This is a genomic window from Rufibacter sp. JT20002, from assembly GCF_056491185.1.
This window is the reverse complement of the sequence record NZ_JBSZJY010000002.1, coordinates 691904-749574: the sequence shown is the minus strand read 5'-3', so window position 1 is coordinate 749574 and position 57671 is coordinate 691904. Positions and strand designations below refer to the sequence as shown.

The following is a 57671-nucleotide window of genomic DNA, read 5'->3' as shown; positions in this document are numbered from 1 at the left end:
ACTTCTTGCGGCCACTCTTTCCGTCCAGTTCCTTCTGCATTTCTTTGGAGGGCTTCTGAAGCTTTTCGCCTATTCTGGGATTCTGTTTTTTATACCAGGGCATGCCCCGGTATTCACCTTCGCCGTGGCGGTGGACCATGCGGGTTTGACAGGAATTGATGGGGCAGGCAGGTCTACAGGAAAAGGCAAGAACACTAGAGGCAACCATTAAAAGCGACAAGGCACTTTTTTTAATAATATTATCCATGACAAAGGGTGATAGAAGTTCTGTCACAAAATAAACTAATTCTGCAGCTTGCTCTGCCGTTTTTTGCTTATTCCTAGAAAAATCATACATTAGTAAGGCTTACTACCTTTCACCTAACTTACCAAAATGAGTGCCCTTAACGGAAAACTAACTTCCCTTTTTGCTGCTGCGGTTTTAACCTCCACCGCGGCTTACGCCCAAAACACTCCTCCGCAAGGAGCAGCCGCCCAAATGAACCTGCAGGCTCTAACAACCCGGGGAGACGCCAATGTAAGATTATTTGACAATCGGTATCAGGGGGTGAAAGGTAGCCCCTATTTCATTGATGTGTGGGTGCCTGGTTCGTTGGAGATGAAAGTAGGAAATACAGGCAAAACCGAGACATATACCGGTTTGCAGTTAAAGTATGACACCTACTCTAACTTGTTAATGGCTGTGCTTCCGCAAACGAAGGATACGCTTCAGTTTGGCACTTCCCCTATTCTTTCCTTTGACCTAGAGGTGCCTGGTAGCGGTCCAATTAAGTTCAAGCGTTTCAAAGAGGCCCAAGCCTTGGATCCTAACCTCCGGGACGCCTTCTTTGGAGTCTTGTACAGTGATGCGGCTGGTAAAACCTCTTTGGTGAAAAGGGTGGCTAAAAAGAAAATTGACGCCAACTTCAAAGGTCCTTACAGCACTGGACAAACCTACGATGAACTGGTAGATGAAACCCATTATTACGTGGTGGCCAAAGATAAAATGCAACGCGTGAAATTGAATAAGAAATCTGTGCTGGAAGCTTTCCCTGAGCAAGCAGACAAACTGAAGGCGTACATTTCTAGCCAGAAGCTAGCCATGTCTTCTGAAGCCGATTTGATCAAAGTGGTTAGTTACTACCAGACCTTGTAGGACCTTGTCATGTTTAAACAGAAAGGGCGGTCTTGAAGTACCGTTCTTTCTGTTTTAGGTCTATATTTTAGAAAATCTATTAAAAACGTCTGCTCACCACACCACCTTTTCGGCTGTCAACTTCCAGCAGCAGATTGGGCTTATTGGCGTTTACAATCCACCGAACTTTTACAAAGCCCATTCCCGGAATGTTCGGTATCTCTAAGCGGTGGGGACTCAGCTTCTGCTCTTTGCCCAGGTTTAAGTCAGCGTTTTCCAGAATCATGCCTGCCACCACCGTGGAATCTCTAAGGGAAATATAGTCTGGCCGTTCAATCCGGAATTTAAGATCCTGGCTAGAGTGGGTTGGGATAATGCGCGTATTAGCCACGGTGGCGGTCACTTCCGTTAACCCGTTAGAGAGTTTCTTGGTGATCACGTCCTGGATCACCAATTGAGGCAACTGGTAGGCTTGGTAGACTGTGAACGCCATGTTCCGGTGAGCGTCTTCTTCCAGTAAAAAGCCAGGGTGGGCCCTTGGGTAGTTTTTCTTAAACCCTCCTATTTCAATTTTGCCGTAAGTTGGGTGGTCAAACTCGGTCCATTCTACAAAGGCATCGTTGAATAACAGCATTTTATTGAAGTCGTACTGCTCCTGCTCCCGCTCAGGTCCCGTGGCTGTTTTCCGGTCAAATTGCAGGTAAGGAGACATTAGTTCATTGGAGAAGGTGAAGATTCCCCTGGCCCCGTGAAACCAATCCAGTTCTCCCCCGAAGGCTGAGTACAGGTCTTTGTACACCACCATGTAGGTGTAGCCTGGTATGACCTGCTCGGCATATTTGCCTAAAAGGTCATATACCTGGTTATCTTCCCGGTTGTAGGTGTTCTGGTCTTCATCTGCTCCTGGTCCCCGAAGGATCATTCCCCCGTTGTTGTGGTAACTCTGGGCCCCGGCAATGTTGGGGTGGCGCAAGACAAAATCCTTGATGGCCCGGTTTTCTGGGATGGAAAAAGGATATTTGTAGGCTCCGCGCTGAATGTAGTCTGGCTGCCAATTCCAACCCCAGTCCCGGTTAGGGTCATAGTACCCGGGCGGGTCTTCGTTTACTTTCCCGTCACCGTCATTGTCTAAACCTTCGTACCCCAACAACTCATACTCTCCGGGTTGGTCTGGCTTAGCAGGGATAAGGCGCAAGGGGTTCTGAGGGTCTACCACGTAACGTCCGTTGGGTGATTTGCGGCGCATGAAGGTAATGTTGCCGTCTTTATTCAGATCATCGGGCTGGTCTTCGTCCACGAGCCCGTCACCATCATCATCCAAGGGAATCATGCCCGAACGCGGGGAATGGGCCGTGTTGGGTTTGTGCATGAAGTTATCGCGCGCATCTGGGTTGATGGTAGGGATGATGTAAAACGTTTTCTGCTGCAGTAATTCCTGAATAAAACGGTTATCCTGATAATTTTCTACCAGGTACCAGGCCGTGTACAAAGCAAATTCTGAGCCTTGTATTTCATTGGAGTGGATGTTGCCATCAATGTACATGGCGGGTTTCCGGTCAGGGTCTCCTGTTTTAAAGTCGGAAATGGTGAGTGCCCAGATTCTCCGGCCTTCGTAGGAATCACCTATGGTTTCCAATTTCACCAAGTCTGGGTATGCTTTGGCTAATTGGGCGCAAATCTCGGTGAGGCCGTCATAGTCATAGTACCGGTTCCAGCTAACGTTTACTTTGGGGTTATGCGGAGTGCCAGCGGCCCTGAAAACCTGGTCTGCCGTTTGGGCCTTCGTTTCACGAATTTGCCCTAAAAACAGGCTAGATGACAAGAAAGCTATAGATAAAATTCTTTTCTTCATGACTAAAAGCTAGCGTAGGTACACTTCTTTGGCCTGTTTACCGGCAGTGGGGCTGTTAGCCAGAATAGAGACATAGCCTTTGCCATTCACCAGCCAGGAAACCTGGAATTTCTCGCCACCCGCCAGCGCGTTACTAAGCTGTATTTTGTTCCCCGATACGATTTTCTGGTTTTCGCTTAACTGCAGAGTCACCTTCACTTTCTGCACCCACCTGGTTCGGTCGCCAATTTCGGAATGAGTTGGTAAAGACCCTTGGTTGTATACGTCTGCGGTAATGCGGGTGAGTCCTCCGGCTACCTTCTCTGAGGTGATGTTCACAATCTGGATGGATGGCATCCACTTGGCGTACGCCGAAAAGAACTGAAAGTGCTTCTGGGCAATGGGACCTAGGGTACGGACCGGCGGCGTCTGCTTCACGTAAGGAGCTAATCCGCCAATCTCTACCACCTGGTCTGGGAAATCTGGATGTTTGATTTGTTTCCAGTTCACGAAGGTTCCAGCCATGTCATTGGCTTCGGCCCAGCGCAGAAAGTTGACATCGTCATGCTCTGAGGGCAGTTGAGGCGCTTTCCCACCGGTGGTATCCTTAGACGCTTCCACTTTGGGCGTCCACCAACCGGGGGTGCTGTAGCTGAACCTTCCGTAATGGAAATACGCCCATTGCAGCACGTCGCCGCCGGAGGGAGCAACCTTCGGGGCATTCTTTAAACCGGTTGCGCTGTTGTACAACTTGGAGATCTGGTCATTTACCGCGGCATCTTTCTCCAGCAACCCAGTCACTATCCGGGCAGAGGCTTTCCCTCTATCATAACGCAAAGGTTCTGTTAAGGTGTTGGCTGGGCCGAAGACAAAGACTGCATACACGTTCTTGGCTTCGTACATGAAATCAGCAAACGCTTTGGTTTCCCGTTCAGAGATGGGGTGTTCGCCAGCTCCTTCCTGGAAATAAGGGTAGTTGAAAGTGAAATTCCGATTGAACATCACGCCGCCTTCGGGGTCCTCGTTCCATTTGCCGTCTTTGTCGTTGTCAATGCCTTCGGTAAAGAGCAGGTACTCTCCTTTTTCCCCTTTAGAGACATCGGCCTTCACCATAACCCTGGGGTCTTCCTTGGCTGGACGGTAAGAGCCGGTGGGGTTCTTGACCCGCATCAAGGTAATAAGTCCGTCTTTGTTCAGGTCTTCGTAAGGGTCCTCAAACATACGGCCGTCCCGGTCATCGTCTATAGGCTGGGCATTTCCAGAACGTTCCCACCGCAACTTCTCATGGTATTGCTCAGAGGCATCAGGGTTGAGGTTGGGAAAGATATAGAAGGTTTTGCTTTGAAGTAACTCGCGAACTGAGTCTTGTAAAACGGCGCCTTGCAGCATCTGCTCGGCCATTTGCACGGCCAGCTCGGTGGTGGCTAGCTGGGTGCCCTCCACTCCCGCGGCCACCACTATGGCGGGTTTGTTCGCAGCGTTGTCACGCCCCATGGTTAGCATCCAGATTTCCTTACCGGTGGCAGTTTTACCAACGGTAGTGAGCGATACCAGTTTGCTGTACCGGGTACTCAGCTTCTGTAACCGGGCGGTGAGTTGCTCATAGTTTTGGTAATCGCGCTGGGCCATTGCCAACGTGCTGATGCCAGATAACGTGATCCCCAGCAAGGCAGCTTTTAATCTCTTGTTCATGAAAAGGTACTTGAAACGAAAACCTAAAGGTTTTTAGCGGAAGTTGTCTCATTTAGCAGGAAGGCGGCGGGTAGCGTTTCTTCGCCGTGCCACTCAGAAAGGAAGCGCTCTACAAACTGTTGCATAAAGGCATGCCTATCCTGCGCTAATTGCTGCCCGGTTACGGTGGAGAACCGGTCTTTTAACAGAAAAAGCTTCTCATAAAAGTGGTTCAGCGTGGGTGCCTGATTTTTCTTGTACTCCTCAAAAGACGCGTGTAACTGCGGCTCCACACCCGGATGGTACATCTCCCGTCCTTTGTGCCCACCGTAGGCAAAAGCCCTGCCAATTCCTATGGCCCCAATGGCATCTAACCGATCCGCGTCCTGCACCACTTTGGCTTCTAAAGACGATGGCGTTGTGTCAACTCCGGCTCCTTTGAAAGTAACTTCCCTTATGATCTGGCAAACGTTCTCTATCAGGCTGTCTGAGGCTCTATGTGTTTGGAGCCATTCCCGGGCTGCTCTGGGTCCCGCTTCCTCGTCGCCGTTATGGAATTTCCAATCGGCTATGTCATGGAGCAGGGCTCCTAGCTGAACCAAACCAAGATCTACCTGTTCTTTTCTTCCTATGAGCAAGGCATTCTGCCAAACCCGTTTTATGTGCCACCAATCATGGCCGGAGCCTTCGCCGGTAAATAATTTTTCTACGTGTTGGGCCGTCCTTGCCACCAGTTCTTCTGCCTTCATGCCCGAAAACTAGTCAAAAATCTGCAAAGCCCCGCTCCTCAAAGGCGTTCACAAAGGTACATTCCTGCTTTTTGTGGGTTTTCTGAAAAAGAAGCGAAAAGGCGAAGAGTGGAGACTTTCTTAGAAAACCAAGTTGCACTTTACCCCTTTTTGCCTCTTAGGTATTTACCGTTAAAGCTCTAAGTAGAACTACGTGATTAAGGTTTAAGTCGATTTGGGCCTGAAAACTTCATTTAAGTTGATTATAAAGAGGTATTTATACATATTATTTTCTGAATAAAACGTATAGAGGCGCAGACAGCTAATTTGAAATCCTTTGAAAACAAAACTACCTATACTGTTATTCCTGGCGATGAGCTTTGCGTCCTTGGCCCAAACGCCAGTAGAAACCTCCCCCGACTCCGTGGCCAAGCCCATCAAGCGGTTGACGGTCTATCCTGTGGCGTACTACACACCCGAGACGCAGTTCGGATTTGGGGTGAAACCTATTTATTACCGCAAGCCAGCCGGCCACCTGCCCTCTGACCGGCCCACCGTTTTTTCGCCTACTTTGGTCTATACCACGCGAAAGCAAATATTGACCTCCTTCAATGCCGATGTTTGGCGCAACCATAATGCCCAGCACTTACAGGCTACCGTGGAGTACAATGATTATCCATATTTCTTCTTCGGGTTGGGGAACGAATCACCGGATGATGCCGAGGAGGCCTACACCAGCCGCACCATCAACTTCAATACGCAGTACGAGCACAGAATTTTGAAGAATGTGTACCTGGGCGGAAGGTATGAGTTCAAGCGGGAGACCATCCCCGAGGTGGATCCCGAGGGCGAACTAGCCCAGAAATACATTTTGGGAAGTGAAGGTACTACTTCCTCAGGCCTTGGCCCTGTCTTGATCTTTGACAGCCGTGATAATTTGTTCACTCCCTCCAAAGGTTCGTACCATCAATTCTCCACCATGGTGTTCCATAAATTCCTGGGCGGAGAGACCAATTTCAACCGCTACCGACTGGATCTGCGCAAATACCAATCGGGCATTGGCCCTGGGGTATTGGCGGTGCAAGGGCTTTTTACGTTTACCACCGGTGATGCCCCCTTTCAGTTCCTTTCCACTTTGGGCGGGGTCAACGTGATGCGGGGCTTTTTGGAAGGACGTTTCAGAGAGGAAGATGCCTTGGTTTTCCAGGCTGATTACCGGTTCCCTTTGTTCTGGAGAATTGGAGGAGCCGTTTTTGGCGGGGCCGGTCAGGTATCTCGCCGCATCCCCGATTTTGGTTTGGATAAATTCCACTTATCAGGCGGAGGCGGAATCCGGTATAAGTTGAACAACGAAGGCATGGTTGTACGGGGCGACGTAGCGTTCTCAGACCAAGGCATGTACCTCTACTTTGCTTTCTCAGAAGCGTTTTAAGCACGTTAAGTAAAAAGAAGCCTTTAAACGAAAGCCGCTGCTATAACCTTAGCAGCGGCTTTCGTTATTATCATGGTTCTGGTGAAAGAACCTTAATCTATCCTTCAGTATAAATTGGCAAGTATCTAGAAGCTAGCGAAATATCAGTTAACCTTTCTCGTCTCCAAGGTACCCACTTTAGGTAAAATCTGGATGACGAACCTGCGGTCCCGCACATCCCCGGTACGTCCTGCGCCTTCAAATCCGCTTCCAGAGGCAATGAGTTCTATCCGTTCTTTCGGGAATTTGATGCCGGCATTTCGCCAGAACTGCAGCAAAGAAAGTGCGCGTTTGTAGCTCAGCTCCAGGGCGTATTCCCGTTGGGTAATGTTTCTAGAATCTCCACGGGGAAAACTGGCTGCCCGCCCATCAATTACAATAAGGTATTTCACATCGGACCCTTTCACGGAGTTGATGACTTTGCTCAATTCTTCCCCCGCCCGGCGGAGCGGTGCCAGTGAACGTTGCGGAATGGTAGCGCTGCTTTGGTCAAACAACACGTCCACCAGCAGCTCGTGTCGTTTGTACTTCGCGTTGTACTGAAAGTATCGGCTGTCCAGGCGAGAAAGGGCGGCTTTAATCTCATCTAGTTTGCGTTTCTCCTGTACTTCCACCTGCAGGCGCGCAATGTTGCGGCGGTTTTCAGATGCTTTGTCGGTGAACATCTTAAAGCTCAAGACAAAGAGTACCAGCATGATCAGGAACAGCGCCGTCATGAGGTCTACATAGCTGGGCCAGAAGAAATCTTTGTTGTCTTTGTTCATCTCTTACCTCAACTTACGGCCGTTGTTTTGCCCAGAACCGAAGATTCTGCCCAAGGCAGCTTTGATGGCGCCTGGCTCCATGCTTTTCTCCACGTTGGCGTTGAGCACCGCTAATTGCTGCAGTAACTTCTGCTGGATCTCGGTGTCGATATCTATTTTGCGGAGCAGGCGTTCATTGGTGTTCTTGATCTCCTGGGCCAGGTCCAGTTGCTGCCGGTTCAGGTGATCTTGCTGGGGAGCCAGCGTTTCAAACGGACGCATGTAGTCCAGGATGCGCTGGTATAGGTTATCCTCGTTGAGCCTCCTGAAATGCTCCTGCCACTTTTCATAAGCATTCTGCGCGTCGCGTTCCTGGTGTTGCAGGCGGGCCTCCATCAGGTCGGTTAACCGGAGGGCTGCTTTGTCAAAGTACTGCTCGGTGCGGTTGGCAATGGTGTCCAGTTCTTCTTCGTGGCGGGAGAAGAAGTTGATCTGTCGTTGAATGGACTCGTCATGGTGCTGCAAATAGCCCGGCACCTGGTCAAAGCCCTCCTGCAATTTGGTGAGTCGGTTTAACACCTGCGTGATGTTCTGGGTCAGCTCTCCTCCTTTCCTAACAGATTCATTCAAGGCCTCCTGGTACTGCAGGAAGTTTTGGAACAGGCGCTCGCTTTCCTTGATCTTATCAAAAACCTGCAGGTTGGCATTGGCCATTTGGGTGAACCCAATCTGGTCCAGCTTCTGGATGAATTCTTTCTGCGTGCTGATGTTATCCGTCAGCGTCTCCACAATTGGGCGGAAGCCTAAGATCTTGTCCAGAAAGTCTTTGTTGAAGGAGTCCAACACTGATTTAAGATTCCCTAGACTAGCCGACATATCTGAGTTCAGCTTGGGCAGCAGATGGGTTTGCAGGAAGGTGTAGTAATCGTTTTTATGCCGGTCACGAACACTTCGGGCGTTTTTAAGCGCATTATTCCCCACCATGGTCAAAAGCAACCCAAAGAAGCTTCCAGCCATGGCGATGAGTACCCCAAACAGAAACGAAGGAATGTTCTGGTCGGTAATAAAGGAGCCGCCTTCATCGGTGCTGCTAGTTAAGCCTGTCCAAACCAAAGAGGAAAGACCCAGGATTACGCCCGAGAAAGTTCCCAGCAAACCCACGTACAGTGGCGTGGCTATAGTTGACTGCACTTCATTGTCCTGCGCATCGGCATACCGTTCCGCAACGTCCTTTAGGATATCAAAATCAGCGGCGGCACCTTTGTTTAAGCGCAGGTAATCATTTGTGCTCTGGTTAATTTCCTGGAACGTGGGCGATGGCGCCTGCACTTCGATTAGGTCTACGTTGGTTTCCTCTCTTTCTTCCTGAACAGGAGCTGGGGTTTGGGCGCTGACCAAATAGATGTTGCCGTTGGTGAGTAGTTGCCTGAACTTCTCAATGTTGATGGTGTAGAAGGGCGTTTCGCCGTTCTGCGCCTCAATGTGCAGTTCCTCTGAGTCAACGGCGATGATCTTTTTCACCACCGGGTTGGTAGGCGAGAATTCCCGGAACTCCTCTCCGTACAATAACCTCTCCCACTGCTTTTCTACTGAACTGGTGGTTACTGGCTCCGCTTGTTTGGCATTAAGGGAACGGCGGGTAACGGAGAGGTTTTCTTTTGGAGGAAAAAGGCTGGTAATGCGCTCTATCTTGTCTCGGTTGGCCTTGTACACACGCCATTGGTACCCTATGATCAGGATTACCAGCAACGCCTCAAAAATGAATATTCCTTCCATGAGTGTAATTTATGACAAATTTAAGCAGTTCTGAAACTCCACCGTTCATTTACGAAGGTCTGTTTGGTGGTAGCCTGGCAGGTACCTGATGGTGTTTCCAGTTAAGAAAAATCAGGCGGTTTTGTAGCGGGTTTCTAGAAAAGGAAGAGGAACCATTTAGGGACTGTTTACCAGAAAACAGGTCCAAAATGGTTCCTCCACTCTTGATACTTTACCTTTGATTTAAGGGCTGTTCCTTTATTCTTGCTTAAAGGAAGATTTTACCGAAAATCTATTCTGGCTTTTTCCTGAATCTTCCACCCTCCGCTGGTCCTTACCAACAGGCCATCTCCCTGTAAAATGATCTGGCTTACCTTCCGGTTAGAGGGTTTTTCAAAGGAGAACGCATTTTCCAGACGGTCCATTCCCTGAGAGATAACAAAAGCCTGATTACCGCCTAGGTTGAACCGGTAGCTGGTGGTGGTGCTTCCTTCGGTCGGGGAATCTATTTCAAGGTAGGAGTCTGAATCGGGGCGCTGCTGCAAGTGGTGGGTCTTGATAGTTCCGTCTTCCGGGATGATGGCGTATCGGGTACGGCTAACCGGAGCCTCGGGCTGCGGGGCCACTTGTTGGGTGAGCTCACTCAGAAGGTCATCTCCTACAATCTGGCTCCCAAGGGTAGCCGCGGGAGCAGGTTGGACCGGCATTGCGCTCTCCAAATCCGTTGGGAGAGTTGGCTCTCTTCTTCTGTTCTCGTTTCTACGCGGTTGCGGCTGTTGCTGAGGTGGGCGCTGTGTCTGGTTGGCTCCTCCGTTTTGGGCAGCTTGCTGCTGCGGTTGTTTCTGCCGAGGTTCTTGTGGCTGACGTTGCTCTCTGGGCTCCTGCGGTGGCCGCTGCTCCCTAGGTTCTCTTGGCTCTCTTGGTTCTTTGGGTTGACGTGCCTGTTGGGGTTGCCCCTCCAACTTCTGCCTTCCTTCCTGCTGATTCCGCTGTGGTTGAGGCTGAGTTTGGGGGGGACGTTGGTCAGGCGTCTGCTGCCCCCTTCCTGCTTGCTGCCCTTGTTGCTTTCTGGATTCCTGTTGTGGTTGCTGTGGGTTTCTTTGAGGCTGCTGCTGCGGAGACGCTTGTTGGTTTCCTCTGCCTTGGCGGGGGTTCTCCTGTTGTTGGTTTTTACCTGCCCTTCTGATGTGATTTTCTAGGGCCTTCAAACCGGCTTCCAACTCGCGGTTTTTTCTTTCCAAGGCCTGTGTTCTGTAAACAATGCCGCTCACCTTGTAAAAGGTGAAAGCAGCCACTATGATGGCCACAATGCCTAAAATTAGAGGTACATATTCCATACCGTAAATGCTTGTTTTGATAATGAATGAGGTTAGAAAAAGCCTCAGGTGCTTTTATTGATAAGGCACCTGAGGCATCAAAGTTAGACGAGCGCGCCTACCTGCTGCTGGTAAAGTTCTTTAGACAACAGGTACAAAGACTGCTTCAAGGGCATGAAGAACATCGTCTCGGGTATCAGTTCCCGGTCAGACAGGCCGCGGAGGGTTTCCTCCAGCACCATGGTGTAGCTGTCTTGGATGTGGTTGCGCATGAAGTTAAGGATCCAGTGCGGATCCACCTCCACACCCATGGAACGCATCAACGGTGCAATATCTACATCGTCCAATAGCATTTCCAGGCAGGTCATCACATTGGCCAATACTTCCTGCCGGATGGTGGAGGAAATCTGGCTTTTGTTTACCGGTTTCAGGGCATCTTCTCCGGTGGCGGCCCCTGTTGGGCGCATGATCGGAATATCCGTGAGGTCCGATAGGTTGTTTCCTTCCAGCGCCATGGCGCCTCCGTTGGCAGTAACCTGCTTCGGATTGTCAACCAACACCAGTTTGAAGTTTGCTGGTGCCTCTTGCCCGGTCACCTTCCGGAAGATGGTTTTGGCGTAGCGCTCCACGTTAGAAAGGTTGTTGCCGGCAGCCAACAGTTTGATGTATAAACTGCCTTGCCCGCTGAAACAGATGTAGCGTGGCACCTGGGCTCCCAACTGTTGGGTAAGCTGCGCCAGGTGGTACATCAACGCGCCGAAATGCAGGTAAAACATCAGGCGTAGTTGACGGGCCTGCAGCAATTGCGAGCTGTAATGCAACTCCCGGTCATAGCTGAAAAGCAAGCTGGTGATATCCGCTGAGCTGAAATCAGGGTTATCAAGGGCGGTTTCCAGGAACTTTTTGTATTCCTTGCCTTCCTCTGTAAGTGGAATCTGCAGCACGTGGGCCACCCCGTATTGGAGCAAGCCGTTATCTTTGCTGGTTTTCACCGAAGCAAAGCCATCGCCCCACAAGTCATTTCCCGCAAAACGGAAGGAAGCGCTGTGAGACGGTCTCCGGTTCGTAAACAAAAGCACGTCCGTAGTTCCGCCGCCTATGTCTACGTTGATCAGGTTTTCATCCTGGCTAGGCACCACCGCCCCCGTTCTTGACAAATAATAGAAAGGCGCCACTGATTCCGTAATGCAAGCGGTATTTCGCCCATTTTTGAAAACCGAGTGGTAAACGCCGTCCCACACGTTCTGGAACATGTTGCGCGAGTAATCATCAAAGCTTAGGGGGGCGAACCACACTACTTTGGTATTGGCCACATTGCCGTTGTTCAGAACCACCTTGTTCTTGATGAGCAACATGATTTCGGTGAAAAACGCTTCAATCCGGCGTTTCCCGGTATTGGAGAGCGTCTCACTCCACTTAAGATCAGTATGGTAGTTCTGCTTGTACTGGTCCTGGTGCGTGCCCTCGGTATTGATGGAGAATCCGATGTTGATGTTCCCGAACAAGCTCGGAATCTGGTTTTCAAAGTCGATGGACTCGCAGGTGGCGGTTCTGGTTGGAAAGGAGTACAGCGATCCGCCCGACCCGATGATCAAAGGAATGAACTCCCGCTTCAGCAAGGTCTCCACAGCAAACAAACGCCCGAAGCCCCGCTTATGGAACCGTTGGTAATCGGTTAAGGAAGCATCGTCTGAAGGTTTGTTTAGCATTACTACTTGCAGGTCGTTAGCCGTGATAGAGAATTCCCGCGGCGGCTGATTTGACCCGGAGGTATAGGCAATGTGGGTGTTAGAAGTCCCGAAGTCAATGGCAAAGGTGAAGTTCTGAATGCCCTGGTGCATTTCCTGGAACTTAGGCACGATCAAGGCCCGGCCGGTCACATCCACGCCAGAATGAATCAACTCGGCATAGTCAAAGTGGGTACCTCTGATCTCGTAGTAAGTACTTCCAGCACTGCTGTTGGTCTTCTTGGTTCTCCGTTGGGAAGTAGCCGAGATGATCCCCCCGCCGGCATCCAACTGTCTTCCGCCGGAGTAGAAGGTCAATGAATGACTTCTGTTCACCAGCAAAGGATCAATGTCCTCGTCTACCAGCATGACTTTGTAGAAGTCGTTATAGGTAGGCGCATCCACAAACTTGTAGAACGGGAACACCCCAACACCTACCCTTGATTTCAGGATATGGCCTTTCTCTGGAATGATATCGCCAAGGGCGTCTTTGGAGTTGAGCGGATTGTCATAGTAGCTGCGCTCATACACCACATTTCCTTTCTCGGTGGGGATCTGTAGGGTGACACGCACATGGTTCACATCCACGTAAAACGTCAGTTGGGTGGCAAGATCCTCGGGAGTGAAGTATTGGAAATAAAGGCTGGTCACCGGCAGCAAGTAATTGAAGGCTTTCTCCGTCACCCCAGGTTGGTAGAGCACCGTTCCGCTGTAAAAACGGTCGGTGTTCACCTCATACGGCACCTGTACTATGGTTTCCTGCAAGAGGTCATTCACGGTAAGGTACGGGTAGTTGAACCCTACGCCAGGGAGAGATCGGGCCGGAATTTCCTTGCTGTCTGAATACCCAACATTGGTGTTCGCTGGCCAAGCCAGGTTGTTCACGTATTTCACGTGCGGAGCCAACCGCAAATCGGGCTTCAACACAATGGGTCGGTCGCCGGAGAAAAGCTGGTTAGTGGGTCTTAAAAACAGATCACTGCTGGTAACGGCGGTCTGGTCTTTCTTCACCAGGAAAGTGAGATGCCCTACGTGTACGGGGTTCTGCTGCAGATCTACCAAGGGCAAATAGTCAGCGGCAATGGCATTCTGGCCCACCACCCCAGACATGCTGATGCTTTTCAGCAGATGCTCATCTAAGGCATTGTACACGGCTGGGAAGGCCCGGATGTAGTCTGGATTGGATACAAACAATTTGTGCACGTACTCCTTGAAATCACGCTCGCGGTCATTCAAAGAGATGAAGTTGTTGTCAAAGTACACGCCCACGTTTTGTGCCCGGTTGATAGCCAAAGGCTGCACGTTAGGTGACACAAACAGGAACGTCAAAGGCGAGGTGCCGCCCAGTAATTGCAAACTGCGATCGCCCCGGGGAGAAGTAGACTCCAGGTAAAACAGGAACAAGTCCTCTACCCCATGGAACCGGGTATCGTTCATGAACAGCTCCAGGGTCTTGCCTAGCAGGTTGGTGTTAGGATTTGACTGCATGGCCGCCAGTTGCTGGTGCTTGTTCCACCGCCGGATCACGATTTTGTTTCCCCCTTGAGCGTAACTTTGGTGGTTGTAGAGCAGCTCCCACAGATCCCAGAAATGGGTCACGAATTTATGGTAGATGCTGTTCTGCGAGTTGGTCACCCCTTGCTTCACAAAGTCAAACGCTGTCTCAAACAGGTGCATGCGGGCAAAAGGCGTAGGTATTGAGGCATTGATCTTCTGGGCCCGTCCGCCGGCACCATCCACCATGTCTTTGATCTCAGTGCTGGTGATCTGGCTGGTCTTTGCCCAACCTTCCACGTTGGATCCGGTTTTATGAAGACGAAGTACTTTCGGCATAAATCAATCTGTTTTAAAGATATTTTTATCTAAAGAGGCCTGAAACAGTTACGTCTCGGGGGTGCCTCTTCTTTTTATGTTGTTCCTCTAAGCGAGGGTTGTTTCAATCTTCTGCTTTAAGGCTTGTTACAGGAAAACAGCACCTAAACAGAAACTTGAAATCAGGAATACTTCAGCTTGTCTTCCACTAAGTTGTTGGTCGCAATTTCAAAAGCCTTGATGGTAGCTTTGAACGCCTCGCGGTCTGAGACAGATTCTGAAGCGCGGTTCAATTCTTTCACAAAGGAGCCCTGGTGAATGCCCTTGTTCAGGAAGCCGGTTTCTACCTGTTTATCAGAAACCATGCGGTTAAAATCTGGCTCGTTCAAGTGGAAGACCGAGAAGGTACGCTCCATGCGGTTCAACTCCTTGAGCCAGGAGTCATACCCAAAGTCGGGACTGGTGAGGAATTTATTTAACTCTTTGAACACCGGCTCATTGCGCATGGCACCCGCCAAATCCACGCCTTTGGCATAAGCCGCCTGCGCGTCCTCGGGCACGTAAGTGGTGTAGTAACGCATGAAGTAATGGAATTTGATCAGTTGCTTGGCCAGTTTGTCACGGGTTTCCTGATCTAAGTGCGAGAACTGCACATTGTCCACGTCTTCCCGCAAGCCAAACTCATGGTACAGGGCAGAACCTGTCAGCTCATTATCGGTGTAGTCCATGAAATCAATGATAGACAAAGCACTGAGCAATTCCACCAGATGCGCGTCATTCTTTTGGCTGGCCCGGCCTGGATTATTCTCCAAAGGTTTGTCTGGGGTGTCACCGATATAATAAGTGGCGTTTACCCCGGTCAGGTGGTTCTGGTAATACGAGAGGGCGTCCTTAGCCTTGGTGGTGAAAGTGTTGGAATCAATAAAGTCAGCTTCCACCCCAGCGGCTGGTTGTTCCAGGGAGAAATACGGCAGCACTACCATGGCGCCGGTTAAAGCCGAGTTCAGGCTAGAGGCATTGGGGAGCTTTGAATGGACGTCTTTGAAGTTTTTGAGCAGCAACGGGAAACCTGCCGCGCCAGTACCCCCAAAAATGGAACTCACGAAGAAGATGCGGTCTCCGGCCTGGAAGTTGGAGGCAAAGAAACGCATCTCGGGAGAATCAATGATCTCATTCAACACCACGCTGCCCACGTTAGGACTGCCTCTGAACCCCACATCCAGGCTATTGTTCAGGTTCTCGGGGGTGAACAGCAGGTCTATCAAAGCCTGGGAGTCAATGTCTAGCTGGTTATAGCCTACATGGTCTTTGAAAGGCTTGTTTATACCCCCAAAGTCATACACAAAAGAATCTCTGATCTTAGAAGAACCGTCGCCGGCGATGCTGGATAAGGTGCTGATATTGGTGTGGAAGAAGCCTTCGTCGCGTTTGCCCAGTTGGTCGTGCAGGTGTTTGTAGGTTTTCAGGAGTTCCACCGTGCGGTTCATGTCCCCGTTCTGGGTGTCGGGGTCAATGATGATGGGTACTATCTTATCACAGTTCTTGATCTTGACACCAGCGGCCATCAGCATCACCAGGGAGCGGATTACCCTGGAGCCAGTGCCCCCAATTCCGAATACAAAAAGTTTTGCCATAGTTTAACGTGTGTGAGGCCATTTCATAGGAGTTGTCCAAGCCTGGACAGATCCTTTTTTCAAAAGAAGGGAAAAAACAAAAAACAGAATCAGGCTGAGGATTGCATTCACCAGCGCGAAGGTGTAGGTATAGGAATGGGTTTCAACGCCATTGTTGCTGACCTGCATGATAGGCACAATAAAGGCAATGACCGCGTTGAGGATGAGCATGATGACCCAGTGCTTAGGCTTGTAGAAGCCGGTGCTCATGACCCGGTTGAAAACATAATAATACAGGATGACCATGGCCAGCGAGATCAAAATCAATTGGATTCCGGTGTTGGGGAACACCACCTCGCGGTAATCATTGGTATAGTTGGCGGGCATTGGTCGGCCCAGGAAAAGCTCATACAGCCCGGAGAAGAAATTTTGGATCATCCTTACTTGGTTTCTTTGTTAAACTTCATAGTTACATTAAATACGTTTTCGCTCTTGTCACGATATAACGCTTGCACCCCCTCAATAATATTGTTCAGTTGGTAGGTTTTCCGTTGCGCCCCTGCCGGATTGTTGTCATTGGCTGTAGACCACTGACTTACCCAGGTAGGAAGAACCTGCGGCAACTGCAACGTAATAGAACCGGTGTTGGCTGTTAACTCTGGAACCCTCACCCGCACAAAATGAGTGTACTTGGCTAAGTCTGGAGTGGCCTTTACTTCTTCTGAGGCTGCAATTACTGTACCAATAGAGGCCTTTCCCCCGGACACGGCTAGCTTCAGGTTACGCTTCAGGAAATCGGCTTGCTGCATAGAAGCCGGAAAATCGCTGAGGTTCAGCCCAATGGTAAACTCCACCGGCTCTTCTTTGGTCGGAATTAAATTTACGATGGTACAAACCTCGGCGGTGCGGCTGGTGCAATACACCACCCCTGCCGGCCGAAAGGTGTTGGACTTCAAGATGGCTGAATAGGTCACATTGGGGTACCCGAAACCGAAATACGCTTGCTGCGCCGGCAAATTGCGAAGGACCTTGTTAACCACGGTCTGCACCTCTTGCTGCTCGCCTATCACCCAGATATAAAATGGAATCTCCTCCCCATTTAGGGTTCGTTTAACGGCTGGTTTCTTCACCGCGGGGAAATAGTTGCCAAAGAAAGGAGAGGCATTACCCAGCACCGCTACCACCAGGTTCTGGTGTTCGGCTTGTTTTAGGCTGCTTCTGATGTCAGAATCCAAAGACAGGAACTGACCCGGGTTGTTAGGGTCTGGTCCATGAATGAAGTCAGACACAATGACACTAACGGCTTCTTTTTTCAGGGAGTTGCTCAAGGCCGCCTGCAGTAAGTCAGGCAAGGGCGTACCTCGTACATCGGCTTTGATGCCGCTGGTGATGGTGTTTTTAAGGGTATTGTAGGAAACGCTGTCTAAAACAGGTTGGCCCTGCCCGTTCTCCCCCGCCAAGTAGTAACGCTTGGCGTCTACATAAATCCCATCCTGCACCTCAGAGATAAGCTTGTTCAGCTGCCTTTGGAAAACGGTGGGTTCTTTCTCAGCAGCGGGCGGAGGCATAAACCCTTTCATACCATTGGAAACTTCCAAGTACAGGTCTACATCAACTTTGGAGGTCCTGGCAGGTGGAGTGGTTTCTTCCGGAGCGCTAGTGGATGGTTTCTGACTAGGAGCCTGAACCTGTGTTGGGGTATTCTCAGGAGTTTCCAATTCCTGCCTTGATTCTTTCTTGTAGCATCCGGTTAGAATGAAGGCTCCGCATAGCAGCAGCACCTGGCTTTTCCGAATACATCCTGTTCTAGTTAGACTCATTGAAATCAGTATTATTGGGCACTTACTTAGAATATAGTGAAAAGGTTATCTATGAATATAGAACATAAAATGCCATTTCCCTGCTATTCTACTAAAAAGAAATTAAATCCAAATGCTGGCTAGACGCTTCCAAGTTCTTGCTTAGAACGTTAGGTGGATACTCCCCTGCACATAGGGATATCTGTTTTTTGGTTTACGTTTCAAATCATCGCAAAGGCCTTCAAGGAAACCCCTCTTCTGTTTAAAGGTATATACTGCAGAACAAGCTATTTATTTCTATGATCAGAGCATATAAACTTTATTCCGGCCAAGACGGGCACTCCTACTTTGAAAAAGGTACCATCGCGGAGAAAGTCATGACCGAGGTAATCTCCCTGCACTTCAAAGAAACGCCCCCGTTTAAGGAATATGATTGGCATACGGCCCCAAACACCCAGTACGTGCTTACCTTAACCGGCTCCCTGGAATTTACCACTAGCTTGGGAGATACCTTCGTTTTAGAACCTGGTGATGTACTTCTGGCAACGGACATCACCGGAACTGGCCATAAATGGAAAATGGTAGGCGACCAACCCTGGAAAAGAGCTTACGTGGTTTTCAAAAAGGAAACCCAAATTAACTTTCAACCTGATTGATTTAAAGGTTATACATAAACACCCTAGACCTTGCATAAGGAATTCAGTAGTAACTTATTTTATGCTTGTTTTAACTAAAACAGCCATAAAGCAATAAGGTCTGAAAGGCTAGATTAAGTTTTAAGCTGGGCAAAAAAGAAAAAGCGCTTGCATCAGGAAAGATACAAGCGCTTTGAGAAGAGCCCCCAGCCGGAATCGAACCAGCGACCTACTGATTACAAGTCAGTTGCTCTACCAGCTGAGCTATGGAGGCTTTTGCTTTCAAGGCTTTGGAAAGCCTCATCAAGCGGGTACTTAAGAAAGGTTGAAAAAACAGCACTTACCGGTTTAGCCAAGTAAGTGCTGTTTTTTGAGCCCCCAGCCGGAATCGAACCAGCGACCTACTGATTACAAGTCAGTTGCTCTACCAGCTGAGCTATGGAGGCTTTTGCTTCTAAAACCCTGGTGGTTTCTGAAAGCGATACAAAAGTAGAGGTCTTTTTGATATTTGCAAAAAGACCTCTCAACTTATTTGTGGCCTTTTAACAAAGGCGCTGAAAGTCAACCATAAAAATTTACGACCGCAGGGCTTTCAGCTGTCTTTTCAGGTGCTGAATTCTGTTTTGGGCTTCATCAATTTTAGACTGGTATTCCTGGCGGAGTTTCTCAGCGTTCTTAGAACGGGCAAAAAACTCAATATTGGTCTTCAGCGTGGAGATGTCGTTTTCCAGGGAGGTGATGTCACGGCGAAGATGCTGCTCCTTCTGGTACAGCTTCTGATCTCCGTCTGGGCTTGCCTTCAAATGATTCAACTGCAGTTGGAACAAGGTCTGCTCTCTTTGCTGAGGGCTCATTTCCGGCACCTTTTCCAGGTACTTGCCAAGCAATTGCTGGAATCGGTCTTCCACCTTGGGGTTGCGTTTTCCGTCAGTGGCCAAGGCTTGCCATTCCTGGTGAATCTGGTTAAACTCATCAACCGATCCAATAAAGGTAGGATCCGCTACTTTAGAGGCCAGCTGCTCACAGTAGGCCTGCTTTTGGGCAGACAATTGGCTTTGCTGCGTTTCTTTGTTTTGCGCCTCCTGGTGCAGTCTGTCAAAGAAAGCATTGCAAGCCGTTCTGAACCTGTTCCAGATTTTGTCTGAGTACTTATCTGGTACCCGGCCAATGGTTTTCCATTTCTTCTGCAGCTGGATCAGCTTTTCTTTGGTGCTATCCCACTCTTCACTTCCTTGCAGGCTTTCAGCTTCTTCACACAGCGCTACCTTTTGGCGGTAGTTCTGCATTTTTTCCTCGTCAAGAGCCTTAAAGAAGGTGTTTTTATGGTGGAAAAACGCTTTGTAGCTGCTCCAGAAGGCCTTGTTTACTTCTTCAGCGTTTTCCTTGGGTACTAAGCCGGCAGAATCCCACTTCTCTTTTAATTGTTGGATCTGGTCGGTTTTGTCGCGCCAGTCGTTGATTCTGTCTGAAGTGAAATGCTGGAACTGCTCAATTTGGGCAAGAAGCTCCCGCTTTTTCTCCAGGTTGCCTAGTTCCTCGTTTCTGCGGGTCTCAAAGAAAGATTTCTTTCTTTCATGCACCTGCTCAGAGGCTTGGATAAAGCGATTCCACACTTGGTCACGCACTTCATTAGGGATAGGCCCTATGTGCTTCCATTCATCATGTAAATGGCGAAGTTCCTGAAGCGCTTTGTTGATATTCTCTTCTTTGGCTAATCCTTCTGCCCGCTCGCACAAAGCGTTTTTCGCATCCAGGTTCCGTTTCCGGTCCAATTCCTTTAATTCAAAGAAGATGCTGCGGTTGTTGTAGTACATGTCCAGCAGTGCGTGGTAGGAATTCCACAGCTGCTGTGCTTCGGCGGTAGGAACCTGGCCAATGGACTTCCATTCATTCTGCAGTTCTTTAATGGCATTGCCGCTGGTTTGGGTTTCAGATTCAATCAATAACCGTAACCGCTCCAGCAGGTCTCGTTTTCGCTGCAGGTTCTGTACTTTTTGTTCTTCTTCCTGGCGCTGCTCTTTAAACCTGGCCTCTCTGAAACGCTGCATTGCCTGCTCCACATCTTTGTGGGCACGGGGTGCATTGTACTCAAAGTCGTCAGGGGAACCGCCTTCCGCTATAAACCTATTCAGGGCTTCTTGGCGCTCTTCCTGGAAATGGGGCTCATAAATGCGATAGAGATTGTTCAGAGCCCTGCCCGATTTACGCACGTTTCCTTCCTGGGCCAATGAAAGAATCTTGGTCCTGATCTCGTCTATTGACAAGTGCGTGTAATCTTCCTCAGGGTGTAGCTCTTCCTCTTCAGGATGTATTTCTTCATGAGAAGTTGCAGAGGCCACCAGCTCTGAAGCAGTAGTACCAACTGAGCTAGCCTCCTGCTCGGTGGTTTGTACCGGAACTTCAGTAGGTGCAGCGAATGCCTCTTCCGTGCCAGTACCCTCTGTATTTAACCCAGAATTTGTTTCATCGGTAGCCCCGGAAGCTGAAGTAGACTCGGCTGCTGTAGATGGAACAGTATCAGTGGTGTCAGAAACTAAGACAGAAGACTGGGTCAATTCTGGTACAACCTGAGGAGCAGACACTTCGGTAAAGTCATCTTCTGTTCTGCTTTCAGTGGCTGGCACTTCTTCCACGGCAACCGCGGGAGTAGCAGAAGATTCATTTTGGGCATTGATCTCCGCTAAACGCTCTTCCAGAATCCTTCGCTGCTCCAAAGCAGGGTCTTGGGTTGGAAGGTTTTGAAGGGGTTGCTCCTCCGTGTTTCTATTTTGTTGATCTTCAGGAGTTAGGTTCATCATACGCGTGGGGCTTTGCGCCTTTGGATTAGTTTAAGCTTGGGTCCGCGGGATAGTTGGCATACATCTTGTATTTGCCCCCCATTTCCTTTAAAATATCGCGCCACAAGGTATCTATATTCAAAGTAAGCAATTTATTCGCAGCATTGTTATTAACAAACCAAACATTTTTATCAATTTCTTCTTCTAGCTGCCCTGGGCTCCACCCGGAATAACCCACAAAAAACCTTATTTCGTCCTGTAAAACAATTCCTTGGTTCATCCACCGAGTGAGTTCTTCAAAGTCGCCCCCCCAATACAGGTCAGAGGCGATGGGCTGTGCATCGGGCAAGTTGGGTAACCGGTGAATGTAGTGCAAGGTATTGGGTTGCATGGGTCCTCCTACTGCCAAGGCCATGTCAAATACTTCTTCATTAATGTCTATCACATCAGACAGATGCAGTGCAGACACTCTGTTTAACACCAGCCCAACAGTTCCGTCTTTGTCATGCTGGCAGATAACCACCACACTTCTTTCAAAGTTGGGGTCGCCCAGGAAAGGTTCAGAAATCAATATGCTTCCCTTCTGGATTTCTTTTGCCATTTTTCTTGTCATCTTTTCCGTGGATTTAGCTCTCTATACGTACTGAATAGAATTGCAATTGGTTTGCAAGAGAGCCTGCTTTAAATACTTTAAACGCCGAAAACAGGCCCCTCGTATCTGGCGCAAGTTAAAAGAAAAGCCTTTCTTTGTTTATTCTAGCCAGATTAAGGAGAAAGCCCTACTTTTGGCGTCACCTTTCATTTTCAGTATTTATTCCATGGATGCACCCTTGTCCCTTGCCGACATCAGGATCAATTATTCCTTAAAGGAACTCACACTGGAAGCCGTGTCTCCTGACCCTTTGAAACAGTTTGAGATCTGGATGCAGGAAGCCCTCACCGCCAAAGCCGATGAGCCCACCGCCATGACCTTGAGCACCGCCAACGCCCAGGGGAAACCTACAGCCCGGGTGGTACTCTTAAAGGCCTTAAACCAGGACGGCTTTGTCTTCTACACGAACTACGAGAGCGGCAAGGGGCAACAGTTGTTGGAGAACCCTTTTGCCGCCCTTACGTTTTTTTGGCCAGCGTTGGAGCGCCAGGTACGAGTGGAAGGACGGGTAGAACGCGTTTCCCCGGAGATCTCAGATGCTTATTTTCAAAGCCGCCCCCGAGGAAGCCAAATCGGGGCCTGGTCCTCGCCCCAGAGTCAACCCATTCAGGACCGTTCTATTTTGGAACAACTGGAAAAAGAATATTCAGCCAAATTCCAGGGGTTAGAAGTGTTACCCAGGCCAGAACATTGGGGCGGGTATATGGTGAGACCAGACCGTATTGAGTTCTGGCAAGGCCGCCAAAACCGGTTACATGACCGACTACTCTATGAGGTAGAAGCAAACGGAACCTGGCAAATTCAACGGCTGGCTCCCTGATCTCCTTTAGGCCTCCTTTTCCAAAAACCGCATAAAAACAGCGCATGGCTGACATTCTACCCATAAAAGGGTTTCGGTACAACCCCAAACTTCCGTTTTCAATAGACGCGCTCACCTCCCCCTTATTTGATGTGGTATCGTTGAAGCAGCGCCAAGCTCTGTACCGGAACTCCTATAATAGCATCCATTTGTCGGTTCCGCCCGGGCCAGATCCAGCCGATAGCGCCAGACGTACCGCCGAGCACTGGAAACGGGCCGGCATCTTGCTGCAGGACCAATTACCTGGGATCTACGTCTACTACCAATATTTCCGGTTGCCTGGTTCTGACAAGGAGTTCTGCCGCAAGGGGTTTATGTGCCACATCAAAGCCTATCAATGGGAGGAGCAGGTAATTCTTCGGCACGAGAACACTATTCCCGCGGCAGTAAATGACCGCATTGCGTTACTAGCCCAAACCCGGATGCATACCAGCGCCACGCACGGCCTTTATACAGACGCCTCGTTTACCCTGGAGCAGTACATGGATGAAAGCATCACCTCTCCTATCTATGAGTCCGAAGATTACCAAGGCGTTCGGGACGTACTCTCGGTGATTCATGATGCCGAGGTGATCCAGAAGTTTGTAGAACAGGTAAAAGGGCAGCAGATTATACTAGCAGATGGCCACCATCGCTATGAAGGGTCCTTGCAGTACCGCAGAAAGATGCTGTACCAGTACCCACACGCCTCGGGTGAAGAGCCATTCAACTACCATCTCATGTACCTGACCAATGCAGCATCAGATGACCTGCGCATTCTGCCAACGCACAGGCTTTTTGATAATTTACCAATTCCTCCTAAAGTTTTTCTTGAAAGGCTGAGAGAGTACTTTGTCATTACCCCCATTGAGGAAGCCTATGAGTTGAACGAGGTGATTACCGGTAAGCAATGGGCCTTTGGAGTGTACTTACAAGGCGAAGCTTTTAAAGCCCGCCTGAAGCCCGAAGTACATGACTGGTTAGACTGGGACGTTCCGCAGGAAGTAAAGAACCTGGACCTGACGGTGATGCACTATTTTATTCTGGAACGGGTACTGGGTATTTCAAGGGAAGAGCAGCGGCAATACCCGGGGCTTTCGTATGTGCGCTCCTTTGCCGAATGCCTCACCAAAGTGGATACGGGCAAGGCCCAACTGGCACTTATCACCAATGAAGTAAAGATGGAGGAAGTACAGCGTGTGTGCCACTCCGGAGCGGTGATGCCCCAAAAATCAACCTTCTTTTACCCCAAAGTGATCTGTGGTTTTTTATTCAGCTCAATAGACGAAAATGAATTTTACTAAAAAATACATCCTGGCCTCTAATTCGCCCCGCCGAAAAGAGTTACTTACCAACTTGGGTCTTCCCTTTCAGATACGGGTAAAGGAAGTAGATGAAACCTACCCGCCCGAACTTTCCCGCGCCGAAGTAGCCGAATACCTGGCCGCCCACAAAGCCAGCTCTTACCAGGAGGAACTGCAGCTCGATGAGGTCATCATCACTGCTGATACCATTGTCTGCTTAGATGAACACGTTTTAAACAAACCCTACGACCATGCCCAGGCCACCCGCATGCTTACCATGCTTTCCGGAAGAAGCCATGAAGTCTATACCGGGGTTTGCCTTTTAAGCCAGGAAAAGAGCGTGGTTTTCCATGATGTGACTACTGTCCACTTCAGAGATTTAAGCCGAGAGGAAATCGATTTTTACATCAATAACTACAAGCCCTTTGACAAAGCAGGCAGCTATGGTGCCCAAGACTGGTTAGGGTTGGTGGGCATAGAACGCATAGAAGGTTCTTATTTTAATGTAATGGGCTTACCAGTGCACCGGCTTTATGAAGAACTGCTGGTATTCTAACCAAACTTGCTGGTCATGTAAAGATTTTTATTTTGAAGTCCTTAGTCTGATTTTACCTTTAAAACAGAAACCCCGCTTTAACTTAGAGCGGGGTTTCTGTTTTAAGACTGAATTTAAGTAAAGGTGTTTAAACCCATTAACTATAAGAGCTTTACCTTATTTAAACTTTTCCTTTAAGATCTCGATCTCAACGCCCGGTGAGATACGTTCATACAAAATATTGTAGACCGCTGTGGTAATAGGCATATCTACTTTCAGGCGCTTGTTCAGTTCATAGATGCTTTGCACCGCATAGTACCCCTCAGCCACCATGTTCATCTCAAACTGGGCTGATTTCACAGTATAGCCCCGGCCAATCATGTTCCCGAAGGTTCGGTTTCGGCTAAACTGGGAGTAAGCAGTTACAAGTAAATCCCCCAGGTAGGCGCTTCCCTTTAAATCACGGTGCAGCGGCATCAGCGCGTCTAGAAACCGCTCAATCTCTTCCATAGAATTGGACACCAGCACCGCCTGGAAGTTATCGCCATAGTTCAGGCCATGGGCAATGCCGCAGGCTAAAGCAATAATGTTCTTCATGACGGCGCAATACTCTACCCCGTCAATGTCATCTAAAGGATTGGCTTTGACATACCTGTTCCGAAGCAAGGCACAGAACATCTCAGCGCGGGCCTTGTCATGTGACCCGATGGTAAGATACGACTGCTTCTCAAGGGCCACTTCCTCCGCGTGGCAAGGGCCCGCAATCACGCACTGGCGATCTGCTGGTACCCCGTAATGCTGCTCTAGGAAATCAGTGATCAAGAGGTTTTCACCCGGGATCATCCCTTTGATGGCAGACACCAAGGTTTTTCCTTTTAGTGCATCGGCGGGCAAAGCAGCCAGAGCTTGCTTTACAAAGGCCGCCGGTACAGCCAGAATAACCCATTCTGCCTGGGCAACGGTTTGCTCAATGTCATTAGAGGGATGTACGTACTCCAGATTGAAATGAATGCCGCTGAGGTATCGGGGGTTGTGGGCGTACTGGCAGAGATGCTGAACATCATCTTTGTTCCGGAGCCACCAACTGACATCTGTTTTATTTTCTGATAGAATTTTCACCAGGGCTGTTGCCCAACTTCCGCCGCCTAGCACGGCTATTCTTTCTCTTTCCTGCAAAGCTTAATTATCTTCTTCTGACTTATCTTCTTTTAACTCCTGGCTTAGCGCTTTCTCGTCTTTCACCGTCACCAGGTCACCTTCTTTCAATTGCTTGGAAACCGCTCTGAATGGACCCGAAACTACCTCTTGGCCAGCCTTCAAACCCGAAAGAATCTCAATGTTATCAAAATCACTGATGCCGGTGGTTACTTTGACCATTTTCACCTTTCCGCCCTCATGTACGAAAACAACCTCCTGAGGTCTGTCTTCGGCTCGTGCAGGTTTCTCCTCCTGTGCTAGGTTGTTTTCCAAACCTCCAGTTTTAGGCTTCTCCTTCGCTCGGGTTGTCACTGCCGCTAACGGCACAGACAACACATTGTTTTTCTGCTCGGTGATAATATCCACGGAAGCTGTCATGCCCGGTCTGAACGGGGTACGGCCATTCTTCTGGAGGAGGTCTTTGTAAGACTCGTTCAACAACCTGATTCTTACCTCAAATTCGGTAACTGCCTCCAAAGTAGTGGCGTCTTTAGCGGTATTGGCAATGGAAGTGACAATGCCCCTGAACTTACGGTTGGTGTTGGTATAGGAATCTACCTCAATCACTGCCGAGTCATTTAAGCGAACCCTTACAATATCATTTTCATTGACGTTCACCCTAATTTCCATGTTGTTTAGGTTAGCGATCCGCATGATCTCGGTACCCGCCATTTGGGAAGTACCTACCACGCGCTCGCCGCGCTCTACATTGAGCTTTGATACGGTGCCGCTTACCGGCGCATAGATGGTGGTCTTGTCCAGGTTCCGGCGAGATTCATCCAGAGAGGCGCTCGCGCTTCTTACGGTAGACTCGGCTGCCCGTACGCTTTGGCGAGCGGCATCTACCTCGGCCCGGTTAGCCTCAAACTGAGCTCTGGCTGCGTCAAACTCAGATTGGGAGATTACCTTCTGCTCAAACAGTTTGCGGTTACGCTCATAAGACTGGCGGATGTTCTTGCTGTTGGCTTCAGCCTGATTTAAACGGGCACGGGCCTGGGCTAAATTGGCCCGCTGGGTATTCACCGAGGCCGACTGCATTTCTACCATAGCCTGGTAATTGTCAGGGCGGATGCGCAATAGTAACTGACCCGCCACTACAGAGTCTCCTTCTTTCACATAGAGTTCCGTAATCTCTCCAGATACGTCAGGGCTTATCTTTACCTCTATTTCTGGTTGTACTTTCCCAGAGGCACTTACTTTCTCTACAATGCTGGCATTCTTGGCCTTCGCTACCGCCACCTCTATGCCTTCTTCTTTACCAATCCACCCATTCTTTTTGGCCAACATAAGGCCTACCACCAGTAGCACCAAGAGGCCTCCCAGAATGTACAACAGTTTGTTTGATTTGCGTTTCGCCATGATAGGGTTAAAGTGTGATGTTTTTGCCTTGGTAGAAATCTAAAATCTTCAGTCTGAAGGTATAGTCGTATTTGGCCTGTATAATGTCTGACTGCGCTTTCACTAGGTTGTTGCGAGCTACATTGAAGTCCACGTTGTTGATCAAGCCATTGTTCAGGCGGATCTCTGCATTTTTGTAAGCTTGTTCAAATGCCTCTAATTGTCTTTTGGCAGACATGAACCTTCTTTGGGCATTCACCGCGTCGGTGTAAGACTGGGCAATGGTTTGTTTCAGTTCGTTTTTGGCAATGTCAGAATTGATTTGAGCGTTTTTCAGCCCGATTCTGGAAAGTTGCACGTTGTTACGTACCCTGAACCCGTTCAAGATGGGAACATTCAGGTTGATACCAATATACTGGCCTATGTTATCCTGCAACTGGTTGAAGTAAGGGTAATCCCGGGGCGTTTGCTCCACCGACGGCGTGTAGATGTAGATAGGTTGACTCATTCCCTCGTCCTGGTACCCCACCAAGGTCCGTTGGCTGAACGTGTTGCCCAGTGTGATCAGGGAAGTTCCGCTTGAATAACGTGTGTTAACACTACCCACCAGACTTAGAGAAGGGTGGTAACCTCCTTTGGCAATGGAAATATTTCTTTCGGCGCTCTGAATCCGGAGCCTGGTGCTCAAAATCTCAGGCATCCTGTTAGAAGCCGTCGCATATACTTCCTCGGCGTTGAAGCCAATTACGGTCTGGTCTGGATCCGGAATCTGCGGCACAACAATGGAGAAGTTGGCAGGATTTGCATCCGGTAGATTTAAAAGATTGATTAACTGTAATTCAAAAAGCTCAATGTTGTTTTGGGCAGTGATGATATTTAGTTCATCACTAGCCACTTGAGCCCTTAGATCTAACACATTGCTTTCAGGAATGCTTCCCGCTTTAAACAGCTTTTGGGTGCGCTCTAATTGACTTTGGGTTAAAGTTAAGCGTTCCTGGTTGGTCTTAAGGGTCTCCTGGTTTAGCAGAACATTCATGTAGACAGTCACCACATTAATGGTGATGTTATTCTGCACTTCCTGCTGATCTAATTGGGAGGCCTGGTACTCCAGCCGATTCCGTTTGATGGTATTCTGGGTCTGAAGGCCGCTATAAAGATTCACCGAGCCGTTGATCCCCACATCACCCGCCCAAATCTGCGTATTTTGGATTTGATTTCTTACCGGGTCCAGAAAGAAACCGTTGTTGAAGCCATGCGATCCTCCTCCGTTGACCGTAGGCAACTGGTTTGCCCTTGATTGTTTTACATCAACAGCCGCTTGCTCCACAAGAAGTCCAGACTGCCTTATCTGCAAGTTGTTTTTAATGGCATGATCTACGCATTGCTGAAGAGACCAAACACTTTCAGTGCCCGCTGCGGTTTGTGCCAGGGATATGGTATGGCAACCGATGACCAACCCCAGCGTGGACAGAAATTTAGAAGAGAAACGTCTCATTTATAAGTCAATATTAGGGATATAGATCACATTCTTGACCCAGCTCAGCTGCCGGAGGTACTCCAGCGAGATGGGACGTAGCCCAGAGTCCATTTCAATGAACTGACGGGCGACATCATTGCGGCCCTTTCTGGACACGCTCATGGTGGCAATATTACAGTCATCATGGGCAATGATGCTGCTGATAAAGGCAATACTGCCCGTTACATCGTCTGCGTCAATGATGAGTGTATGCAGGTTAGCCGAGAAGTTGGCCGGGAACCCGTCAACCTCCACAATACTGATGACGCCACCCCCTCGGCTTTGCCCCACCACCTCAGCGGTGCGCCCATCCCCTGCCTTCAGATTCAACTTAATGGTATTAGGGTGCATGGTAGAAGCGTTACCCACCGATTTAAATGAATATTTTAGTCCGCTTTCCTCTGCATGGTCAAATGACTCCTTTATGCGGGTGTCATCGGTTTTAAAGTCTAAAAGCCCGGCCAGAATAGCCCGGTCGCTGCCGTGCCCTTCATAGGTGCGAGCGAACGAGTTATAAAAGGTGATGGTAGCCTCTACCGGTGCTGCCCCCAAGATTCTGATGGCCGCCCGCGCAATACGAACCACTCCTGCCGTGTGCGAACTGGATGGCCCTATCATAACCGGCCCAATCATATCAAAAATGCTGCTTTTCTCTGCCATAGTCTTTGTGCGTTCTTCGGGCATCAAAGTTAAAGATATTGTTTACCCTAGGGCAGTAGCTGCCGAAAAAACAGAAATAAGGCCGTTTTCTGAGAAGATGCTCTAAACCGCAAAGCCGTTGCTAGGCCCTTTGTTTCTGCGTAAAAGGAAGGCACCAAACCAATTTCTTTTACTTTCTTTGTCGCAAGTAAAGAAAGATAATTACAACATTCAGAAAATAATATATGCCCAACCCCACCTTCTCCCCCCAGGTTTTGGAACTGCTGGAGCGCCTTCAGCAGAAATACAGTCCGCTGGGCCAGGACCTGGCCTCTTACCTGGAGGGACTTCTGTACTCAGACTTCCTGAACTACTGGGATTACATTCACTTAGACACCCTTTTAAGCTTACAGACGCCCCGCACCAAGATCCCCGATGAGGAAATTTTTATCATGTACCACCAGGTAACCGAACTCTACTTTAAACTCTGCCTGCATGAGTACAGACAAATTGGGGATGAACCTACCCCTACCGCCCAGATGCTTATCACCCGTATTGGCCGCATCAACCGCTACTTCGAGAACCTAATTGATTCTTTTGATGTGATGGTGGACGGAATGGACCCGAAGGAGTTTTTGAAGTTCCGGATGGCCCTCATGCCCGCTAGTGGTTTTCAGTCGGTGCAGTACCGGAAAATAGAGATTTGCTCCACAGAACTGAAAAACCTCACCGACAAAGCCAAGCGTGAAGCCCTGGGACAACAGAGTACCCACGAAGAAATGTTTGGCTGTATCTACTGGAAAGAAGGCGCCACCGAGGCTGCGACCGGCGCCAAGACCCTTACCCTGCTGCAGTTTGAGGAGAAATACGCAGATGAACTGATGCAACACGCCCGCCAATTTCAACATAAAAATGTGTGGTCCGTTTTCAGGCGGCTTTCACCAGAAGAGCAGCAAAACCAAAAACTCCTGAATCACCTCAAAGAACTGGACAGTAACGTCAATGTAAACTGGCCCTTGATGCACTATAAATCAGCGGTACGGTACCTGCAGCGCGACCCGGAGATCATTGCCGCCACCGGAGGAACCAACTGGCAAAAATACCTGCCTCCTAAGTTCCAGAAGCGTATCTTCTATCCCGAGATCTGGACCCAACAAGAGAAAGACAACTGGGGAAAAGGCTGGGTCAACAACATAGTGGGCGAAGTAGATTAATCCTTTCCTAACCCAGTACATATATGATTTAAAGGGGGAGCTTCCGCTCCCTTTTGTTTTACACCTATTATTAAGAAAGTAGCTATAAAACATCTCTGTAAAAGAAGTAACCTTCACCTGAGGTTTTTAGACCTAACTACCTGTTTCAATGAAAGGTAACTCTCAAATTTTGATCATCTTTTTGATAACCTGCACCCGGTCCACTTTGATACTGATGTAGTAGTGGCCTTGCTGTAAAGACTGAATTTTTAAGTTGATGTCTCCCCTGTCATCAGCGGTATATTGCTTTTCATCCATCACAACGTACCCAATGGCGTTTTTGATCAGGATTGAAGCCGTAGTGTTTTTGGTGAAACCCTTGATGTTTACTTCTTCTGTAGCGTTAGGATTAGGGTAAAGCTTCAACAACCTACTTACTACCAGTTCGGGTGTGCCGGTTGAAATTGCCATGATTGCTGGTTCAAGCTCTGGCTTGGTGAGGAAGATGCTTCCTGTGGCAAAGGCCATTTGGGAAAGAAACATCATGAAGACTAGGCAAGCAGCGGCAATTCCGTTTTTGAAAGTAGAAGTTGTCATAACGTTTTATCAAGTTGAAGATGATTCTATTTGATGGATGTAAAAACTTTTGAAAAACTTTCAACCAAGAACTTGCTTTACTGCCTTCACTACTTTCCTACCTTACACTTCTTACCAAATCCTTAATCTTTGTTTAAATAAATGTAGCAGGATAAAGAAGGGAAGAGAAGTAGTTCATGACGAACCCTAGGATAAACTAGATTGAACCGGGAAATCATCCTACTGAGCGTTTGAAAAGGTTCATCCAACTTGTACAAAACGGTATTGGCCTTACCAGCTTGCCATGTATTGCTAGAATAAGGTTGTAAGAGGTACAGATAGTGCAGAACCCGTCATGTAATACTTTTGATGTGCTTTCTGAAAATCCCTTCAAAAACAAAAAGGCTGCCCTAAAAAGAGCAGCCTTTTCAATGTTTAACCTATGAAACTCCTTACGGGTTCTGAGGCCCGAAGTTAGGGTTGTTGTTGATTTCCAATTGTGGGAACTGATAGATAAACAAGTCACTGTTAGCCGGAGTAGTTCCTAACACAGCAGTGTGGTTGCCTTCACGTACCAAAGGTTTCTGCAATCGTTTGATGTCCATCAGACCGAAACCTTCGCCGTACAGCTCTTTTCTTCTTTCCACCCAGATTTCATCTATTAGGGCTGCGCCTGTTGTGATTGGTTTCAGAAGAATAGTAGGCAGAGTGAACCTTTGTTGACGCAGTTCATACACCAACTGTTGGGCTACTTCATTTTGGCCTAAACGGGCTTTCGCCTCGGCTTCAATTAAGTACATTTCTGCAGCACGCATTAACACGAAGTCACCGCTCAAATCTGGCAAGTCTTTGAATTTGGTAATGGTGTAACGGTTAGAGTTTGTTACACCCGCTGCCTCCTGAAACTCTCTGCGAGCATCTGTTAAGTCAAACAACTCCACAAATTTGTCGTTTGCGCGGATGTTGTTATACCCTCTTCGAACATATGTCCTGTTTCCCTTGGAATCAAGTGTATACCTACCATCTATAAAGGAGAAGAACGAAGCGAAACCAACTTGTTGGTCAGCTGATTGGGGCAAGCCCCAGATCCATTCTCTATTACCAAAGTCATTGAAGCCAGCCTTATATTCAGTGGCAGTCATCAAAGGATATCCATCACGAGCTTTAGCTGCAAACTCAGCGGCTTTCTCCCATTGTCCCATTTCCAGGTAAACACGTGCTAGAAGTCCTTGCGCTACATTTTTATTGATGCGGCTTTTTGCTGGTCTTGCGGTAGTCAGATCACGCTCGGCAATGGTTAAATCTTCCACAATTTGGGCATATACCTTCTCAAGCGTTTCTCTTGGTTGGCCCTTAGATTGCTCTGTGGTAGGTTCCAGAACCAAAGGAACCGCTAATGCTTGCGGATCTTTCAAGTACGTGTGTTGGTAAGTTCTTGCCAGGTTGAAGTAACCAAATGCCCTTAACGCTCTTGCCTCAGCCACAAACGCTGCACTCTGACTTTCAGAAATGCCGGGAACAGTAGCAGATTTAGCAATAATATAGTTGGCATTGGTAATGACACCGTAGTTAGTAGCCCACAAAGTGTAGGTACCTCTGTAAGTTGGTAATTTGTTATCCAACTCATATTGGTAAACAAACCAGTTTGTATTAGCCATAATGTCTTGTCCCATCACATCCCAAGTAAGATTGAATTGAGGGACACCATAGCTATCGGTGGATGTTCCAGACCCAGAATTGACTACGGCGTCCCGCATCAATCGGTAAGTTCCCGTTAGCGCTGCCTCCACCGCGGCAGGCGAACTGAAGGCTTGGTCAAACGATACCGCATTAGAAGGAAGAGTTTCCAAGAAGTCATCTTGGCATGCCCCCAAACTTAGAGAGGCACCCAGAAGGACGGTATATATTTTTACTTTATTGATTTTCATCTATTGCGTTAATTTCAAAATTAGAAAGAAGCACGAACCCCAACTGAGTAAGTTTTCATGGCTGGGAAGCTGTTGTTGGTCAAACCATCAATAGATTGCTCTGGATCCATACCTTCTAAACCTTTAGACCAGGTTACCAGGTTGTCGCCTTGCACAAAAACTCTCAAACCTTTCATTCTTAGACGCTCTTGCACAGAAACAGGAAGCGTGTATCCAAGAGTGATGTTACGCATGCGCAGGTAAGAGGCATCAGTCAGGAAGCGGGAAGAACGAGCATTAGCGTTTAGTGACTGACCGGTTCCAAGGCGCGGAACATCGGTGATGTCACCTGCCTTTTGCCATCTGTCCAGAATATCAACGTTCCAATTTGTCCCGGCAGATGCGCCACCGCTCATAAGTCCACTATAATCTGTGTTCAGGATTTTACCGCCGAGACTATAGTTGAACAACACCCCAAGATCAAAACCTTTGTAGCGAAGGTTGTTGGAGAAACCTCCTGTTACTTTTGGTAGCGCATTACCTACATAATAACGAGTTGCCTTAGAGTAGTCAGAAGTAGTTTTTCTCTCTACCACACCTTCTGCGTTTTTCACGTCATAGTACCACATGCTCAGACCAGTAGCCGGATCAACCCCGGCAAAGTCTTCAATGTAGAAATCATAGATAGACTGACCTACTTTGAACTGCTTGGTCCCAGATAGGATAGTTTCTTGCGGCAAGCTAGTAAACTCATTAGTGTTATGAGCAGCATTAAGGTTTGCAGACCACCCAAAGTTGTCATTATCAACAATATGAGCTGTAATATTAGCTTCAAAACCTCTGTTGCGCATAGAGCCTAAATTGTCAGCAATTCTAACAAATCCTAAAGAAGGTGGCATTGGTCTGTCTAGAAGAAGGTCTTTTGACTCTCTGTCATAATAATCTAATGACACATCAATCTTCTTGAAAAGGGTTGCATCTAAACCAACGTTAAAGATGGCCTGTTTTTCCCAAGTCAATAATTTGTTCTCCAAGGTAGACACAATCATACCAGGAGCTGATAAGTCTGGATAGCTTGTGTTATAAAGACCTCTGTAAGCGTAGTAAGAGGAAAGGTTCTCGTTACCTGAAGTACCATAGCTTGCACGTAGCTTGGCATTGTTCACCCACAACAGGCTTTTCATGAAGTCTTCTTCTGTCAGTCTCCAAGAAGCGCCAACAGAATAGAAGTTACCCCATTGCTGATCACCGTAAAAACGGGTGGAACCATCACGGCGGAAGGAAGCAGACAAATAGTACTTATCAGCCAAGCCGTAGTTCACCTGACCCAGGAAGCTTTGCAACGCACGTCTGTCTTTTTGAGAGCTTGAGCTCACAATAGTAGCAGCGTTGTCTAGCTGGGTCATACCCTCTACAGGAATAAAGCCAGTCTTTTGGGTAGATACTGAGTTAGAAGAAAGGTTGAACACCTCAAAACCACCCAAAGCGTCTAGGGTGTGTACCCCAAATGTTTTGTTCCAGCTAAGGATGTGGTTAAATGTGTACTCGGTGTAAGAGTTCCTTGATTGGGTACCCCGTCCACGGATGGTACCGGAGGCATCCCCAAAATTAGGGTTGTAGAACGTCTCTCCACGGTAGTTGTCCCCGTTCAAGGCCAGTGTAGTTCTGTATTTGAAGTCTTTTAAGAAAGAAATTTCAGCAAAACCATTCCAACCCCAAGTCAAGTTACTCCCTTGAATAATGTCCAGCACCGTAGTACCCACTGGATTGCTATTAGCGCCATAAGGACGGGCTGTATTATAGTCAAATTCCTGCGGACCGGTGAATGGAGAACCGTCGGCGTTCTTTCTTCTATAGATTGGGTAAATGCTAGAAATGTTACGTCCCCAAGACACCACGTTACGGAAAGAAGTACCGCTAGAGGTTGGTGCATTCTGATCTGTATAAGAAATGTTGGCGCTTAACCCAACTTTAATGTTATCTCTTATCTGAGAGTTCAATCTTAAGCGGCTAGAGTAACGCTTAAAACCAGAAGTGATGAAAGCACCTTCCTGATCCAGGTAGTTTCCTGAAAAGTAGTAGTTGCCTTTTTCAGTACCACCTTGAACGCTTAAGTCATATTCCTGACGGATAGCTTTTCTATATAAAGCATCTCTCCAGTCTTCATCCCAAGCAGGGGTAAGTCCTGGTTTGATTTTACCATCTAAGCCTACTGGCTCTGGATCAGTAACGCCGTTAGCATTGTTGAAGGGGTTATACTGCTGTCCGTTGCCGGCACCAGCCAACCGTGTAACAACTGTTTTGGAAGCATACTCTTCCGGAGAAGCGAATTTCCCTTCCCACAGTTTCACATCAGAACGAGCATCGTTTCGCAATGCTTCCCATGTCAACTCATACATTTGGCTGGCATTAACAGTTTTGTAATCGGCTACTGCAAAGTCAGAAACACCCACTGTAGCGCCAAAAGAGATGGTTGGTGCTTTAGGAGCAGATCCGCCTTTGGTTGTGATTACAATCACACCGTTGGCCGCACGTGATCCGTACAAAGAAGCCGCTGTTGCGTCCTTCAACACGGTCATAGATTCAATATCATGCGGGTTAATGGCATTAATGTCACCTGAGTAAGGTGCACCATCTACCACGTATAAGGGAGAACTGGCTGCATTCACAGAACCAACGCCCCGTATGCGTACATTGCTAGTTGTACCAGGTTGTCCGCTAGTAGAAGTAACCTGAATACCTGGCGCCAAACCCGAAAGAGCTTTGGTTACATCATTAGCCTGCATTTTCTCAATGGCTTCCGATTTAACCGCGCTTACAGATCCAGTATATGATTTCTCTTCAGCAGTACCATACGCCACCACCAATACTTCGCCTAGTTGGGTGTTATCCTCTGCTAAAGCAACGTTGATGGTTGTTTGGCCTCCAATGGCTACTTCTTTGTTGGTGTACCCGATAAACGTGAAAACCAAGGTTCCTTCTGCTGAAGGCACTGCGATCTCATAATCACCTGTAACACCAGTAGGAGCAGCAGTAGTGCTTCCTTTAAGCTGAACAGTAACCCCAGGCATTCCCTCGCCTGTTTTTGCATCGGTTACTTTTCCTTTAATAGTTCGACTTTGTGCCCACGCATGGCTAACCAGCGACAGCAACAAAACGAAGCTGAAAAATATAACTTTCTTCATTTAAGTTTTTGAGTGTAAAGAGCTGGAAAAATGCCTATCTGCTGCTGTTAGTTTGTAATAGATTCAGATAGTGCAAGTTGTCTGATTTCCGCTCGAAAAAAATATGGCTCCTATTTTTCAACGCTTACCTAGGAACTTGAGTGTTTGTCTGTGCCAGTTTGCCTTTAAACTGGTGAAAGCGATTTTAGATGATGTATTCAAAGATGCTTCTTTTGTATTACTCCTCTCTTCTCCCTCCTTTCTTTCTTAAATTATCCAAATCCAGAAAAATCTGGGCTGCAAAGAAAACGAACCATTTGCTTTTTTTAGTTTATGTACTTTTCTTTTTTTAAAGAATCTTTATTTTATTTAATACTTCTAAATTTATTCATATAAATAAACAGCATGAAGGGCGTAAAAACCTTCTTTTCACCTCCTGTCCTATAGATAATTAAGCCCTTTTAGTAAAAGATTACCCTATCGTAGGCTCCTTTCTATTGGGCTTCTCCAGTTCTATGCTTGTTTTAAATAAGTAGGGTACCAACGAATTTTCCTTCTCTTATTTTGGTTCAGGAAGAGTGCCTATCTTTGTGCCCCTTCTAGCAAAGAGGGTCTAACTTGATTAAACTTTAAGGTTAACTACCTTACAACTCAAATGAAAAAAGAACTTGACTTGGTCCTGGCACCCGAGGTGGCCTATGACCCTGCCCTTCTGGAGCGTGAGCTTTTGCAACAAGCCGGTATTAGTACTCCTTCTGATGCTGCTTTCATTCATAAGATAAAACGATCCATAGATGCCAGGGGCCGCAAGGTGCAGGTGAAAGTGCGGGCAGATGTGTACACCCAGGCACCTGATCTTTCTACCCTGTTGCCTACTTACCATTACCCTGAGGTAAAGCTTGATGCAAAACGTGTTTTGATTGTAGGGGCTGGGCCTGCCGGTTTGTTTGCCGCCCTGCGTTGCATTGAACTTGGTTTGAAACCAGTGGTGGTGGAGCGCGGAAAAGACGTGCGCAGCCGCCGACGTGATTTGGCGGCTATCAACAAAGAGCACGTGGTGAACCCCGACTCTAATTACTGCTTTGGCGAAGGAGGTGCAGGTACCTACTCAGACGGTAAACTCTACACCCGTTCTAAGAAGCGGGGCGATGTGCAGCGCATTCTGCAAATCATGGTGCAGCACGGGGCCACAACCGATATACTTTTTGATGCCCACCCGCACATCGGGACAAACAAACTCCCGGTCCTGATTGCCCAAATGCGGGAGACAGTTCTGAAGGCCGGTGGGGAAATTCACTTCAACACCCGGGTAACAGATTTCATCCTGGAGCGGAACCAGATGAAGGGGGTCCTTACCGCCGATGGTTCTTCTTTAGAAGGAGAAGCGTTGATTTTGGCGACAGGCCACTCAGCCCGTGACATCTATGAACTGCTGCACGCCCGTAATATCCTGATTGAAGCCAAGCCTTTTGCCATGGGTGTGCGGGTTGAACACCAGCAAAGCCTGATTGACGGTATCCAGTACCACTGCAACGGTGACCGTGGCCTTCACCTGCCGGCGGCTTCTTATTCCCTAGTGCACCAGGTAGCGTATAAAGGCCAGGAACGCGGGGTATTCTCCTTCTGTATGTGCCCCGGCGGATTTATTGTTCCGGCGGCTACGGCTCCTGGTGAGGTAGTAGTTAATGGTATGTCCCCAAGCCGACGTGATTCTAAGTATGCCAACTCCGGCATTGTGGTAGCCGTGAACTTGGAGGACATGGACCTTAAACAACATGGCGCTTTGGCTGGGCTTCGGTTGCAGCAAGCGTTAGAGCAAAATGCCTGCGGAGCGGCTGGAGGAACTCAGGTAGCTCCGGCTCAACGTCTGCATGACTTTGTGAAGGGAAAGGTTTCCTCCTCTCTGTTAGACACCTCGTATCAGCCTGGTTTAGCTTCTGTAGACATGCTGGACGTATTGCCTCCTATGATCGGACAGCGGCTTCGGGGCGGTTTTCAGGAATTCGGGTATAAAATGCGGGGTTACCTGACAAATGATGCCCAGATCGTAGGTGTGGAAAGCAGAACCTCTTCGCCGGTGCGCATTCCCAGGGACAAAGAAACTCTGCAGCATCCACAGATTGAGAATTTGTTCCCTTGCGCGGAGGGGGCTGGGTACGCTGGAGGTATTGTGTCTGCCGCCATGGACGGAGAAAGATGCGCCGAGCAGGTAGCTTTATTGGTGCGGGGTTAACCTGCCCCCAGATTAGGAGTATAAATACGTACAGGTGTTTCAAGCCTGCTTTTACTTAAAAAGGTAAAAAGATGAAAAAGACAGTTGTTATTGGCGCTTCTGATAACCCAGCACGCTACAGTTATAGAGCAGTTCACCAGTTGAAACGCTCTGGGCATGAAGTGGTGCCCGTGGGGATTAAACGTGGAGAGGTAGCCGGTTTGCCCATCGAAACGGAAAAGCCTTCCATTGGCGAAGTAGATACGGTAACCTTGTACGTGGGACCGCAAAACCAACCTAGTTGGTATGAGTATATTCTCTCTTTAAAACCGAAACGGATTATCTTCAACCCGGGCACTGAAAACTTTGAACTGGAGAAAAAGGCTCAGGAGCAGAATATAAAAACCTTACATGCCTGTACGCTGGTGATGCTTTCTGTAGGGAATTATTAAGTATACTACGTAAACCAAAAAAGGGCTTTGAGGCTGTTTAATGATAAACAGCCCCAAAGCCCTTCTTTGGTTTACATCATAAAAGGTAAACCTTAAAACTCTATCCTCTTCTCTTTACTTTTTAGGCTGCTTTTCTTTGATCTTCAACCCGGCAGCTTTCAGGTCTTTGTAGCCCCCTATATTGTAGACGTTGGTGAAACCTGCTTCCTGCATTAGTTTCAGTGCCTGCCCACTACGGTTACCAGAGGCACAATACAGGTAGTACGTTTTTTGTTTGTCCCACCCGGCGAATTCCTGACTGAACTGACCTCCCCTGAAATCTGAGTTAACCGCTTTGGCCAGGTGCCCGGCGTTATATTCTTCCGGGGTGCGCACGTCTACCAGAACCCCTTTTTCTTTTTTGCTCACCTCCTTGTATTCAGAAGCCTGCAAAGTGGAGGTTGGTTTATCCTGAGCCCATAAGGGCTGCGCGCAAAACAAAGCGAAAGCAAGTAGTATAGTTCTCATAATTTAAAGATGGGAAGTTTGTCTCATCAATGCTACAACTGTTGTAACCCTGCTTGGGTTCAGTAACCACTTCTTCTAGGGTTCTCTCTTTCTTTATTTCTCTTTTCTTTTGAGATATCAGAGAAAAGATAAAATACGGTGAGTTACTTTTGTCATTGATAAACAAGGCTTTAAAACAACAATTTAGCCCGTTTACTATGATCATATTCGCAACTTCTTATATTTACTTAAAATTTTTCTGAACCTCAGGCAACCGATTTTAGAGGTGGTGCATCTATCATTACAAACAGGCAAAAATTATAGCTTAAACTACTACAACCCGTGAATGAGACTGATCTGGTACTAGCACTGCAAAAAGGCGATGCCAAAGCCCAGCGACTCTTGTACGACCGCTACGCCGGCCCCATGATGGGGGTTTGCCTGCGGTACCTCAAGAATGAAATGGATGCCGAGGAGGTCTTGATCAACGGGTTCATGAAAGTGTACCAGAACGTTGGTAGGTTTGAGCAAAAAGGAAGTTTTGAAGGTTGGGTGCGCCGCATTATGGTAAACGAGGCCCTGCAGCACTTACGCAAGCAGGAGCCTATGCACTTGGCCATTGAAAAGGAGCATAATTACCTGGCCTCAGAAGATGCTTCGGCAGAAAGTGAAATGAGCGCTGAAGAAATGATGGAGCTTCTCCTAGAACTTCCGGCCGGTTACCGGGCTGTCTTCAACTTATATGCCATTGAAGGCTACTCGCATAAAGAGATTTCGGAAATGCTCAATATAAGTGAAGGTACTTCCAAATCGCAGTTAAGTAAAGCACGGGCTATGTTGCAACGAATGTTGGCCCAGCAAGGAGTAATGATCGCCCTCTAAACAGACAAAGACATGAGCGCAGAAGATTTAGATAAATTATTCAGAGATAAGCTTCAGAACAGACCTGTAGCGCCAGGGAATGATGTTTGGGAACGGATGCAAGCCCGCATGAAGGAGAATGCCCAGCAGGAAACCCCAAACCCTTTCATGATTCCAGTTGCTACGGAGCAGAAAGAAGAACGTGGGACCATCAGGATGTGGTACTACTCGGCGGCGGCGGCAGTGACCATGCTACTGAGTGTAGGCCTTTGGGTAAACCGCGAGAACATTGATCCACTTCAGCCTTCTGGAACTGTGGCTACCGTGCAGAATGGTGAGAAAACACCAGTACAAAAGAACACTCCTGCCCAGGAAGCATCCCCATCTAAGTCTACAGAAGAAAACGTGTACAACTACCCTACTGCTCCGGCTCAAGCTGCTGAACAAAATCAGGCCTTAGCCTCAGTAGAAATGAAAGAAGCAACTAAGGCTCTTACTGGTAAAGAAGGTACACGCCCGGCCTCCAGAGAACTAGTTACCAAAGAGATAACACCTAAAGCACCAACGGCCACGCAGGAACCAGTAATGATGGCCGTAACCAACCCGGTGAAAGTACAGGAAGCTACCAAGAACACCGTGGAAGGCGGCTCTTTGGAAATAATTGTAAAATTAGATAATGCTCAGGCAACCTCCACCCTCGCCCAGGCATCTACTAAAGAAACGGACACACCGCAAGAGGTTGAGCAACCCAACTCAGGACGCGTTCTGAAAGGCATCCTGAAACAAGTGAAGAACCTCAAAGACGGTGAGAAAGTGAATCTTTCAGAATTAGGTATCACCAAACACACGTACGCCTTAGAAACCCGCATAGGCAACAAAAAAATCACAAAGACTATAGAACTCTAAAAATTCCAATTTCAATGAAACGTATGTATGCCCTGCTTACGGCCATCATGATGGCTGCAGCTATCGCCTTGCCTTCTCACGCCAGTTCAAAAAGCCTTAAACCGGCTGCAATCCAAGATACGCTCATTTTGAAGCTCAAAAATGAAGCCCGGTTGCTGGTTGTAGTGAAAGATGTGAAGGACCTGAAAAATCTAAAAAACGAGCGCATTGATTCTATCATGCTCCTCCTGGAAAAATACGCCGACCAGATTGAGGCCGCCGGTAAAAAAGGCGACGAGGTAACCGTTACGATTGACAAATCAACAGCCAACACTGCTGATGACGTGAACATCACCATCACCCAGCACGGCCCTGAAGGAACCGAAGTTACTATTAAAGAGAAGAACCGCATCCGGATTACCGACAAAGTAGGTATTGACATTGACCACAACGAGGAAACCAACTCTACCAAAGTTAAGGTGAATGTAGGGGCTGAAGATTCCACCGAAGCAAGAAAGAGAAACGAAGAACGGTACAAAAACCGCCATCCTAAAAATGAGTTTGATTTCCAGGTAGACCTGGGTGTATCAAACTGGTTAAACAAAGAAGAGTTGGCAGGCAGCATGGTGCAGGACATTAAATTACGACCCTTGGCCTCCCGCTACATCAGCCTGAACAGCAAATGGCATTACCGTTTGGGTGGAGTAGAAAGCCCGTTGCGCCTAATCACCGGCTTTACCGTTGACTTCCACAACTACATGTTTGATGACAACATCAGCATCCAGAACAACGGTGAGCGAACTGATTTTGTGAGCCTTTCAAGCATCAACCTGGAGAAAAGCAAACTGGCCACTACTTCCTTGAACGTACCCCTGGAGCTTGGCTTTGATTTTAAAAACAAAAAAGGAAAGACAGCCTTTAAGATTGGTGGCGGAGGTTTTGTAGGCTACATGCTGAGCAGCCACTCCAAAGTGAAGTATTCACAAAATGGAGATAACTTCAAGAGCAAAGTAAAAGACGATTACTTCCTGAATGACTTTCAATATGGTGTCTCAGGTTTTGTAGGAATCAGAAGCCTGGAGTTCTTCGTGAAGTATAACCTGAACGAAATGTTTGAAGAAAACAAAGGTCCTAAGGCTAACGCCATAGCCGCGGGAGTAAGAATCCTGAAGTTCTAATACTATTTATAATTAGGTAAACAAAGGAGGAGCGTAACGGCTCCTCCTTTGTTTTATGTAGGCTCTTAACAAAATAGCTTTAGCCTTTTATCAACAAAACGCCTCCAAAACCATTTGGCTTTGTTTAAGCTGTAGTTTTGAGGCAAAGCTCAGACATTGCGGAAAAAGTTGTCAAGCAGGATGGCGGTCGCCGTGCCCACGTTTAAGGATTCGGCCCCGCCTCTGCCAGGGATATGCAAGGGCTGGGTAACCTGCTGCATGATCTGGGGCCTGATACCGTGCGACTCATTGCCCATGACAAGAACACCATGGGGCTGCAAGGTTAACCTGTGCACATTCTCGCCTTCCAGGGCTGCCCCAAAGACAGGTACATATTGGGGCCGGTTTTCTAAAAAGGAAGCTAAATCAACGTAGTGCGGGATGATGCGGGTGAAGGACCCCATGGTAGCGGCAATTACCTTCTGGTTGTAGAAATCGGCCGAGGTTTCTGAGAGTACGATGGATTTCAGGCCGTACCAATCGGCGATCCGGATGATGGTGCCCAAGTTTCCGGGGTCCCGCACTTCATCCAAGGCCAACACAAACGGATGGTCTTGCCAGGAGAAATCCAGGGCAGGTTTCATCTTGGCAATGGCCAGGGCAGCGTTATTAGACTCCATGGAGCCGGCCTTGCCAAGTTCCTCTTCGCCTACCTCTACCACCTCAAAACCTTTCTTCAGGAGATGGGTATGTTTGAGTAAAAATTTTTGCGTGGCAAACACCGTTTCCAGTTCAAAGTCAGATTGCAGCAATTCTGCCACACTCTTTTCACCTTCCACCATGAATGCTTGGTGAAGCAACCGATATTTCTTTATTTGCAGTGACCTAATGTACTTCAAAAGCCCCTTTGAGATCATAACCTTTCTACGTTTGAAGCTACGATGTTACGTATTCGGCGCGGTATTCACAATGCTGGGCCTATCCATGGGCTGCACCCCTACCCACCATCTTGCCGATAATGAGCGACTTCTCTGGAAAATAAAACTGGAAGGAGTTAAACAAGCCAATAAATCAGCGATCACGCCTCTTTACCAGCAGAAACCCAACCGTAGGGTTTTAGGATCTCCTATTTACCTGAATCTTTATTACTTAGGAAAGCGCTTCTACAACCCAGAACGCATCCAGAAGAACATAGAGGAAGAAACTGCCGACCACAACCGCAAAATTCAGCGGGCCGGCAGTGACTCGGTGAAGGTAGACAAGCTGATAGAGAAAAAAGAAAACCACCTTACCAAACTCCAGAACAAGAAAGAAAACGGAAACTGGCTCATGCGTACCGTGGGAGAGCCGCCTGCCATCTTTGACTCGCTTAAACTGGTGCAAACCGTGGATCAGGTGGGCATCTATCTTTCTTCAAAAGGTTTTTTCCGGAACAAGGTTACTGCCAGCACCGAGGTTAAAAACAAAAAGGTGTTTGCGACCCTACAGGTGCAGGAAGACAAGCCCTACATCATCTCGCAACATGCCTACCAGGTAAGCGACACCACCATCTTACGCCTGCTGCAGGAAAATCAGGAGGCCAACCTGGTGAAGGTAAACCAGAACTTTGATGAAGAGTTGCTCACCCAAGAGCGGACTCGCATAGAGCAATTATTAAAAAATAATGGTTTCTATGACTTCCGCCAGCAGTTTATCACGGTAGAGGCCGATACCAGTTTTGAGGAGTATACCGTCAGGCTGAACACCTTGATAGCTAACCCTTCTGATACTACCTTTCATAAGGTGTACACCATCAATGATGTTTTCTTTACCTCAGACGCCGGCCTGAATAGGTTTGGCCGTTCCAGAGATACGGTGGAGCTAAATAACATCCATTTCTTGGCATACGAACACAACATTAAACCACGCATTCTCCAAAGGAAAGTCATTGTGCGGAAAGGCCAGAACTACTCCGCCACCAGAACCCTGAACAACCAACGGATCATCAGTAACCTTGATGTGTTTAAATACACTACCATTAGTTACAACAAGGTAGACTCGGCGGCCATAGATCCCCACAAAGGATTATTAAATGTCCAAATCAACACCGCCTTGCTCCCCCGGTTTCAGGAAACCACCGAAATTGGCGGAACTTTTACCGAGCAGGTGCCCGGTCCTTACGCCAGTATGCGATTCAGGATCAGGAACATCTTCGGAGGGGCCGAAATCTTTGACATCGGGTTAAGAGCCGGTATTGAAGGACAGTTGCAACGGAACGTAGCCACCGTAGGCCGAAGGACGGAGATTGGAGCGGATATGGGCGTAACCTTCCCGCAGATTCTAGTGCCTTTCCGGACTAATGATGTTTTGATCAGGTTTAATCCCCGCACCCGTTTCAGCACGGGATATACCTACGTAGACCGGAACGAGTACACACGTACGAACCTAGACTTCTCGTTTGATTATATCTGGCAGCGGTTGAACATCCATCAGTTCAGCTTCTCGCCGCTGGACATCAACGTGATCAGTACGCCCCGGATCGCCCCTACTTTTCAGCAATACCTGGATACCTTACAGCAATCGGGTAACCCCCTGAACGAAAGCTTTAAAGATGCCTTTGTTTCTTCCATCAACTTTACCAGTCTCTACAACACCGCCAATTACAACCAGTCAAACGATGCAAAGTTGGTGCGGATCTTTGTGGAAACGGGTGGCTTGCTTTGGAACTACGTAGCAGAGCAATTCCGGGACTTGAACACCTATCGGTTCGCTAAGTTAAATGTAGACTACCGTCGGTATCACGCGTTGGGCAACAACATGACTTTTGTTTACCGGGCAAATGGCGGGGTGGCAAAGCCTTTAGGCGAATCAAGAGCCCTTCCCTATGACAAATACTTTTTTGCGGGCGGTTCATCCAGTGTGCGGGCCTGGTTGCCAAGGCGTTTAGGCCCGGGGTCAAGTGCCCTCATCAACAAAGAAACCGGCGAAACCGATTACCTGTTTGAGCAAACCGGTGAGATTTTACTGGAGTTAAACTCAGAATTCAGGTTTAGGATGTTCCGGTTTGGCAGTACCAATGTGAATGGTGCCTTGTTTGTGGATGCCGGTAATATCTGGTTGTTTAACGAGCGGAATACAAACCCCAACCCAGTCTTGTATGAGGCCCAGCCAGGCGCCAAGTTCGAGTTCAACCGGTTTTACAAAGAACTGGCCGTGGGTACCGGTTTTGGGGTTAGGTTGGATTTCACTTTCGCTATTCTTCGGTTTGATATTGCCACCAAGGTTTATGACCCGGCTTTATCGCAGGGGAACCGTTTTATAATTAACAAGTTCAGGTCTGACCGGATCTTCGGGAACAATACCCAAACCACATTCAACCTGGGGATAGGATATCCGTTTTAAATATCCTTTTAAGAAAAGTACTTGGAAACGAAATAGCGGGCTTGGTTTAGAAGGGTGTTTCATGAAACATCTTCTAAACCAAGCCCGCTATTTTTAATGCTTTTAGTCTTTTGAAGCTTCTTCCAGTATCTAGGGAAAGAATATAATTACCTCAAAGATTGAAAAGATTGAGGTAACTGCCAAAGACAGAATTCATTTTAGTACTCTAGTAACTCCTGCAAGGCTGCTAATACCTTATCGGCGTTTGGTAACATCATTTTCTCTAACTCCACATTTAGGGGAACGGCCGGGAGGTTCTCAGCGCCAAAAGTGAAAACCGGCGCATCCAAGTGCTTGAAGCAAGTTCTGCTTATCCGGCCAGCCAATGACTCAGCAAAGGAATTCAGTAGAGGCTCTTCGGTCAAGACCAGTACTTTCCCGTGGCGTTTCACTGAGGCCTCTACAGCGTCATAATCCAATGGATTCAAGGTTCTTAAGTCTAAGATTTCAACGGAACCGTTTAACTGTTTACTAGCCGATTTTGTCCAATAAACCCCCATGCCGTAGGTAATGACGGTGAGGCTATTTCCCAGGCGGACCTGCTCTTCTGAGGCCTGTTGTACCACGTTTGCTTTGCCCAAAGGAAGGATGTAATCTGCCGCAGGTTCTGTGGTTTTGGCATCCTCTGTTCCAGGTACCTTAGACCAGTACAACCCCTTGTGCTCAAGCATAATTACCGGGTTAGGGTCCAGGAAAGCGGCTTTCATCAGGCCTTTCATGTCAGCGGCATTGCTGGGGTACACTACTTTAATTCCCCGTATGTTCAACAGGGTGGATTCAATGCTTCCTGAGTGGTAAGGACCGCCTCCGCCGTAAGCCCCAATGGGAACCCTGATTAACGACTGGATCGGGAACTTGCCCATGCTCAGGTAACAGCTTTTGGAGAGTTCTTCCACCAATTGGTTTATACCGGGCCAGATGTAATCGGCAAACTGGATCTCCACAATGGGTTTAGCCCCAACCGCTGACATCCCGGCGGTAGAACCCACAATGTAGGCTTCCTGAATGGGCGTATTGAAAACCCGGGCATCACCGTACTTCTTAGCTAGCAAGGCAGCTTCCCTGAAAACTCCTCCTAGCTCGCCTCCTACATCCTGGCCGTAAAATAAAGCTTCTGGATATTGTTTCAGAATATCATCTACGGCATGGAGCGCCGCATCTACCATGGTCGTCTTCTCGGCATTAGCTGGGGCACGCTCACCGGTTTCTGCCACCACGGGCGTTGGGGCAAACTCATGTTGGTCAAACGTTTCGGGTTCTGGGTTAGGGGCAGCCAAGGCTTTTTCATATTGCGCCTGTACCTCCTGCTTTATTTCCTGAGCGATGGAAATCAATTCATCGGCGGAGATGCCTTGCTCCAGCAGGTACGTTCCTAGTTTAGGTAGCGGATCTAGCAAACTATGCTCCGACAGGTTATCTCCCCGGTACCATTCTCTTCTCACGCCTGAGGTGTGGTGGCCCAACAAAGGACATTTGGCATGCACCAAGACCGGGCGACGCTCCTGGCGCGCAATCCTGAACGCTTCGGTCATGCCGGTGTACGAGTCTATAAAATCTGCCCCGTCAACACGTAACCTTTCCAGGCCTTTAAATCCGGCGGCATATTCGTAGGCATCCATGGCGCGCATCTCCGTGCCTTTGGCCGAAATACCCCAGTCATTGTCCTGCACCAGGTAGATGATAGGAAGCTTTTTCAAAACGGCCATCTGGAAAGCCTCGGCCACTTCGCCCTCGGTCACCGAACCATCGCCTAAGGAGCAAACCACCACGCGGCCCTGCCAGGAATCTGATAGTTTCTGTGACTCCAGGTAAGACAAAGCATGGGCCATACCCGTGGCCGGAATCGCCTGCATGCCCGTGGCGGAGCTTTGGTGCGGGATAATCGGAAACCCTTTTCTCCTGAGCGATGGGTGACCATAATAGGTTCTGCCGCCACTAAAGGGATCGTCTTTCTTTGCCATGAGTTGAAGCATGAGCTCATAGGGAGACAAGCCCAAGCCTAATAAAATAGACTCGTCACGGTAGTAAACCGATAGAAAGTCTTTCTCTGTTAAATGGAAAGCCGTGGCCAATTGTATGGCTTCGTGGCCGCGGGAGGTGCTATGGACATATTTGCTGCAAATGGCCTTATTTTCTTCATAGGTGTCAGCGAGTGCTTTTGCGGTGAGCATCAGGCGGTAGGCTTTGACAAGAAGATCAAGTTCCACTTGGGCGGAGGCTTCAACAGAAGTCTGATTCATAAGCTAACATTTGTTCGTTTTCTAAAGTACTGCTTATCCCGAAGAAAGCAAAATGAGTAAAATATGGGTCTCTCCTATTTATCGCCTACTTTTGCCAGAACGTCGCCAAAACAGATATTTGAAGTACCATGAGAGATACGATACAAAAATGGTTTAAGTCATTTCAGGAACGCCTCTGTTTAGACTTGGAGACCTGTGACGGGGTTGCCCGCTTCCGGGAAGACCAGTGGGAACGGCCCGGCGGCGGCGGCGGCGCGGCGAGGGTAATCCAGGACGGGGCGGTTTTTGAAAAAGGCGGCGTCAACTTCTCGGCCGTAGAAGGAGTCCTTCCACCTAAAGCCGCTGCGGCGCTCCACTTGCCGGATCCGCATTTCTTTGCCACAGGTGTATCGGTGGTGATTCATCCCAGAAACCCCCACGTGCCTATTACCCACATGAACGTCCGGTACTTTGAAGCCGGTAACGGAGAGGCCTGGTTTGGCGGCGGCATTGACCTGACGCCTATTTACGTCAACAAAGGCCAGGTGCGGTTTTTCCATCAGCAACTCAAAAACACCTGTGAGCGCTTCCACCCTTTGTATTACCCAGAGTTCAAGAAGTGGGCCGATGACTATTTCTATATCCCGCACCGCGAGGAAACCAGAGGCGTGGGCGGCATCTTCTTTGACCGGCTTACGCCTAACACAGAAATATCTTTAGAGGAGCGTTTCTCGTTTGTGCAGGCCGTAGCCGATACCTTTGCCCCCACCTACACCGCCATTGTAAACGAGAACAAAGACCTGCCTTTTACCGAACAGGAAAAAGAATGGCAGTTGATCCGCCGGGGCCGATATGTAGAGTTTAACCTGGTGAATGACCGTGGCACTAAGTTCGGCCTGGAAACCAATGGACGCACCGAATCTATCTTGATGAGCCTTCCTCCCCTAGCCAGCTGGCACTACAGCCATGTACCAGAAGCAGGAACTGCCGAGGCCGAAGCCTTGGCTTGCTTTAAGAAAGACATTGACTGGGTTAGCCTCTCTTAACTATGGACGAAATCATAGCATTAGACCAGGCTCTTTTCTTAGAACTGAACAGGCACCATTCTCCTTTCTGGGATGCCGTTATGGTTCTGATTTCCAATAAGTATGTCTGGTTTCCTTTTTACGGAGTGTTGGTTGGGCTTTTTATTTACTTCTATAAGCGGAAAGGCTGGCTTATGGTGCTTTCCTTAGGGGCAAGCGTGGGATTGGCCGATTTCATCTCCTCCGGAATCCTGAAACCAACCGTAGGTCGCCTCCGGCCTTGCCATGACCAGGTGCTGGGAACTACCGTGAACGCAATTGATGGGTGCGGCGGCCAATACGGGTTTGTTTCCTCACATGCGGCTAATGCGTTTGCCGTAGCCATTTTCGTAATCCTGCTACTACCTAAAAACCAACGGGTTTTTAAGTTTTTGTTGGTCCTTTGGGCTGTGGCCATTTCCTACAGCCGGGTTTATTTAGGAGTTCATTATCCCGGAGACATCACCGGCGGCGCTTTAATTGGCATTGCCACTGCCTGGTTGGGCATGTTTTTCTTCAAAAAGGCCTCAGATCGCTTTTCTTTCTGGCAAAAATAAAGCGAAAGCTAGAATTCCTTTTCGGGTCTGATTTCCTAAAACCAGGCCCGAAAAGAAAGGTTATTTCTGTAGGAGTCGAGCCACGTATTTTCCGATGATGTCAAACTCCAGGTTCACCTGGTCTCCTGGCTTCACTGCGTGCAAGTTGGTAAACTCATAGGTGTACGGGATAATTGCCACTGAAAAGAAGTTCTCCCCTGACTCCACTACGGTAAGGCTGATGCCATTCACGCAGATGGACCCTTTCTCTACCGTCACGTTCCCGGCGGCCTGCGGCTGGTAGGAAAACCTGAACAGCCAGCTGCCCCCCTGGTCTTTCACTTCCTCGCAAATGCCTACCTGGTCTACGTGCCCCTGTACAATGTGCCCATCGTAGCGGCTGTTGGCCAAAAGGCATCGCTCCAGGTTGACGGTATCACCCTGTTTCAATTGTCCCAAGTTGGTTCTGGAAAGAGTTTCCGCGATAGCGGTGACTGTATAGGTATTTTCTTCCAAGCCAACCACCGTAAGGCATACGCCGTTATGGGCCACGCTTTGGTCGATCTTCAGTTCATGGGTGAAAGGGCAGGTAAGCGTAAAATGGCGGTTCGTTTGTTCATCTCTGATACCAACTACTTCTGCCTGTGCTTCTATGATTCCTGTGAACATTTTATCTTTGCTTATAAATGAACGGGTCGGTTGGCTAATAATGTATAACGTGCTGAATCTCCAATATGCTTACTGGAAGTTATATTCCTTCTAATAAGCACCTTTCTTATTTTCCTCTTCCCTGGATGATAATCTTAATAGTGTAAAGCAATACCCTGAAATCCATCACCAAGGACATGTTTTCAATGTAGAGGATGTCGTATTTTAGGCGCCTCACCATTTCCTGCACGTTTTGGGCATAACCGAACTTAACCTGACCCAAAGACGTGATTCCTGGCCTTACGCGGTGCAAGTGTTTGTAATGCGGGGCGTGTTGCGTGATCAGGTCAATAAAATATTGTCGTTCGGGGCGAGGGCCTACCAAACTCATTTCCCCTATCAATACATTATAAAACTGCGGAAGTTCGTCTAACCTTACCTTTCTCATAAAGCGGCCCAGTTTGGTTACCCTGGGGTCATCGTCAGAGGATAAAGCCGGTCCTGATTTTTCGGCATCCAGGTACATGCTTCGGAATTTGAGAATATTGAAGGGTTTGCCGTGCTGACCGATGCGCTCCTGCCTGAAGAAAACAGGGCCAGGAGAAGAGGTCTTCACCAAAACAGCCAGCAACGCGTACAGTGGCGACAACAGAACCAGAACCAAGATAGCTGCCGTAAGGTCAAAAAGTCTTTTAAGCAGTTGTTGCCACACAGGCATTAAGTCACGCTTGACTTCTATTAAAGGTGTCCCAAACAAATGCGCCACTTTAACCGAACCCAGCAAGATCTGGTACACATCTGGTAAGATGCTGACCCGTACATCCTCTCCTTCTAAAGAGCTAAGAATCTGCTCAATCAGGCGGTGTTCTGAGGGTTCAATGGCAATGATTACTTCTTGCACTTGATGCTCCCTGATCACTTCAGGTAGTTTGTGAAAGGCACCTAAAGATGGGATATGTTCCTGGAAGGAATGGGGCTGCGAAGGTTGGCTTTGCACAAACCCTAAAATTTTAAAGCCAAGGTGGCGGTTGTTGCTTTTCAGTTCATCATACACTTCCCGGGCATTGCTGCTGGAACCCACCACCACTGTATGGAAGTACACCTGTCCATTATACACCAGTTTTTTCAGGTGACTTAAGACATAAATCTTGATGAAAACAGAAAAGGAAAAATGTAGCAGGAAATAAATGCCGATGGCCTCAAAATACACCTGGTACCTGGCCATTTTGGAGTCTTCCAGAAGAAAGGCAAGATAGATTGCTACGGCGCCACCTAAAGAGACCCCGGCCAGCAGCATCACTTCTCTGAACCTGGAAAGCCGGAAAATGTCACGGTACCTGCCCAGCAAGGCATACAAAATCACCCAGAAAGAAGCAATGATAAAAGACCGAGTCAGGAAGCTTACGTTCAGGAAATCTGATAGGTCAACAAAGGCATAATTGTTTGAAAGATAAAAGACAGACCATGCCAGGAAGGCTGCCAGAAAATCTCCAAGAATTACTTTATAAAGATGATGGTTGCGGGTTAACTGCATGGATGGTTAGGAAAACGGAACATCAGGGGTAGGCTCCATTCTATCACAAAACTACACCAAATTCCAAAAACAGGGAAAAAATTAAAATTGGTAGCATTGTAACCCTATTTGTTATTTTCGCGACTGGGTTCCTTCAGAATTCCTCTTAAAACGTATATAAGTTCTATACCTGCCTCATCTATGCTCATAGACAGTTACCGACATAAAGGAATGCGCAAAAGTCTGGTGCGTATTGTTCAGAAAAAAGGGATCAAAGACGAACGGGTACTGCAGGCGATGGACCAGGTACCAAGGCACTTTTTCTTTGAAAAAGCTTTTCTGGAACAAGCCTACCAAGACAAAGCTTTCCCTATTGGCGAAGGGCAAACGATTTCACAGCCGTACACGGTAGCATACCAGACAGAGTTATTGAAAGTACACCCTACCGACAAAGTGCTGGAGGTAGGCACAGGATCGGGGTACCAATGCAGCATCTTGCTGCAGCTCACCCCTTATGTATATACCATTGAATACAATGAGGTTCTGTTCCATAAGGCAAACAAGCAGTTTAAGCTGATGGGGCTTGCTCCTTACACCTTTCTGGGTGATGGGTCTGAAGGATTGCCTCAACATGCGCCTTTTAATAAAATTCTAGTGACGGCGGGTGCCCCCATCATCCCAAAGACCCTTCTGCGCCAACTTACCTTAGGGGGCAAACTGGTCATCCCGGTTGGTGACACGGGACTTCAAAGGATGCTCCGCATCACTCGGGTGGGCGAAGAGGAATTCACCAAAGAAGAGTTTGACAACTTCAAGTTTGTGCCCCTTTTAGGAAAACAAGGCTGGAAATAGAAGTTGGTTTTAAGCTATTTTACAAATAGTACCTCCTAAACAACTAAAGGAATCCTAAGCCAGGTCAGGCAAAAAAGTAACCTAGCATTAGGCTTTCCGCTGTATCTTTACCCTTTCAATACACTTCTTTTTTATGCGTAAGCAAAAATCTGTAAAAGATTCCTATGTGCGGATGACAGAACTCGTTCTGCCCAATGATACCAATACCCTAAACAACCTCATGGGCGGCAGAATGATGCACTGGATGGACATTGTCTCAGCGATTGCGGCCCAAAAACACTCTAACCGCATTGTAGTTACTGCTTCCGTAGACAATGTTTCTTTCAAAGAAGGCATTAAGCTAGGCAATGTGGTTACCCTTGAGGCCCAGGTGACCCGCTCTTTCAGCTCTTCTATGGAAGTGAACATTGTGGTATGGTCTGAAGACATCCCTTCCGGAACCAAGGTGAAGTCTAACGAAGCGTTTTTCACCTTTGTGGCCGTTGACCAATCGGGCAACCCCATTGATGTGCCCGAGGCGGTTCCAGAAACCGAAGAAGAAGTGAAGCTTTTTGAAGGGGCCCTCCGACGCCGTCAACTGCGCCTGATTCTGGCTGGTAGAATGAAACCTAACGACGCGAACGAACTGAAGGCCATTTTTGACTTAGAAGATTAATTTAGAGCCTCACCTTTTAAGCATTTCTTATGTCTTCTTCCGCCAACGACCTTTTGTTTCTTCAGCAGCTGTACGGGCAGGATACGCTTTATGTCATTCCTGAGCCGGGCAGCGAAGAAGCCATTACCTTCTCAGAAGCCGCAGCGGCTGCACCCACGTCTGCACGAGTAACTCCGACTCTTCCAATAGTTGAATCTAAGGCTCCCGTTGCCCCTGTCGTGGAGGAAGTCCAACCAGCAACTGTGCCCGACCAACCAGAAGATATTCATTGGTTAGGAGAAGCGGTGAAAGGTACCTATCTGCTTTTTGAGGTTTCTGATCAGGTATTCGGGCAATTGCCGCAGCACGTTTTCCTGCAAAAGGTAATGGCAGCTGTGGGGTTAACCACGAACCAAATCAAGTTCGGGAATATGTCTCCCCGCTTGGTGCATGACGTGAAACAGATTGCTGCCCAGAATAAAGCAAAGCACATCATTCTGTTTGGCCAGGGATTACCTGTTGCCAACCTAAACCGGATGGAGTTTTACCGGATGTACAAATTTGCAGAATCACGCTTTGTCTTGGTAGACTCGCTGGAAGACATTGAGAAAAGCGTGGAACTGAAGAAGAAGCTGTGGGATGTGCTGCAGAAAATTTTCCTGCAACAGAATTAATTTACTACCCCAATAACAGAAAAGGCTGCCCAAAGATTTGGGCAGCCTTTTCTGTTATTGGGGTAGTTTAAGAAAACTAAGGTAAAAGCGAGGCAAGTTTCTGCTCTAAAGCAGCCCCTCTCAGGTTCTTAGCAATGATCTTTCCTTCTTTATCCAGGAGCACAGTCTGGGGGATAGCAGTGATACCATAAAGAGCGGCAGCTGAGCTTTCCCATCCTTTCAGGTCAGAAACGTGGGGCCAGGTAAGCTTATCTTTTTCAATGGCATTCAACCATTTGGTTCTGTCCTGGTCCAGGCTCACCCCGAAAATCTCGAAACCTTTGTCTTTGTACTTGTTGTACATGCGCACCACATTCGGGTTTTCCTGACGGCATGGGCCACACCAGCTTGCCCAGAAATCGATAAGCACGTACTTGCCTTTAAGGGAAGACAAGGCCACCTCAGGTCCGGCCGGAGTAGGAAGTTTGATGTCTGGCGCGGCGCTGCCTAGAGCGGTGCTGCGCATCTTGGAAAGACGCTCCTCCAGTGACTTGGTGTATTTTGAGTTCGGCAAGGAGGCCTTGAAAGCCGTGGCCATGCTGTCTACAAAGGTGTAGTGCTCATCCAGGTTAAGGATATTGCCCGCTGTGTATACAGAAACCACAGAAGAAGGGTTAGCTTTCACAAAGGCCTTCAGCTGATTCTGGTTTTCCTGCTGCAAAGCCATGAATTGTTCTTGTAGTCTTTTCACCTCAGTTTGGTTCCCGGCATTGGCTGCCTCCTGGAACTGCTGGTTTAAGGCGGTGGCGTTTTGCTGCATGCCTTGCATAATGGTGTTCAGCTGCTTGATTAGTTCAGAATCTTTGGAACCCGTCACGGTGTAGGTTTGCGCCACCTTTCCTGAATCGGCGGTCACCTCAATGGTTTGGTTGTCTACCACCAGCATGATGCCTTCCTGGTTTTCAAATCCCAGTTTGTAGATGGCGGGTTCTGCCACGGTGCCTTCCATCACAAAGGTTCCGTCTTTGTTGATGGTGGCGGTGTCATAAGGCACAAACGCTTGCTCGCCCAGCTCGTCCAAAAAGACTTTACCAGTGGTCATGTTCGTGATTTTGCCCGAAATACGATAGCTTTTATCGGTGTCCGCGGTGGCAACTCCTTTCTTTTGGCAGGCACCCAGCACCAAAACGGCGGAGGCGGCCAGTAGTATTTGCTTCTTCATCTTTTTATAGAAATGAGCTTATCTATCCAAACTCTCTTTCAACAACTTATTGGCTAATTTAGGATCGGCTTTGCCTTTGGTTTGCTTCATGAGCTCACCCATGAACATGCCTAGCAAGGAAGCTTTTCCGGCTTTGTACTCGGCCACCTTCTGCGGATTTGCCGCCAGCACCTGATCGATAATGCCTTGCAGCGCACCTGCATCTGACTCCTGTACCAGGTTCTGCTCAGTGGCTACTTTTTGCGCCGTTTTTGTTGGGTTTTCAAGCAAATACGGGAAAATCTGTTTTGCAGCTACACTGTGGCTTACCTTGTTGCTGTCCACCAGCTCAATCAGCCCGGCAATTTGCTCCGGCTTCAAGGGGAAGGCGCCTACCGGCAAGGTGAGTTCGTTCAGGTAAGATTTAACGGGACCACTCATCCAGTTGGCAGCAGCTTTGTAGTTTTTGGTGTGCTTGCAGATAGCATCGAAGTACAAAGCGATGTCTTTGTCATCGGTTAGCACCCCTGCATCATAATCAGATAGGCCGTACTCTTGAGTAAAGCGGTTGTACAAGGCTTGTGGCAAGGCAGGCATGCTTTCCTGCACGGCTTGCAACCACTCCTCTGAAATAATAACCGGCGGAAGATCTGGCTCGGGGAAGTAACGGTAGTCGTTCATGGTTTCCTTGGAGCGCATACCCGTAGTAGCCCCGGTGTTGGCATCAAAGTTCCGGGTTTCGGAATCAATGGTGCCGCCATTCTCCAGAATTTCAATCTGGCGGTCAATCTCGTGCTCAATGGCGCGCTGTACATTCCGGAAGGAGTTCATGTTCTTCACCTCCACCTTGGTGCCCCACTTGTCTGCCCCTTTCTTCATGACCGAAATGTTGGCATCACAACGCAGCGAACCTTCTTCCATGTTCCCATCGCAGATTTCCAGGTACTGCACAAGCTTTTTAATCTGGGTCAGGTAGGCATAGGCTTCCTCAGAGTCCCGGATGTCTGGCTCAGAAACAATTTCAATCAAGGGGGTTCCGGCACGGTTCAAATCCACCAACGTCTCAGTCTCCCCAGCCAAGTGCATGGATTTACCAGCATCCTCTTCCATGTGGATACGGGTGATGCCGATGCGTTTTTCGCCTCCTTCCTTGGTTTTGATGTCCAGGTGGCCTTTGGTACAGATAGGCGTCTTGTCTTGGGTGATCTGGTAGCCCTTTGGAAGGTCTGGGTAGAAGTAGTTTTTACGGGCGTAGTAGTTGTTGCGCGTGATCTGGCAATCGGTAGCTAATCCCATTTTCATGGCCATCTCCACCACTTTCTTGTTCACGCGCGGCAACGTACCCGGATGCCCCAAGGTAATCACACTTAAATTGGTATTCGGCAGCATGCCGTACTCAGTGGAGTCTGAGGAATACGCTTTGCTTTCGGTTAACAATTGGGCGTGTACCTCCAGACCGATAATTGCTTGGTATTGGGAACGGATTTCTTCGTTCATTTTTTAGTAGCACGTATTACGCAGCACGTAACACGATTTCTGTTTTAGGTCTATTTTCTTGAATACCACTTATAAGCGGTAGTGCATCTAATTCTTTCTTTGTTTAAGGCCTGCTTTGGGTTAAACAAGCCTTGAACAGAAGATGTTTACGACAATAGCGATTCAGCCTTTGAAAGAGCTGCTTCTAAGCCGGCTACTTCCTTACCTCCGGCCGTAGCATAGAACGGCTGTCCGCCACCGCCGCCTTTAATCTCTTTGGCCAGTTCTTTCACCATCTGTACGGCGTTTAAACCTTTACCGGAAACCACTTCATCAGAAAGCATTACTGCTAACTGTGGCTTGCCTTCCACATCGGCGGCCAAGACTAGCACCAGGTTGTCTACCACGTTCCGCAGATCGAAGGCTAGTTTTTTCAGGTAATCAGCGGAGCTCACTTCCACGCGGGCGGCCAGGAAGTTAACCCCATCAAGTTGGCGCACCTGAGAGGCAAGCTTCTCTTTTTGGGCTGTCACCTGCTTTAACTCAAATGCTTCTAGTTGCTTGCGCAGGTTGGCGTTTTCGTCCTGAAGTTTTTCAATGGCCTTGCCGAAGTCTTTCTGAACCCCTAACGCTTGTTTTACTTCCTCAAACTGGGTGATCTGCTCATCCACAAATTGCTCTGCCACATCTGCAGTTACGGCTTCAATCCGGCGAACCCCGGCGGCTACTGAGCTTTCGCTTACTATTTTGAAAAAGCCGATGTTACCGGTGTTACCTACGTGGGTACCACCGCAAAGCTCTATGGAGTAGTCTTTGTTAAAAGTAATCACGCGCACGAAGTCGCCGTACTTTTCACCGAACAAAGCCGTGGCACCAAAAGCCTTCGCCTCTTCTATAGGCACGTTGCGGCGCTCGTCTTTCTCTATAGACTCCCGGATACGCTCGTTCACAATCTGCTCTACTTCGCGCAGCTGCTCTTCTGTCACTTTAGTAAAGTGGGAGAAGTCAAAACGCAGCAACTTATCGCTTACCAAAGAGCCCTTTTGGTTTACGTGATCACCCAACACCTGCTTCAAGGCTGCATGTAATAAGTGCGTAGCCGAGTGGTTCTTCTGAATCAACGCCCGACGTTTGCTGTCTATTTTAGCGGTAACAGGAGCCTCCAGATCTTTTGGCAACTCAGAGGTGATGTGCAGGATAAGATCGTTTTCCTTTTTGGTGTCCAACACTTTCACCTTGCCCGAGGCAGATTCCAAAACACCGGTATCGCCTACCTGTCCACCGCTCTCGGCGTAAAAAGGCGTGCGGTCCAGTACCACATGAAATTCCTTTTTGTTTTTGGCCGTCACCTGACGGTAACGCACCACACGGGCTTCTACCTGTTCGGCGTCATACGCTACCCATTCCGTTTCAACGTCAGGTTGCAGCACCACCCAGTCGCCTTGCTCGGTTTGCGCCGCGTTACGGGAACGGTTTTTCTGCTGTTCCATTTCTGCGGTGAAGCCAGCCTCATCAATAGTGAAGCCGTTTTCTTTGGCAATCAAGGCCGTA

Annotated in this window: 46 protein-coding genes and 2 tRNA genes (2 of these 48 running past the window's edge); 18 read left to right on the top strand and 30 right to left on the bottom strand. The window is 48.3% G+C overall.

What is annotated here, in order from left to right; genetic code table 11:
- Positions 1–337: the 5' portion of a hypothetical protein gene (locus ACW9SV_RS12620; protein ID WP_479557125.1), read on the bottom strand. Its footprint begins 11 nt before the window's first position; only the first 337 of its 348 coding nucleotides appear in the window; its start codon is at positions 335–337; its stop codon lies off the left edge, out of view.
- Positions 338–373: 36 nt separating this feature from the next.
- Between ACW9SV_RS12620 and ACW9SV_RS12615 the strand changes: the two genes are divergently transcribed.
- Positions 374–1135 carry a hypothetical protein gene (locus ACW9SV_RS12615; RefSeq protein ID WP_479557124.1) on the top strand — a complete coding sequence of 254 codons (762 nt, stop codon included), beginning with the start codon at positions 374–376 and terminating at the stop codon, positions 1133–1135.
- Between the two features lie 79 nt (positions 1136–1214).
- On the opposite strand, the gene ACW9SV_RS12610 is transcribed toward ACW9SV_RS12615, so the two are convergent.
- The 3 genes from ACW9SV_RS12610 to ACW9SV_RS12600 are packed head-to-tail and all read right to left on the bottom strand — an operon-like array spanning position 1215 to position 5365.
- Positions 1215–2966 (bottom strand): M14 family metallopeptidase, encoded by a 1752-nt coding sequence (locus tag ACW9SV_RS12610; RefSeq protein WP_479557123.1) that lies wholly within the window; start codon positions 2964–2966, stop codon positions 1215–1217.
- A 9-nt stretch (positions 2967–2975) separates the two neighbouring features.
- Entirely contained in the window at positions 2976–4637 is a 1662-nt protein-coding gene (locus tag ACW9SV_RS12605; protein ID WP_479557122.1) for a M14 family metallopeptidase, read from the bottom strand.
- Positions 4638–4660: 23 nt separating this feature from the next.
- Positions 4661–5365 carry an HD domain-containing protein gene (locus tag ACW9SV_RS12600; RefSeq protein WP_479557121.1) on the bottom strand — a complete coding sequence of 235 codons (705 nt, stop codon included), beginning with the start codon at positions 5363–5365 and terminating at the stop codon, positions 4661–4663.
- 316 nt (positions 5366–5681) lie between these two features.
- Here ACW9SV_RS12600 and ACW9SV_RS12595 point away from each other — a divergent pair, with 316 nt between their 5' ends.
- A complete protein-coding gene (locus ACW9SV_RS12595) occupies positions 5682–6776 on the top strand; it encodes a BamA/TamA family outer membrane protein (protein WP_479557120.1) in 1095 nt (364 codons plus the stop codon).
- A gap of 143 nt (positions 6777–6919) precedes the next feature.
- Here the strand turns inward: ACW9SV_RS12595 and ACW9SV_RS12590 are convergent, their stop codons facing one another.
- The 7 genes from ACW9SV_RS12590 to ACW9SV_RS12560 form a co-directional block, all read right to left on the bottom strand.
- Positions 6920–7579, bottom strand: a complete 660-nt coding sequence (locus ACW9SV_RS12590) for a hypothetical protein (RefSeq protein ID WP_479557119.1) — start codon at positions 7577–7579, stop codon at positions 6920–6922.
- Between the two features lie 3 nt (positions 7580–7582).
- The gene (locus ACW9SV_RS12585; protein ID WP_479557118.1) at positions 7583–9334 is read right to left on the bottom strand and encodes a hypothetical protein; all 1752 of its coding nucleotides are present in this window, start codon (positions 9332–9334) and stop codon (positions 7583–7585) included.
- A gap of 260 nt (positions 9335–9594) precedes the next feature.
- Positions 9595–10650, bottom strand: a complete 1056-nt coding sequence (locus ACW9SV_RS12580; protein ID WP_479557117.1) for a hypothetical protein — start codon at positions 10648–10650, stop codon at positions 9595–9597.
- 83 nt (positions 10651–10733) lie between these two features.
- Positions 10734–14189: a cell division protein FtsA gene (locus ACW9SV_RS12575; protein WP_479557116.1), complete on the bottom strand. Its 3456-nt coding sequence runs from the start codon at positions 14187–14189 to the stop codon at positions 10734–10736.
- Positions 14190–14350: 161 nt separating this feature from the next.
- Positions 14351–15802, bottom strand: a complete 1452-nt coding sequence (locus ACW9SV_RS12570; protein WP_479557115.1) for a hypothetical protein — start codon at positions 15800–15802, stop codon at positions 14351–14353.
- A 3-nt stretch (positions 15803–15805) separates the two neighbouring features.
- Positions 15806–16219, bottom strand: a complete 414-nt coding sequence (locus ACW9SV_RS12565) for a hypothetical protein (RefSeq protein ID WP_479557114.1) — start codon at positions 16217–16219, stop codon at positions 15806–15808.
- 2 nt (positions 16220–16221) lie between these two features.
- On the bottom strand, positions 16222–17601 hold the full coding sequence (locus ACW9SV_RS12560) for a hypothetical protein (protein ID WP_479557113.1): 1380 nt from the start codon (positions 17599–17601) through the stop codon (positions 16222–16224).
- 278 nt (positions 17602–17879) lie between these two features.
- Between ACW9SV_RS12560 and ACW9SV_RS12555 the strand changes: the two genes are divergently transcribed.
- A complete protein-coding gene (locus ACW9SV_RS12555; protein WP_479557112.1) occupies positions 17880–18236 on the top strand; it encodes a cupin domain-containing protein in 357 nt (118 codons plus the stop codon).
- A gap of 180 nt (positions 18237–18416) precedes the next feature.
- On the opposite strand, the gene ACW9SV_RS12550 is transcribed toward ACW9SV_RS12555, so the two are convergent.
- The 4 genes from ACW9SV_RS12550 to ACW9SV_RS12535 form a co-directional block, all read right to left on the bottom strand.
- Positions 18417–18489: transfer RNA gene (locus ACW9SV_RS12550), tRNA-Thr, on the bottom strand.
- A 99-nt stretch (positions 18490–18588) separates the two neighbouring features.
- A tRNA-Thr gene (locus ACW9SV_RS12545) sits at positions 18589–18661 on the bottom strand.
- 129 nt (positions 18662–18790) lie between these two features.
- On the bottom strand, positions 18791–21013 hold the full coding sequence (locus ACW9SV_RS12540) for a DUF349 domain-containing protein (RefSeq protein ID WP_479557111.1): 2223 nt from the start codon (positions 21011–21013) through the stop codon (positions 18791–18793).
- A gap of 25 nt (positions 21014–21038) precedes the next feature.
- Positions 21039–21593 carry a YqgE/AlgH family protein gene (locus tag ACW9SV_RS12535; RefSeq protein WP_479557110.1) on the bottom strand — a complete coding sequence of 185 codons (555 nt, stop codon included), beginning with the start codon at positions 21591–21593 and terminating at the stop codon, positions 21039–21041.
- A 217-nt stretch (positions 21594–21810) separates the two neighbouring features.
- On the opposite strand from ACW9SV_RS12535, the gene pdxH reads away from it, so the two are divergent.
- From pdxH to ACW9SV_RS12520, 3 genes are read left to right on the top strand one after another with little or no spacing between them, the layout of a single operon-like run.
- A complete protein-coding gene (gene pdxH / locus ACW9SV_RS12530; protein ID WP_479557109.1) occupies positions 21811–22464 on the top strand; it encodes a pyridoxamine 5'-phosphate oxidase in 654 nt (217 codons plus the stop codon).
- Positions 22465–22508: 44 nt separating this feature from the next.
- Positions 22509–23786, top strand: coding sequence for a DUF1015 domain-containing protein (locus tag ACW9SV_RS12525; protein ID WP_479557108.1), 1278 nt, complete (start codon positions 22509–22511; stop codon positions 23784–23786).
- On the top strand, positions 23773–24342 hold the full coding sequence (locus tag ACW9SV_RS12520) for a Maf family nucleotide pyrophosphatase (RefSeq protein WP_479557107.1): 570 nt from the start codon (positions 23773–23775) through the stop codon (positions 24340–24342). Before ACW9SV_RS12525 ends, ACW9SV_RS12520 begins: the two co-directional genes overlap by 14 nt.
- Positions 24343–24498: 156 nt before the next feature.
- Here the strand turns inward: ACW9SV_RS12520 and ACW9SV_RS12515 are convergent, their stop codons facing one another.
- The 4 genes from ACW9SV_RS12515 to sdaAB are packed head-to-tail and all read right to left on the bottom strand — an operon-like array spanning position 24499 to position 29032.
- On the bottom strand, positions 24499–25497 hold the full coding sequence (locus ACW9SV_RS12515; protein WP_479557106.1) for an NAD(P)H-dependent glycerol-3-phosphate dehydrogenase: 999 nt from the start codon (positions 25495–25497) through the stop codon (positions 24499–24501).
- A 3-nt stretch (positions 25498–25500) separates the two neighbouring features.
- The gene (locus ACW9SV_RS12510; protein ID WP_479557105.1) at positions 25501–26877 is read right to left on the bottom strand and encodes an efflux RND transporter periplasmic adaptor subunit; all 1377 of its coding nucleotides are present in this window, start codon (positions 26875–26877) and stop codon (positions 25501–25503) included.
- 7 nt (positions 26878–26884) lie between these two features.
- Positions 26885–28351: a TolC family protein gene (locus tag ACW9SV_RS12505; protein ID WP_479557104.1), complete on the bottom strand. Its 1467-nt coding sequence runs from the start codon at positions 28349–28351 to the stop codon at positions 26885–26887.
- Positions 28352–29032 carry an L-serine ammonia-lyase, iron-sulfur-dependent subunit beta gene (gene sdaAB, locus ACW9SV_RS12500; RefSeq protein WP_479557103.1) on the bottom strand — a complete coding sequence of 227 codons (681 nt, stop codon included), beginning with the start codon at positions 29030–29032 and terminating at the stop codon, positions 28352–28354.
- A gap of 224 nt (positions 29033–29256) precedes the next feature.
- Here sdaAB and ACW9SV_RS12495 point away from each other — a divergent pair, with 224 nt between their 5' ends.
- Positions 29257–30225 (top strand): tryptophan 2,3-dioxygenase family protein, encoded by a 969-nt coding sequence (locus ACW9SV_RS12495; protein ID WP_479557102.1) that lies wholly within the window; start codon positions 29257–29259, stop codon positions 30223–30225.
- A 162-nt stretch (positions 30226–30387) separates the two neighbouring features.
- On the opposite strand, the gene ACW9SV_RS12490 is transcribed toward ACW9SV_RS12495, so the two are convergent.
- The 3 genes from ACW9SV_RS12490 to ACW9SV_RS12480 form a co-directional block, all read right to left on the bottom strand.
- On the bottom strand, positions 30388–30801 hold the full coding sequence (locus ACW9SV_RS12490; RefSeq protein WP_479557101.1) for a T9SS type A sorting domain-containing protein: 414 nt from the start codon (positions 30799–30801) through the stop codon (positions 30388–30390).
- A gap of 431 nt (positions 30802–31232) precedes the next feature.
- Positions 31233–32708, bottom strand: coding sequence for a RagB/SusD family nutrient uptake outer membrane protein (locus ACW9SV_RS12485; RefSeq protein ID WP_479557100.1), 1476 nt, complete (start codon positions 32706–32708; stop codon positions 31233–31235).
- Positions 32709–32728: 20 nt separating this feature from the next.
- A complete protein-coding gene (locus tag ACW9SV_RS12480) occupies positions 32729–35872 on the bottom strand; it encodes a SusC/RagA family TonB-linked outer membrane protein (protein ID WP_479557099.1) in 3144 nt (1047 codons plus the stop codon).
- Positions 35873–36506: 634 nt separating this feature from the next.
- Here ACW9SV_RS12480 and ACW9SV_RS12475 point away from each other — a divergent pair.
- Both ACW9SV_RS12475 and ACW9SV_RS12470 read left to right on the top strand, forming a co-directional pair.
- Complete coding sequence (locus tag ACW9SV_RS12475) at positions 36507–38084, top strand: NAD(P)/FAD-dependent oxidoreductase (RefSeq protein ID WP_479557098.1); 1578 nt, start codon at positions 36507–36509, stop codon at positions 38082–38084.
- Between the two features lie 71 nt (positions 38085–38155).
- Positions 38156–38515: a CoA-binding protein gene (locus ACW9SV_RS12470; protein ID WP_479557097.1), complete on the top strand. Its 360-nt coding sequence runs from the start codon at positions 38156–38158 to the stop codon at positions 38513–38515.
- Positions 38516–38629: 114 nt separating this feature from the next.
- Here ACW9SV_RS12470 and ACW9SV_RS12465 read toward each other — a convergent pair whose 3' ends face one another.
- Entirely contained in the window at positions 38630–39022 is a 393-nt protein-coding gene (locus tag ACW9SV_RS12465) for a rhodanese-like domain-containing protein (protein WP_479557096.1), read from the bottom strand.
- Positions 39023–39343: 321 nt separating this feature from the next.
- Here ACW9SV_RS12465 and ACW9SV_RS12460 point away from each other — a divergent pair, with 321 nt between their 5' ends.
- From ACW9SV_RS12460 to ACW9SV_RS12450, 3 genes are read left to right on the top strand one after another with little or no spacing between them, the layout of a single operon-like run.
- Positions 39344–39883 (top strand): RNA polymerase sigma factor, encoded by a 540-nt coding sequence (locus ACW9SV_RS12460; RefSeq protein ID WP_479557095.1) that lies wholly within the window; start codon positions 39344–39346, stop codon positions 39881–39883.
- A 12-nt stretch (positions 39884–39895) separates the two neighbouring features.
- Entirely contained in the window at positions 39896–40768 is an 873-nt protein-coding gene (locus ACW9SV_RS12455; protein WP_479557094.1) for a hypothetical protein, read from the top strand.
- Positions 40769–40782: 14 nt separating this feature from the next.
- Positions 40783–41925, top strand: a complete 1143-nt coding sequence (locus ACW9SV_RS12450) for an outer membrane beta-barrel protein (protein ID WP_479557093.1) — start codon at positions 40783–40785, stop codon at positions 41923–41925.
- A gap of 149 nt (positions 41926–42074) precedes the next feature.
- On the opposite strand, the gene ACW9SV_RS12445 is transcribed toward ACW9SV_RS12450, so the two are convergent.
- Positions 42075–42821, bottom strand: a complete 747-nt coding sequence (locus ACW9SV_RS12445) for a TrmH family RNA methyltransferase (RefSeq protein ID WP_479557092.1) — start codon at positions 42819–42821, stop codon at positions 42075–42077.
- A gap of 13 nt (positions 42822–42834) precedes the next feature.
- Here ACW9SV_RS12445 and tamL point away from each other — a divergent pair, with 13 nt between their 5' ends.
- A complete protein-coding gene (tamL, locus tag ACW9SV_RS12440) occupies positions 42835–45285 on the top strand; it encodes a translocation and assembly module lipoprotein TamL (RefSeq protein WP_479557091.1) in 2451 nt (816 codons plus the stop codon).
- A gap of 197 nt (positions 45286–45482) precedes the next feature.
- Here the strand turns inward: tamL and ACW9SV_RS12435 are convergent, their stop codons facing one another.
- Complete coding sequence (locus tag ACW9SV_RS12435) at positions 45483–47564, bottom strand: alpha-ketoacid dehydrogenase subunit alpha/beta (RefSeq protein ID WP_479557090.1); 2082 nt, start codon at positions 47562–47564, stop codon at positions 45483–45485.
- A gap of 128 nt (positions 47565–47692) precedes the next feature.
- On the opposite strand from ACW9SV_RS12435, the gene hemF reads away from it, so the two are divergent.
- Together hemF and ACW9SV_RS12425 are read left to right on the top strand one after the other, a co-directional pair.
- Entirely contained in the window at positions 47693–48589 is an 897-nt protein-coding gene (gene hemF, locus ACW9SV_RS12430) for an oxygen-dependent coproporphyrinogen oxidase (protein ID WP_479557089.1), read from the top strand.
- A 2-nt stretch (positions 48590–48591) separates the two neighbouring features.
- A complete protein-coding gene (locus tag ACW9SV_RS12425) occupies positions 48592–49164 on the top strand; it encodes a phosphatase PAP2 family protein (protein ID WP_479557088.1) in 573 nt (190 codons plus the stop codon).
- Positions 49165–49224: 60 nt separating this feature from the next.
- Here the strand turns inward: ACW9SV_RS12425 and ACW9SV_RS12420 are convergent, their stop codons facing one another.
- Positions 49225–49812 (bottom strand): riboflavin synthase, encoded by a 588-nt coding sequence (locus tag ACW9SV_RS12420; RefSeq protein WP_479557087.1) that lies wholly within the window; start codon positions 49810–49812, stop codon positions 49225–49227.
- Positions 49813–49918: 106 nt separating this feature from the next.
- Positions 49919–51325: a sugar transferase gene (locus ACW9SV_RS12415; RefSeq protein WP_479557086.1), complete on the bottom strand. Its 1407-nt coding sequence runs from the start codon at positions 51323–51325 to the stop codon at positions 49919–49921.
- Positions 51326–51535: 210 nt separating this feature from the next.
- Between ACW9SV_RS12415 and ACW9SV_RS12410 the strand changes: the two genes are divergently transcribed.
- The 3 genes from ACW9SV_RS12410 (at position 51536) to ACW9SV_RS12400 (ending at position 53464) form a co-directional block, all read left to right on the top strand.
- Entirely contained in the window at positions 51536–52156 is a 621-nt protein-coding gene (locus ACW9SV_RS12410; protein WP_479557085.1) for a protein-L-isoaspartate(D-aspartate) O-methyltransferase, read from the top strand.
- A gap of 133 nt (positions 52157–52289) precedes the next feature.
- The gene (locus tag ACW9SV_RS12405) at positions 52290–52811 is read left to right on the top strand and encodes an acyl-CoA thioesterase (RefSeq protein WP_479557084.1); all 522 of its coding nucleotides are present in this window, start codon (positions 52290–52292) and stop codon (positions 52809–52811) included.
- Between the two features lie 29 nt (positions 52812–52840).
- Positions 52841–53464 carry a hypothetical protein gene (locus tag ACW9SV_RS12400; protein WP_479557083.1) on the top strand — a complete coding sequence of 208 codons (624 nt, stop codon included), beginning with the start codon at positions 52841–52843 and terminating at the stop codon, positions 53462–53464.
- Between the two features lie 76 nt (positions 53465–53540).
- Here ACW9SV_RS12400 and ACW9SV_RS12395 read toward each other — a convergent pair whose 3' ends face one another.
- From ACW9SV_RS12395 to alaS, 3 genes are all read right to left on the bottom strand, one after another.
- Positions 53541–54665, bottom strand: a complete 1125-nt coding sequence (locus ACW9SV_RS12395; RefSeq protein WP_479557082.1) for a redoxin family protein — start codon at positions 54663–54665, stop codon at positions 53541–53543.
- A gap of 18 nt (positions 54666–54683) precedes the next feature.
- Entirely contained in the window at positions 54684–56141 is a 1458-nt protein-coding gene (gene gatB, locus ACW9SV_RS12390) for an Asp-tRNA(Asn)/Glu-tRNA(Gln) amidotransferase subunit GatB (RefSeq protein ID WP_479557081.1), read from the bottom strand.
- A 146-nt stretch (positions 56142–56287) separates the two neighbouring features.
- Positions 56288–57671: the 3' portion of an alanine--tRNA ligase gene (gene alaS, locus ACW9SV_RS12385; RefSeq protein ID WP_479557080.1), read on the bottom strand. Its footprint extends 1238 nt past the window's final position; only the last 1384 of its 2622 coding nucleotides appear in the window; the start codon falls outside the window, past its right edge; its stop codon occupies positions 56288–56290.

What these genes read in the sequence shown, in the direction of transcription:
- ACW9SV_RS12535 (WP_479557110.1), bottom strand. Translation starts at nt 21,593, where the DNA reads ATGGCAAAAGAAATCCAGAAGGGAAGCATATTGATTTCTGAACCTTTC.
- ACW9SV_RS12450 (WP_479557093.1), top strand. Translation starts at nt 40,783, where the DNA reads ATGAAACGTATGTATGCCCTGCTTACGGCCATCATGATGGCTGCAGCT.
- ACW9SV_RS12495 (WP_479557102.1), top strand. Translation starts at nt 29,257, where the DNA reads ATGCCCAACCCCACCTTCTCCCCCCAGGTTTTGGAACTGCTGGAGCGC.
- ACW9SV_RS12415 (WP_479557086.1), bottom strand. Translation starts at nt 51,325, where the DNA reads ATGCAGTTAACCCGCAACCATCATCTTTATAAAGTAATTCTTGGAGAT.
- ACW9SV_RS12470 (WP_479557097.1), top strand. Translation starts at nt 38,156, where the DNA reads ATGAAAAAGACAGTTGTTATTGGCGCTTCTGATAACCCAGCACGCTAC.
- ACW9SV_RS12560 (WP_479557113.1), bottom strand. Translation starts at nt 17,601, where the DNA reads ATGAGTCTAACTAGAACAGGATGTATTCGGAAAAGCCAGGTGCTGCTG.
- ACW9SV_RS12570 (WP_479557115.1), bottom strand. Translation starts at nt 15,802, where the DNA reads ATGGCAAAACTTTTTGTATTCGGAATTGGGGGCACTGGCTCCAGGGTA.
- ACW9SV_RS12420 (WP_479557087.1), bottom strand. Translation starts at nt 49,812, where the DNA reads ATGTTCACAGGAATCATAGAAGCACAGGCAGAAGTAGTTGGTATCAGA.
- ACW9SV_RS12615 (WP_479557124.1), top strand. Translation starts at nt 374, where the DNA reads ATGAGTGCCCTTAACGGAAAACTAACTTCCCTTTTTGCTGCTGCGGTT.
- ACW9SV_RS12605 (WP_479557122.1), bottom strand. Translation starts at nt 4,637, where the DNA reads ATGAACAAGAGATTAAAAGCTGCCTTGCTGGGGATCACGTTATCTGGC.
- ACW9SV_RS12425 (WP_479557088.1), top strand. Translation starts at nt 48,592, where the DNA reads ATGGACGAAATCATAGCATTAGACCAGGCTCTTTTCTTAGAACTGAAC.
- ACW9SV_RS12475 (WP_479557098.1), top strand. Translation starts at nt 36,507, where the DNA reads ATGAAAAAAGAACTTGACTTGGTCCTGGCACCCGAGGTGGCCTATGAC.
- gatB (WP_479557081.1), bottom strand. Translation starts at nt 56,141, where the DNA reads ATGAACGAAGAAATCCGTTCCCAATACCAAGCAATTATCGGTCTGGAG.
- ACW9SV_RS12525 (WP_479557108.1), top strand. Translation starts at nt 22,509, where the DNA reads ATGGCTGACATTCTACCCATAAAAGGGTTTCGGTACAACCCCAAACTT.
- ACW9SV_RS12600 (WP_479557121.1), bottom strand. Translation starts at nt 5,365, where the DNA reads ATGAAGGCAGAAGAACTGGTGGCAAGGACGGCCCAACACGTAGAAAAA.
- sdaAB (WP_479557103.1), bottom strand. Translation starts at nt 29,032, where the DNA reads ATGGCAGAGAAAAGCAGCATTTTTGATATGATTGGGCCGGTTATGATA.
- hemF (WP_479557089.1), top strand. Translation starts at nt 47,693, where the DNA reads ATGAGAGATACGATACAAAAATGGTTTAAGTCATTTCAGGAACGCCTC.
- ACW9SV_RS12490 (WP_479557101.1), bottom strand. Translation starts at nt 30,801, where the DNA reads ATGACAACTTCTACTTTCAAAAACGGAATTGCCGCTGCTTGCCTAGTC.
- ACW9SV_RS12400 (WP_479557083.1), top strand. Translation starts at nt 52,841, where the DNA reads ATGTCTTCTTCCGCCAACGACCTTTTGTTTCTTCAGCAGCTGTACGGG.
- ACW9SV_RS12445 (WP_479557092.1), bottom strand. Translation starts at nt 42,821, where the DNA reads ATGATCTCAAAGGGGCTTTTGAAGTACATTAGGTCACTGCAAATAAAG.
- ACW9SV_RS12520 (WP_479557107.1), top strand. Translation starts at nt 23,773, where the DNA reads ATGAATTTTACTAAAAAATACATCCTGGCCTCTAATTCGCCCCGCCGA.
- ACW9SV_RS12455 (WP_479557094.1), top strand. Translation starts at nt 39,896, where the DNA reads ATGAGCGCAGAAGATTTAGATAAATTATTCAGAGATAAGCTTCAGAAC.
- ACW9SV_RS12505 (WP_479557104.1), bottom strand. Translation starts at nt 28,351, where the DNA reads ATGAGACGTTTCTCTTCTAAATTTCTGTCCACGCTGGGGTTGGTCATC.
- ACW9SV_RS12435 (WP_479557090.1), bottom strand. Translation starts at nt 47,564, where the DNA reads ATGAATCAGACTTCTGTTGAAGCCTCCGCCCAAGTGGAACTTGATCTT.
- ACW9SV_RS12565 (WP_479557114.1), bottom strand. Translation starts at nt 16,219, where the DNA reads ATGATCCAAAATTTCTTCTCCGGGCTGTATGAGCTTTTCCTGGGCCGA.
- ACW9SV_RS12480 (WP_479557099.1), bottom strand. Translation starts at nt 35,872, where the DNA reads ATGAAGAAAGTTATATTTTTCAGCTTCGTTTTGTTGCTGTCGCTGGTT.
- ACW9SV_RS12465 (WP_479557096.1), bottom strand. Translation starts at nt 39,022, where the DNA reads ATGAGAACTATACTACTTGCTTTCGCTTTGTTTTGCGCGCAGCCCTTA.
- ACW9SV_RS12610 (WP_479557123.1), bottom strand. Translation starts at nt 2,966, where the DNA reads ATGAAGAAAAGAATTTTATCTATAGCTTTCTTGTCATCTAGCCTGTTT.
- ACW9SV_RS12555 (WP_479557112.1), top strand. Translation starts at nt 17,880, where the DNA reads ATGATCAGAGCATATAAACTTTATTCCGGCCAAGACGGGCACTCCTAC.
- ACW9SV_RS12575 (WP_479557116.1), bottom strand. Translation starts at nt 14,189, where the DNA reads ATGCCGAAAGTACTTCGTCTTCATAAAACCGGATCCAACGTGGAAGGT.
- ACW9SV_RS12510 (WP_479557105.1), bottom strand. Translation starts at nt 26,877, where the DNA reads ATGGCGAAACGCAAATCAAACAAACTGTTGTACATTCTGGGAGGCCTC.
- ACW9SV_RS12580 (WP_479557117.1), bottom strand. Translation starts at nt 10,650, where the DNA reads ATGGAATATGTACCTCTAATTTTAGGCATTGTGGCCATCATAGTGGCT.
- ACW9SV_RS12405 (WP_479557084.1), top strand. Translation starts at nt 52,290, where the DNA reads ATGCGTAAGCAAAAATCTGTAAAAGATTCCTATGTGCGGATGACAGAA.
- ACW9SV_RS12590 (WP_479557119.1), bottom strand. Translation starts at nt 7,579, where the DNA reads ATGAACAAAGACAACAAAGATTTCTTCTGGCCCAGCTATGTAGACCTC.
- ACW9SV_RS12540 (WP_479557111.1), bottom strand. Translation starts at nt 21,013, where the DNA reads ATGATGAACCTAACTCCTGAAGATCAACAAAATAGAAACACGGAGGAG.
- ACW9SV_RS12395 (WP_479557082.1), bottom strand. Translation starts at nt 54,665, where the DNA reads ATGAAGAAGCAAATACTACTGGCCGCCTCCGCCGTTTTGGTGCTGGGT.
- ACW9SV_RS12585 (WP_479557118.1), bottom strand. Translation starts at nt 9,334, where the DNA reads ATGGAAGGAATATTCATTTTTGAGGCGTTGCTGGTAATCCTGATCATA.
- ACW9SV_RS12410 (WP_479557085.1), top strand. Translation starts at nt 51,536, where the DNA reads ATGCGCAAAAGTCTGGTGCGTATTGTTCAGAAAAAAGGGATCAAAGAC.
- pdxH (WP_479557109.1), top strand. Translation starts at nt 21,811, where the DNA reads ATGGATGCACCCTTGTCCCTTGCCGACATCAGGATCAATTATTCCTTA.
- ACW9SV_RS12485 (WP_479557100.1), bottom strand. Translation starts at nt 32,708, where the DNA reads ATGAAAATCAATAAAGTAAAAATATATACCGTCCTTCTGGGTGCCTCT.